The 56680-nt window shown below is 72.2% G+C and carries 53 protein-coding genes and 2 pseudogenes (2 of these 55 running past the window's edge); 23 read left to right on the forward strand and 32 right to left on the reverse strand.

What is annotated here, in order from left to right; translation table 11 throughout:
* Window positions 1-80, reverse strand: the 5' portion of a protein-coding gene (locus tag FEF34_RS16315) for an ABC transporter permease (protein WP_138053844.1). The gene continues 613 nt to the left of window position 1, outside the view; only the first 80 of its 693 coding nucleotides appear in the window; the start codon lies at window positions 78-80; the stop codon falls past the left edge of the window.
* A 153-nt stretch (window positions 81-233) separates the two neighbouring features.
* Between FEF34_RS16315 and FEF34_RS16320 the strand changes: the two genes are divergently transcribed.
* Complete coding sequence (locus FEF34_RS16320) at window positions 234-1379, forward strand: ABC transporter ATP-binding protein (RefSeq protein ID WP_138053845.1); 1146 nt, start codon at window positions 234-236, stop codon at window positions 1377-1379.
* Between the two features lie 22 nt (window positions 1380-1401).
* Here FEF34_RS16320 and FEF34_RS16325 read toward each other — a convergent pair whose 3' ends face one another.
* Window positions 1402-2514 carry an alpha/beta hydrolase gene (locus FEF34_RS16325; RefSeq protein WP_138053846.1) on the reverse strand — a complete coding sequence of 371 codons (1113 nt, stop codon included), beginning with the start codon at window positions 2512-2514 and terminating at the stop codon, window positions 1402-1404.
* A gap of 147 nt (window positions 2515-2661) precedes the next feature.
* Between FEF34_RS16325 and FEF34_RS16330 the strand changes: the two genes are divergently transcribed.
* The 6 genes from FEF34_RS16330 (at window position 2662) to FEF34_RS16355 (ending at window position 7743) form a co-directional block, all read left to right on the forward strand.
* Complete coding sequence (locus tag FEF34_RS16330) at window positions 2662-4500, forward strand: phosphatidylglycerol lysyltransferase domain-containing protein (protein WP_171052970.1); 1839 nt, start codon at window positions 2662-2664, stop codon at window positions 4498-4500.
* 251 nt (window positions 4501-4751) lie between these two features.
* Complete coding sequence (gene folP, locus FEF34_RS16335) at window positions 4752-5612, forward strand: dihydropteroate synthase (protein ID WP_138053847.1); 861 nt, start codon at window positions 4752-4754, stop codon at window positions 5610-5612.
* Window positions 5609-6070, forward strand: a complete 462-nt coding sequence (locus tag FEF34_RS16340) for a nuclear transport factor 2 family protein (protein WP_138053848.1) — start codon at window positions 5609-5611, stop codon at window positions 6068-6070. The genes folP and FEF34_RS16340 overlap by 4 nt, the downstream gene beginning before the upstream one ends.
* A 189-nt stretch (window positions 6071-6259) precedes the next feature.
* Complete coding sequence (folB, locus tag FEF34_RS16345) at window positions 6260-6619, forward strand: dihydroneopterin aldolase (protein ID WP_138053849.1); 360 nt, start codon at window positions 6260-6262, stop codon at window positions 6617-6619.
* Window positions 6616-7203: a 2-amino-4-hydroxy-6-hydroxymethyldihydropteridine diphosphokinase gene (folK, locus tag FEF34_RS16350; RefSeq protein WP_138053850.1), complete on the forward strand. Its 588-nt coding sequence runs from the start codon at window positions 6616-6618 to the stop codon at window positions 7201-7203. The genes folB and folK overlap by 4 nt, the downstream gene beginning before the upstream one ends.
* A gap of 54 nt (window positions 7204-7257) precedes the next feature.
* Complete coding sequence (locus FEF34_RS16355) at window positions 7258-7743, forward strand: DUF3180 domain-containing protein (protein ID WP_138053851.1); 486 nt, start codon at window positions 7258-7260, stop codon at window positions 7741-7743.
* 130 nt (window positions 7744-7873) lie between these two features.
* Here FEF34_RS16355 and folE read toward each other — a convergent pair whose 3' ends face one another.
* The 6 genes and pseudogenes from folE to dacB all read right to left on the reverse strand — a co-directional run bounded on the left by folE (window position 7874) and on the right by dacB (window position 15307).
* A complete protein-coding gene (folE, locus tag FEF34_RS16360) occupies window positions 7874-8479 on the reverse strand; it encodes a GTP cyclohydrolase I FolE (protein ID WP_093660899.1) in 606 nt (201 codons plus the stop codon).
* Between the two features lie 117 nt (window positions 8480-8596).
* Entirely contained in the window at window positions 8597-10621 is a 2025-nt protein-coding gene (gene ftsH, locus FEF34_RS16365; protein ID WP_138053852.1) for an ATP-dependent zinc metalloprotease FtsH, read from the reverse strand.
* Window positions 10622-10802: 181 nt separating this feature from the next.
* Window positions 10803-11342: a hypoxanthine phosphoribosyltransferase gene (gene hpt / locus FEF34_RS16370; RefSeq protein WP_138057519.1), complete on the reverse strand. Its 540-nt coding sequence runs from the start codon at window positions 11340-11342 to the stop codon at window positions 10803-10805.
* Window positions 11343-11405: 63 nt separating this feature from the next.
* Window positions 11406-12317, reverse strand: a pseudogene (gene tilS / locus FEF34_RS16375) (tRNA lysidine(34) synthetase TilS); the annotation flags it as partial.
* Between the two features lie 331 nt (window positions 12318-12648).
* The gene (locus tag FEF34_RS16380; protein WP_138053854.1) at window positions 12649-13776 is read right to left on the reverse strand and encodes a zinc-dependent metalloprotease; all 1128 of its coding nucleotides are present in this window, start codon (window positions 13774-13776) and stop codon (window positions 12649-12651) included.
* Between the two features lie 121 nt (window positions 13777-13897).
* On the reverse strand, window positions 13898-15307 hold the full coding sequence (gene dacB, locus FEF34_RS16385; RefSeq protein ID WP_138053855.1) for a D-alanyl-D-alanine carboxypeptidase/D-alanyl-D-alanine endopeptidase: 1410 nt from the start codon (window positions 15305-15307) through the stop codon (window positions 13898-13900).
* Window positions 15308-15409: 102 nt separating this feature from the next.
* Between dacB and FEF34_RS16390 the strand changes: the two genes are divergently transcribed.
* Together FEF34_RS16390 and FEF34_RS16395 are read left to right on the forward strand one after the other, a co-directional pair.
* On the forward strand, window positions 15410-15904 hold the full coding sequence (locus FEF34_RS16390; RefSeq protein ID WP_138053856.1) for an inorganic diphosphatase: 495 nt from the start codon (window positions 15410-15412) through the stop codon (window positions 15902-15904).
* A gap of 107 nt (window positions 15905-16011) precedes the next feature.
* Entirely contained in the window at window positions 16012-17664 is a 1653-nt protein-coding gene (locus tag FEF34_RS16395) for a threonine/serine exporter family protein (protein WP_138053857.1), read from the forward strand.
* Window positions 17665-17771: 107 nt separating this feature from the next.
* Here FEF34_RS16395 and FEF34_RS16400 read toward each other — a convergent pair whose 3' ends face one another.
* Window positions 17772-18461, reverse strand: a complete 690-nt coding sequence (locus tag FEF34_RS16400; protein ID WP_171052971.1) for a DedA family protein — start codon at window positions 18459-18461, stop codon at window positions 17772-17774.
* A gap of 124 nt (window positions 18462-18585) precedes the next feature.
* Here FEF34_RS16400 and FEF34_RS16405 point away from each other — a divergent pair, with 124 nt between their 5' ends.
* Genes FEF34_RS16405 through FEF34_RS16415 form a run of 3 tightly spaced genes read left to right on the forward strand, consistent with a single transcriptional unit; the run spans window position 18586 to window position 21729 of the window.
* Window positions 18586-18951, forward strand: coding sequence for a YbjQ family protein (locus FEF34_RS16405; RefSeq protein ID WP_138053859.1), 366 nt, complete (start codon window positions 18586-18588; stop codon window positions 18949-18951).
* A 56-nt stretch (window positions 18952-19007) separates the two neighbouring features.
* Window positions 19008-20291, forward strand: a complete 1284-nt coding sequence (locus FEF34_RS16410; RefSeq protein WP_171052972.1) for an ion channel protein — start codon at window positions 19008-19010, stop codon at window positions 20289-20291.
* Between the two features lie 13 nt (window positions 20292-20304).
* Window positions 20305-21729: a glutamate decarboxylase gene (locus tag FEF34_RS16415; protein WP_138053860.1), complete on the forward strand. Its 1425-nt coding sequence runs from the start codon at window positions 20305-20307 to the stop codon at window positions 21727-21729.
* Between the two features lie 43 nt (window positions 21730-21772).
* Here FEF34_RS16415 and FEF34_RS16420 read toward each other — a convergent pair whose 3' ends face one another.
* From FEF34_RS16420 to FEF34_RS16440, 5 genes are all read right to left on the reverse strand, one after another.
* Window positions 21773-22414 (reverse strand): PadR family transcriptional regulator, encoded by a 642-nt coding sequence (locus FEF34_RS16420; protein ID WP_138053861.1) that lies wholly within the window; start codon window positions 22412-22414, stop codon window positions 21773-21775.
* A 127-nt stretch (window positions 22415-22541) separates the two neighbouring features.
* Entirely contained in the window at window positions 22542-22763 is a 222-nt protein-coding gene (locus FEF34_RS16425) for a hypothetical protein (RefSeq protein WP_171052973.1), read from the reverse strand.
* Window positions 22764-22830: 67 nt separating this feature from the next.
* Window positions 22831-23382 carry a DinB family protein gene (locus FEF34_RS16430; protein ID WP_138053862.1) on the reverse strand — a complete coding sequence of 184 codons (552 nt, stop codon included), beginning with the start codon at window positions 23380-23382 and terminating at the stop codon, window positions 22831-22833.
* 214 nt (window positions 23383-23596) lie between these two features.
* Window positions 23597-25057, reverse strand: coding sequence for an aldehyde dehydrogenase family protein (locus FEF34_RS16435; protein WP_138053863.1), 1461 nt, complete (start codon window positions 25055-25057; stop codon window positions 23597-23599).
* A gap of 78 nt (window positions 25058-25135) precedes the next feature.
* Complete coding sequence (locus FEF34_RS16440) at window positions 25136-25969, reverse strand: helix-turn-helix domain-containing protein (protein ID WP_171053299.1); 834 nt, start codon at window positions 25967-25969, stop codon at window positions 25136-25138.
* 373 nt (window positions 25970-26342) lie between these two features.
* On the opposite strand from FEF34_RS16440, the gene FEF34_RS16445 reads away from it, so the two are divergent.
* Window positions 26343-26828: an ATP-binding protein gene (locus tag FEF34_RS16445; protein WP_171052974.1), complete on the forward strand. Its 486-nt coding sequence runs from the start codon at window positions 26343-26345 to the stop codon at window positions 26826-26828.
* A gap of 183 nt (window positions 26829-27011) precedes the next feature.
* Here the strand turns inward: FEF34_RS16445 and FEF34_RS16450 are convergent, their stop codons facing one another.
* From FEF34_RS16450 to rpmG, 5 genes are all read right to left on the reverse strand, one after another.
* Entirely contained in the window at window positions 27012-27251 is a 240-nt protein-coding gene (locus FEF34_RS16450) for a DUF397 domain-containing protein (RefSeq protein WP_138053866.1), read from the reverse strand.
* 328 nt (window positions 27252-27579) lie between these two features.
* Complete coding sequence (gene rpsR, locus FEF34_RS16455) at window positions 27580-27822, reverse strand: 30S ribosomal protein S18 (protein WP_234042412.1); 243 nt, start codon at window positions 27820-27822, stop codon at window positions 27580-27582.
* Window position 27823: 1 nt separating this feature from the next.
* On the reverse strand, window positions 27824-28963 hold the full coding sequence (locus FEF34_RS16460; RefSeq protein ID WP_138053868.1) for a CobW family GTP-binding protein: 1140 nt from the start codon (window positions 28961-28963) through the stop codon (window positions 27824-27826).
* Window positions 28963-29217, reverse strand: coding sequence for a type B 50S ribosomal protein L31 (locus tag FEF34_RS16465; protein ID WP_138053869.1), 255 nt, complete (start codon window positions 29215-29217; stop codon window positions 28963-28965). Before FEF34_RS16465 ends, FEF34_RS16460 begins: the two co-directional genes overlap by 1 nt.
* Before the next feature lie 25 nt (window positions 29218-29242).
* Window positions 29243-29407 (reverse strand): 50S ribosomal protein L33, encoded by a 165-nt coding sequence (rpmG, locus tag FEF34_RS16470; RefSeq protein WP_017949758.1) that lies wholly within the window; start codon window positions 29405-29407, stop codon window positions 29243-29245.
* A gap of 53 nt (window positions 29408-29460) precedes the next feature.
* Between rpmG and rpmB the strand changes: the two genes are divergently transcribed.
* Together rpmB and rpsN are read left to right on the forward strand one after the other, a co-directional pair.
* Window positions 29461-29697, forward strand: a complete 237-nt coding sequence (gene rpmB / locus FEF34_RS16475; protein WP_138057522.1) for a 50S ribosomal protein L28 — start codon at window positions 29461-29463, stop codon at window positions 29695-29697.
* Window positions 29697-30002 (forward strand): 30S ribosomal protein S14, encoded by a 306-nt coding sequence (gene rpsN / locus FEF34_RS16480; protein ID WP_138053870.1) that lies wholly within the window; start codon window positions 29697-29699, stop codon window positions 30000-30002. Before rpmB ends, rpsN begins: the two co-directional genes overlap by 1 nt.
* A 396-nt stretch (window positions 30003-30398) precedes the next feature.
* Here rpsN and FEF34_RS16485 read toward each other — a convergent pair whose 3' ends face one another.
* Window positions 30399-31541 (reverse strand): DUF2786 domain-containing protein, encoded by a 1143-nt coding sequence (locus tag FEF34_RS16485; protein WP_138057523.1) that lies wholly within the window; start codon window positions 31539-31541, stop codon window positions 30399-30401.
* A 237-nt stretch (window positions 31542-31778) separates the two neighbouring features.
* Here FEF34_RS16485 and FEF34_RS16490 point away from each other — a divergent pair, with 237 nt between their 5' ends.
* From FEF34_RS16490 to FEF34_RS16495, 3 genes and pseudogenes are all read left to right on the forward strand, one after another.
* Window positions 31779-32336, forward strand: a complete 558-nt coding sequence (locus FEF34_RS16490) for a sugar O-acetyltransferase (protein WP_138053871.1) — start codon at window positions 31779-31781, stop codon at window positions 32334-32336.
* A gap of 53 nt (window positions 32337-32389) precedes the next feature.
* Window positions 32390-32482: pseudogene (locus tag FEF34_RS44230) on the forward strand (sugar O-acetyltransferase); the annotation flags it as partial.
* A 242-nt stretch (window positions 32483-32724) separates the two neighbouring features.
* The gene (locus tag FEF34_RS16495) at window positions 32725-34407 is read left to right on the forward strand and encodes a bifunctional 3'-5' exonuclease/DNA polymerase (RefSeq protein ID WP_138053872.1); all 1683 of its coding nucleotides are present in this window, start codon (window positions 32725-32727) and stop codon (window positions 34405-34407) included.
* Window positions 34408-34581: 174 nt separating this feature from the next.
* Here the strand turns inward: FEF34_RS16495 and FEF34_RS16500 are convergent, their stop codons facing one another.
* The 3 genes from FEF34_RS16500 to FEF34_RS16510 all read right to left on the reverse strand — a co-directional run bounded on the left by FEF34_RS16500 (window position 34582) and on the right by FEF34_RS16510 (window position 39648).
* Window positions 34582-37734 (reverse strand): AfsR/SARP family transcriptional regulator, encoded by a 3153-nt coding sequence (locus tag FEF34_RS16500; RefSeq protein ID WP_138053873.1) that lies wholly within the window; start codon window positions 37732-37734, stop codon window positions 34582-34584.
* A gap of 186 nt (window positions 37735-37920) precedes the next feature.
* On the reverse strand, window positions 37921-38481 hold the full coding sequence (locus FEF34_RS42850) for an NAD-dependent epimerase/dehydratase family protein (RefSeq protein ID WP_234042413.1): 561 nt from the start codon (window positions 38479-38481) through the stop codon (window positions 37921-37923).
* A 171-nt stretch (window positions 38482-38652) separates the two neighbouring features.
* Window positions 38653-39648, reverse strand: a complete 996-nt coding sequence (locus FEF34_RS16510) for a LuxR C-terminal-related transcriptional regulator (RefSeq protein ID WP_138053874.1) — start codon at window positions 39646-39648, stop codon at window positions 38653-38655.
* 609 nt (window positions 39649-40257) lie between these two features.
* Here FEF34_RS16510 and FEF34_RS16515 point away from each other — a divergent pair.
* Both FEF34_RS16515 and FEF34_RS16520 read left to right on the forward strand, forming a co-directional pair.
* Window positions 40258-40596, forward strand: coding sequence for a hypothetical protein (locus FEF34_RS16515; RefSeq protein WP_138053875.1), 339 nt, complete (start codon window positions 40258-40260; stop codon window positions 40594-40596).
* A gap of 60 nt (window positions 40597-40656) precedes the next feature.
* Window positions 40657-40887, forward strand: coding sequence for a hypothetical protein (locus FEF34_RS16520; RefSeq protein ID WP_138053876.1), 231 nt, complete (start codon window positions 40657-40659; stop codon window positions 40885-40887).
* A gap of 278 nt (window positions 40888-41165) precedes the next feature.
* Here FEF34_RS16520 and FEF34_RS16525 read toward each other — a convergent pair whose 3' ends face one another.
* The 8 genes from FEF34_RS16525 to FEF34_RS42040 form a co-directional block, all read right to left on the reverse strand.
* A complete protein-coding gene (locus tag FEF34_RS16525) occupies window positions 41166-41375 on the reverse strand; it encodes a hypothetical protein (protein WP_138053877.1) in 210 nt (69 codons plus the stop codon).
* Window positions 41376-41452: 77 nt separating this feature from the next.
* A complete protein-coding gene (locus FEF34_RS16530; protein ID WP_138053878.1) occupies window positions 41453-41818 on the reverse strand; it encodes a DUF6233 domain-containing protein in 366 nt (121 codons plus the stop codon).
* Window positions 41819-41831: 13 nt separating this feature from the next.
* Entirely contained in the window at window positions 41832-42275 is a 444-nt protein-coding gene (locus FEF34_RS16535; protein WP_138053879.1) for a hypothetical protein, read from the reverse strand.
* Between the two features lie 643 nt (window positions 42276-42918).
* Window positions 42919-44205 (reverse strand): TIGR02679 family protein, encoded by a 1287-nt coding sequence (locus FEF34_RS16545; RefSeq protein WP_138053880.1) that lies wholly within the window; start codon window positions 44203-44205, stop codon window positions 42919-42921.
* A complete protein-coding gene (locus FEF34_RS16550) occupies window positions 44195-48349 on the reverse strand; it encodes a TIGR02680 family protein (RefSeq protein WP_138053881.1) in 4155 nt (1384 codons plus the stop codon). The genes FEF34_RS16545 and FEF34_RS16550 overlap by 11 nt, the downstream gene beginning before the upstream one ends.
* Window positions 48346-49776 carry a TIGR02678 family protein gene (locus FEF34_RS16555; protein ID WP_138053882.1) on the reverse strand — a complete coding sequence of 477 codons (1431 nt, stop codon included), beginning with the start codon at window positions 49774-49776 and terminating at the stop codon, window positions 48346-48348. Before FEF34_RS16555 ends, FEF34_RS16550 begins: the two co-directional genes overlap by 4 nt.
* A 13-nt stretch (window positions 49777-49789) precedes the next feature.
* Window positions 49790-51337: a TIGR02677 family protein gene (locus tag FEF34_RS16560; protein WP_138053883.1), complete on the reverse strand. Its 1548-nt coding sequence runs from the start codon at window positions 51335-51337 to the stop codon at window positions 49790-49792.
* A gap of 200 nt (window positions 51338-51537) precedes the next feature.
* Window positions 51538-51747 (reverse strand): hypothetical protein, encoded by a 210-nt coding sequence (locus FEF34_RS42040; protein ID WP_199800669.1) that lies wholly within the window; start codon window positions 51745-51747, stop codon window positions 51538-51540.
* Window positions 51748-51991: 244 nt separating this feature from the next.
* Between FEF34_RS42040 and FEF34_RS16570 the strand changes: the two genes are divergently transcribed.
* Window positions 51992-53452 carry an IS1380 family transposase gene (locus FEF34_RS16570; protein ID WP_234042414.1) on the forward strand — a complete coding sequence of 487 codons (1461 nt, stop codon included), beginning with the start codon at window positions 51992-51994 and terminating at the stop codon, window positions 53450-53452.
* A 149-nt stretch (window positions 53453-53601) separates the two neighbouring features.
* Here FEF34_RS16570 and FEF34_RS43670 read toward each other — a convergent pair whose 3' ends face one another.
* Entirely contained in the window at window positions 53602-54639 is a 1038-nt protein-coding gene (locus FEF34_RS43670; RefSeq protein ID WP_171052975.1) for a transposase, read from the reverse strand.
* Between the two features lie 215 nt (window positions 54640-54854).
* Here FEF34_RS43670 and FEF34_RS16580 point away from each other — a divergent pair, with 215 nt between their 5' ends.
* Together FEF34_RS16580 and FEF34_RS16585 are read left to right on the forward strand one after the other, a co-directional pair.
* Window positions 54855-56000, forward strand: coding sequence for an ISAs1 family transposase (locus tag FEF34_RS16580; protein ID WP_234042415.1), 1146 nt, complete (start codon window positions 54855-54857; stop codon window positions 55998-56000).
* A gap of 143 nt (window positions 56001-56143) precedes the next feature.
* On the forward strand, window positions 56144-56680 hold the beginning of the coding sequence (locus FEF34_RS16585; protein WP_138057288.1) for an IS1182 family transposase. The gene runs 1170 nt beyond the window's last position; the window shows 537 of its 1707 coding nt (coding positions 1-537); the start codon lies at window positions 56144-56146; its stop codon lies off the right edge, out of view.

Raw genomic sequence — 56680 nt, forward strand, 5'->3', positions numbered from 1 at the left:
TCGATCAACTCCTGGCTGCGGGAGCGCAGGTACTCACCGCAGATCCAGTCGTTCGTGACCAGGCAGTCCTGGCCCGCCATGGCCCCACCCCCGTCCTCGCGTCCGGCCTGTTCGACCGGTTGCCGAACGGAAACCGACCCTAACCCCCGCCACCGACAATCGCCGAGGGGCCTCGCGTCCCGGCGACACCGCCTTCACACGAGGCCCGCCGTCACCCGTCACAATGGGGAACCATGATCCGATTCGAGCACGTGACCAAGCGCTACGGGGACGGCACCACCGCGGTGGACGACCTCTCCTTCGAGGTCGCCGCGGGTGAACTGGTCACGCTCGTGGGACCGTCCGGCTGCGGCAAGACGACCACCATGAAGATGGTCAACCGCCTCATCGAGCCGACCGAGGGTCGGATATCCCTGGACGGGGAGGACATATCCGCAGTCGATCCCGTCCAACTGCGGCGCCGGATCGGCTATGTCATCCAGCAGGTAGGCCTCTTCCCGCACAAGACGGTCCTGGAGAACACCGCGACCGTGCCCCACCTCCTCGGCTGGAAGCGCACGAGGGGCCGTGAGCGCGCCGCCGAACTCCTCGATCTCGTCGGCCTCGACCCCCGCGTGTACGGCGACCGCTATCCCGAACAGCTCTCGGGCGGCCAGCGCCAGCGCGTGGGCGTGGCCCGGGCCCTGGCGGCAGATCCGCCGGTGCTGCTGATGGACGAGCCGTTCGGCGCCGTCGACCCCGTCGTGCGGGAGCGCCTGCAGAGCGAGTTCCTCAAGCTGCAGGCCGCGGTCCGCAAGACCGTGCTCTTCGTCACCCACGACATCGAGGAGGCCGTCCGGCTCGGCGACCGCATCGCCGTCTACGGGCAGGGCCGGATCGAGCAGTTCGACGCCCCGGCCGCCGTGCTGGGGGCACCGGCGACGCCGTACGTGGCGGATTTCGTCGGAGCCGACCGGGGCCTCAAGCGGCTGTCCGTCACCCCCGTCGAGGAGGGCGATCTCGAGCAGCCGCCCGTGGTCCGTCTCGACGACCCGCTGCCCCGCACACTGGACGCGCCCTGGGCCGTCGTCCTGGACCGCGGCGGCGATCCGCACGGCTGGATCTCCGCCGAACACGCCGGCGGCGCGGGCACGGTGCGCGAGCACGCGCGCCGCATGGACGCCTGGCTGCCCGTCGGCGCCTCGCTGAAGCAGGCGTTCTCCACGATGCTGCAGCACGACGCGGGGTGGATCGCGGTCGTCGACAAGGAGGAGAAGGGACGTTTCCTCGGAGTGTTGACCCCGGGGCGCCTGCACGAGGCCCTGCGCCGCTCCATCGACGCGGACGCCGAGGACGTACCGCGTACCACGGTGGACATCGACAAGGTGCCGTCCGGCTGAACCCGCCTGGGAACCGGGCCTCTCACGCCGCGCTGAGCCGACCGCTCATCCACACCAGCGCCGGCGGGATCTCACGGCGCCAGGTGTTGAAGTTGTGCCCGCCGCTGTCCAGCGTGATCGACGAGACGCGCGCGGGCGCCTTCACCCTCCCGATGAAGTCCCGCGTCCCCTTGAGGTTTCCCTCGCCCTGCTCGGACGTGGTCACCAGGAACGAGGAGGCGCCCTGCGGCCGGTGGTCCAGACTCCACAACAGGTTCGCGCGCTTGCGCTCGTGCTGGTTCCCGTGGAACAGGTCGCCGGTCGTCGGGTCCTCCGCGGCCTTGTAGTACGCGGAGAGTCCCGCTCCGGCCGTGAACCGCTCGGGGTGGTGGAGAGCTATCTTCAGCGCACAGTACCCACCCGTGGAATTGCCCATGATGCCCCAGTTGCGAGGGTTGTTGCCGACCCGGTAGGTCTCCGCCACGGCGGCCGGCAGGTCCTTCGCGAAGAACGTCTCCGTCTGCGGCCCGTCCGGAACGTCGACGCACTCGGTGTCCCTCGGCGGCGCCAGCGTCGGCCGGAGCATCACCAGGATCATCGGCTGCATGCGCCCCTCGCGGGCCTGCATGAACGCCGTTCGCGGGTACTTGAGGCCCTTGAGCAGGTTCTCCGCGGTGCCCGGGTAGCCGGTCAGCACGACGCTCACGGGAAAGGTCCTCTTCGCGTGGGCGGGCTGGAAGTACTCGGGCGGCAGGTACACGTACGCCGGGCTGTCGATCCCCGACCGCTCGCCCACGATCACGACCTTCTGGATCTGACCGCCCGTCTCCGGCCGCGAGCTCCCCGGAACGTCCAGCTTCTGCTTGCCGACCACCTTGACCGTCCTGCTGCTCGCCGAGTGGTCCACGACCACTCCCATCTCCTGCTCCTGGCCGAGGAGATCGGCCCAGGAGCCGTAGAAGAGGAAGGACTTGTTCGCGGCCAGGCCCACCGCGGCGAAGAGCGCGAACTGCGTCGCCAGCAGCAGCCCCACCCGGCCGAGGACCGCGCGCCAGCCCCGGCGGGAGAGCCGTGGCCACAGCCAGATCGTCGCGGCGAAGAGACCCACGGCGGCCAGAACGGCCAGCGCCAGAACCTTGTTACTGGTGAGACCCATGAGGCGATCGAGCTTCTTCCGTGAGAATTTCCTGAGAGTCGGATGAACCCGCCACCCGGAAGCGCCGTCCTAGAGAGCGCAAATCGTCCGGGCCGAACGTTCTGCGGCCGCGGACTCCACGATCTCTCTCGAGAGCCTCAGGAAGCGATGTCTGTCACCATAGATGGGGATAAGTCGGGCTTGGTTCCGGATCGCGTACGCCGGATCCTCCGCGGCCCGCGCGCCGAATCCGTTCCTGCGCTGGTCGGCACGGCCTGCACCTTCATCGGCCTGATCGACATCGCCGCAGGGGTGTTCCCGCGCTTCCGGCACAGCCGGATGCACGCCCTCGCCGAGGTGCTCCCCGGCGCACTCGGCCCGTTCGCCGCCGCGCTGTCACTCAGCGCCGGCGTGCTGCTGCTGCTCCTCGCACACGGGCTCAAGCGGCACAAGCGGCGCGCCTGGCGGGCCGCGGTGATCCTGCTGCCCGCCGGCGCCGTCGCACAGTTCGCCTATCGCCACTCCGTGGTCGGCGTCCTGCTGTCGCTGGCCCTGCTGGCCCTGCTGCTGCGCCACCGGGGCGAGTTCGCCGCCCTGCCCGACCCGCGAAGCCGGTGGAAGGCGCTCGCCAACTTCGTCCTGATGGGCGCCGGTTCGATCGGCCTCGGTCTGGTCGTCGTCAGCGCCCATCCGGGCAGGGTCATCGGGAGCCCCAGCCTCACCGACCGTCTCGAACACGTCCTGTTCGGGCTGTTCGGCGTCGAGGGGCCGGTCGGGTACGAGAGCGGCATCGACTGGACCGTCGGCTACTCGCTCGGCGCGCTCGGCCTGATCACCGCCGTGACCACGATCTACCTGGCCTTCCGCCCCGAGCACCCGGCCGCCACCCTCACGACGGACGACGAGACCAGGCTCCGCGAGCTGCTCGAGAAACACGGCGGCCGCGACTCCCTCGGCCACTTCGCGCTCCGCCGCGACAAGGGCGTCGTCTTCTCCCCCAGCGGCAAGGCGGCCGTCACCTACCGCGTCGTCTCCGGTGTCATGCTCGCCAGCGGCGACCCGATCGGCGACGTCGAGGCGTGGCCGGGCGCCATCGAGCGTTTCATGGACGAGGCCAAGGCCCACTCCTGGACCCCGGCCGTCATGGGGTGCTCCGAGACCGGCGGCCAGGTCTGGACCCGAGAGACCGGCCTCGACGCCCTGGAGCTGGGCGACGAGGCGGTGGTGGACGTCCCGGATTTCTCGCTGACCGGGCGCGCCATGCGGAACGTGCGCCAGATGGTGAAGCGCATCGAGCGCAACGGTTACGAGACCCGCGTCCGCCGCGTGCGTGACCTCTCCGACGGCGAGCTGGAGCGGATACGCCGGGCCGCGGACGACTGGCGCGGCACCGACACCGAGCGAGGCTTCTCCATGGCCCTCGGCCGGATCGGCGACCCCTCGGACGGCGACAGCGTGATCGCCACCGCGCACAAGGCCGACGACGGCGAGCCGGGGCCGTACGGCGACCTGAAGGCTGTACTCCACTTCGTTCCGTGGGGTACGGACGGCATGTCCCTGGACCTGATGCGCCGCGACCGGTCGGCCGATCCCGGCATGAACGAGCTGCTGATCGTCGCCGCCCTGCAGGCCTCCCCGAGGCTCGGCATCGCCCGGGTCTCGCTGAACTTCGCGATGTTCCGCTCGGCGCTCGCCCGTGGTGAGCAGTTGGGCGCGGGACCGGTCCTGCGGGTCTGGCGGGGTCTGCTGGTCTTCCTCTCCCGCTGGTTCCAGATCGAGTCGCTGTACAAGTTCAACGCCAAGTTCCGGCCGCGCTGGGAGCCCCGCTTCGTGGTCTTCCGCAAGACCCGCGACCTGCCCCGGATCGGATTCGCCGCCATGCAGGCGGAGGGCTTCGTGACCCTGGCCGTGCCGCGCCCCTTCCGCCGCCGGACGGCCCGCTCGCCCCGTCCCTGCGCCCACATCCGCCCCGCAGCCACCGGCGAGCACGAGGTGCGCGCGGCGTAGCGGGAACGTGCCGGAGGCGCAGCGGCGTGGCCGGGCCGCTGCCGGGTCCGGTGCCGCATCAGGCGGCGTTCGCCCGTCGCGACGCCGGCACGGCGGTCACGGCGTTGCCGGACCGGCCGAGCAGGCCCACCACGAAGCCGATCCGGCGCCCTGCGGCCCTTCCCCTCGGCCCGGAGGGCCGGGGAGACCCGTGCACCGGACGGCGCTCCTCGACGGGCAAACCCCGCCCGACGCGGCACTAGGCTGGTCGTATGAGTACGTTGCGCGGACGGGGCACGGTCACGGGCCTGCCGGAGTGGGACCGCTGTGCGGTCATGGGAGTCGTCAACGTGACGCCCGACTCCTTCTCCGACGGGGGCCGCTGGTTCGACACCACAGTCGCCGTCAAGCACGGCCTCGACCTCGTCGCCGAGGGCGCCGACCTGGTGGACGTCGGCGGTGAGTCCACCCGCCCCGGCGCCTCCCGCGTCGACGAGGAGGAGGAGCTGCGGCGGGTGCTCCCCGTCGTCCGCGGCCTGGCCGGCGAGGGGGTCACCGTCTCCGTCGACACCATGCGCGCCTCGGTGGCCGCCCAGGCGGTCGCGGCCGGCGCCGTCCTCGTGAACGACGTCTCCGGCGGTCTCGCCGACCCGCAGATGATCCCGGCCGTCGCCGCCGCGGAGGTGCCCTTCGTGGTCATGCACTGGCGCGGCTTCAGCGAGGACATGAACAGCCGGGCCGTGTACGGGGACGTCGTCGCCGAGGTGACCGCGGAACTGCGCGAGCGGATCGACGCCGTGGTCGCGCGCGGGGTCGCCGCCGAGCGGATCATCGTCGACCCGGGCCTCGGCTTCGCCAAGCAGGCCGCGCACGACCTCGCGCTCGTGGCGCACCTCCCCGAGCTGGGCGCCCTGGGCCGGCCGCTGCTCGTCGCCGCCTCCCGCAAGCGGTTCCTCGGCCACGTCCTGGCCGACGGCGCCGCGACCCCGCCGCCCGCGCGCGAGCGGGACGCCGCCACCGCCGCGGTCTCCGCGATCGCCGCCCACGAGGGCGCCTGGGCCGTCCGGGTCCACGAGGTGGGGGCCACGGCGGACGCCGTGCGGGTCGCGCGGGCGGTCGAGGGAGCCCGGTGACCCCGCGTACCGACGTCGAGAACGTGGAAGCGGCGAACACCGCCTTCTACGAGGCCATGGAACGGGGCGACTTCGAGGAGATCTCCGGCCTCTGGCTGGACGGCGGAGAGGCCGACACCATCTCCTGCGTGCACCCGGGCTGGCCGGTCCTCTCGGGCCGGGGCGAGGTACTGCGCTCGTACGCCCTGATCATGGCGAACACCGAGTACATCCAGTTCTTCCTCACCGACGTGCGGGTGAGCGTGTCGGGCGACACCGCCGTCGTCACCTGCACCGAGAACATCCTGAGCGGCGGCCCGGCGGAGGAGGCCGGCGAGCTCGGCCCCCTCGTCGGGCAGCTGGTCGTGGCCACCAACGTATTCCGCCGCACACCCGACGGATGGAGAATCTGGTCACATCACGGTTCGCCCGTTCTGGCGGAATCGGACGAGGAGGAGGACGGGGAATCCACCCCGTGAGTGGGTAACCCGCTCGTGGGAGGTTCGTTTTCGCGCCTGCGGGGTAGGCGCCGCCAGCCGGTGACGGTTCCGTCCGCGGCCCCCGTGGGCAGGTCGTGTCCGAGCCCGCAGGTAGATTCGAATCCGTGCACTGCTGCCGCCCGCACGCGGCCGCGTGCGCGCCGGACTACGACAGCAGGAGTGATTCGCGTGGATCGTGTCGCGCTGCGCGGCCTGAGGGCCCGCGGGCACCACGGCGTCTTCCCCCGGGAGCGCGAGGAGGGTCAGACCTTCATCGTGGACCTGGTGCTCGGTCTCGACACCCGTCCCGCGGCGGCCGACGACGACCTGGCGAAGACCGTCCACTACGGAGTGGTGGCGGAGGAGGTCGTCGACGTCGTCCAGGGGGAGCCCGTGGACCTGATCGAGACGCTGGCGGAGCGCATCGCCCAGCAGTGCCTCAAGCACGCGGGCGTCCAGGAGGTCGAGGTGGTCGTGCACAAGCCGGACGCCCCGATCACCGTCCCGTTCGACGATGTCACCATCACGATCACCCGGAGCCGTGCATGAGCGACCCCACCGTGCAGCCCGTGCCCACCGCCGTCGTCGAGCAGGTCGACGCGGCCGACGTCACCCTGTCCAACCCGAAACGGGCGGTGATCGCGCTCGGCTCCAACCTCGGCAACCGGCTGGAGACGATCCAGGGTGCCATCGATCTGCTGGAGGACACCCCCGGTATCCGGGTCAAGGCGGTCTCCCCCGTGTACGAGACGGAGCCGTGGGGCGTCGAGCCGGGCACCCAGCCGTCGTACTTCAACGCGGTGGTGCTCGTGAAGACGACGCTGCCGCCCAGTTCCCTGCTGGAGCGCGGCCAGGCGATCGAGGAGGCCTTCGACCGGGTACGCGAGGAGCGCTGGGGCCCACGCACGATCGACGTCGACATCGTGGCCTACGCGGACGTGGTCTCGGACGATCCGTTCCTCACCCTTCCGCACCCGCGTGCGCACGAGAGGGCCTTCGTCCTCGCCCCGTGGCACGACGTGGACCCCGAGGCCCAGCTGCCGGGCCTGGGCGGGATCGCGGAGCTGCTGGCCGGTGTGGGCCGGACGGGTGTCGCTCCTCGTGCGGACCTGGAACTCCGTCTGCCCGAGTAGTCGTTACGCTCTTCAGGGTCTCCGGCACCAAGACGAAGGACACAGGGGCGCGCGGTGAAGCAACTACGGCTTGGGGTACTGGCCGGGCTGTTCGTGGTGGCCGGAGTGCTGTCGTGGGGCGGTGCCCGGCTGTGGGACTCGGTGGGCACGCTGCCGAGCGCGCCGCTGGCCGCGCCGATCGTCCTGGCGGCGATCGCCGCGATCCTCCTGGCGACCGCACTGTCGCTGCGCGCCCGGCTACGGGCCCAGCGGGAACGTCGGCCTGGAGCGAAGGGCGTCGAGCCGCTGATGGCCGCCCGCGCGGTCGTCTTCGGTCAGGCGAGCGCCCTGGTGGCGGCTCTCGTCAGCGGTGTGTACGGCGGCGTGGGCGTCTTCCTGCTCGGCTCTCTCGACGTCCCGGCCCGGCGCGACCAGGCGATCTACGCGGGCTTCGCGGTCCTGTCGGGCATCGCGGTGATCGCCGCGGGGCTCTTCCTGGAGCGGGTCTGCAAACTCCCGGAGGACGAGGACGACGGCACGGGCCAGGTACCGGCTCGCTGACTCCGGTCTGCTGACGACGGCGCACCCCCGGCCTCGCCGGGGGTGCGCCGGTCGTTCGCTCCGCACGGGTGCGTGCACGCCGGCCGGGGCGGAAGGCGAGCCGCCCGCGGCCCTGCGGCGGGTGAACGGCTCAGCGCGCCATGATCAGGCTCATCGCCTCGTTGCGGGTGGCGACATCGCGCAGCTGGCCGCGAACCGCCGAGGTGATCGTCTTGGCCCCGGGCTTGCGGATACCGCGCATCGACATGCACATGTGCTCGCACTCGATGACGACGATCACCCCGCGCGGTTCCAGGATCTCCATCAGGGAGTCGGCGATCTGCGTGGTCAGCCGCTCCTGCACCTGGGGGCGCCGGGCGAAGACGTCGACGAGGCGGGCCAGCTTGGAAAGTCCGGTGATCTTGCCCGTGGTCGACGGGATGTAGCCGACATGGGCCACACCTCGGAACGGCACCAGGTGATGCTCGCAGCAGCTCACCAGTTCGATGTCCTTGACCAGGACCATTTCGTCGTGACCGAGGTCGAAGGTCGTGGTGAGCACGTCCTCCGGCTGCTGCCAGAGTCCCGCGAATATCTCCTTGTACGCCCGTGCCACCCGCGCCGGGGTCTCCTTGAGTCCCTCGCGGTCCGGGTCCTCTCCGACTGCGATGAGGAGCTCGCGTACGGCGTTCTCGGCGCGCTTCTCGTCGAACTCGCCGATCGTGCCCTCGCCGTCCAGCGTCACCGGGTCGGTCATCTGTGCCTCGTTCCTGTGCTCTGCCGTGGCGCGAAAACGCCGCACTTCCCAGGCTAGAACCTGGGAAGTGCGGCGTTCATTCCGGTCCGGCGGTCATCGCCGATGCATCATGCCTGGTCAGACGTCCGGGCGCTCGTCCTGGACCGCCTCCTTGGGGGCCTTGGTGACATCGGTCACCGTCGGGGCCGAGGCCCCGTTGGCGCCGTTGGTGAGCGCGAGCTCCTTCGGCGACAGCACCGGCGGACGGGTGGACGGCGTGCGGCGGGAGGAACCGGTCCACGCCGGACGGGCCGGGCGCTTCACGATCGGGGCGAAGATCTCGGCGATCTCCTCCTTGCCGAGGGTCTCCTTCTCCAGCAGCGCGAGGACGAGGTTGTCGAGGACGTCGCGGTTCTCGACCAGGATCTCCCAGGCCTCGTTGTGCGCGGCCTCGATGAGCTTCTTGACCTCCTCGTCGACCAGCGCGGCGACCTCTTCCGAGTAGTCGCGCTGGTGCGCCATCTCACGGCCCAGGAACGGCTCCGTGTTGTCGCCGCCGAACTTGATCGCGCCGAGGCGCTCGGTCATGCCGTACTGCGTGACCATGGCGCGGGCCGTGGTCGTGGCCTTCTCGATGTCGTTCGCCGCGCCCGTGGTCGGGTCGTGGAAGACGAGCTCCTCGGCCGCGCGGCCACCCAGCATGTAGGCCAGCTGGTCGAGCATCTCGTTGCGCGTGGTCGAGTACTTGTCCTCGTCCGGGAGCACCATCGTGTAGCCGAGGGCCCGGCCGCGGGACAGGATCGTGATCTTGTGGACCGGGTCCGAGTTCGGGGAGGCTGCCGCGACCAGGGCGTGTCCGCCCTCGTGGTACGCGGTGATCTTCTTCTCCTTGTCGGACATGATCCGGGTCCGCTTCTGCGGGCCCGCGACGACGCGGTCGATGGCCTCGTCCAGGAAGTGGTTGTCGATCAGCTTCTTGTCGCTGCGGGCCGTCAGCAGGGCGGCCTCGTTCAGCACGTTCGACAGATCGGCACCGGTGAAGCCGGGGGTGCGGCGGGCGACGGCCGAGAGGTCGACGTCCGGGGCGACCGGCTTGCCCTTCTGGTGGACCTTGAGGATCTCCAGACGGCCCTGCATGTCCGGGCGGTCGACGGCGATCTGCCGGTCGAAGCGGCCCGGGCGGAGCAGCGCCGGGTCGAGGATGTCCGGACGGTTCGTGGCGGCGATCAGGATGACGCCGCCCTTCACGTCGAAGCCGTCCATCTCGACGAGGAGCTGGTTGAGGGTCTGCTCGCGCTCGTCGTGACCGCCGCCGAGGCCGGCGCCGCGGTGGCGGCCGACCGCGTCGATCTCGTCGACGAAGACGATCGCCGGGGCGTTCGCCTTGGCCTGCTCGAAGAGGTCGCGGACCCGGGAGGCACCGACACCGACGAACATCTCGACGAAGTCGGAGCCGGAGATCGAGTAGAACGGCACGCCCGCCTCGCCCGCGACGGCGCGCGCGAGCAGCGTCTTGCCCGTACCGGGCGGGCCGTACAGCAGCACGCCCTTCGGGATCTTGGCACCGACGGCCTGGAACTTCGCCGGCTCCTGCAGGAACTCCTTGATCTCGTGGAGCTCCTCGACGGCCTCGTCCGATCCGGCCACGTCGGAGAAGGTGGTCTTCGGCGTGTCCTTGGTGATGAGCTTGGCCTTGGACTTCCCGAAGTTCATGACCCGGGAGCCGCCGCCCTGCATCTGGTTCATCAGGAACAGGAAGACGACCACGATGAGCACGAAGGGCAGCAGCGAGAGGAGCACCGAGAGGAACGGGCTCTGCCGCTCGGGCGAGACCGTGTAGCCCTTCTCGATCTCACCCGCGTCGTACTTCTGCTGCAAGGTCGTGGCCAGCTCGACGCCCTGGTCGCCGATGTAGCTCGCCTGGACCTTGTCGCTGCCGTCGACCTTCTGGCCGTCCTTCAGCTCGATCTTGATGATCTGCTCGTCGCCGGTGGTCAGCTTGGCCTGCTCGACCTGGTTCTTGGTGATCGCCTGGACAACCTTCGCGGTGTCCACCGTCTTGTAGCCGCCCGACGAGCCGACGACCTGCATCAGCACGACCACGGCGAGGACGGCCAGCACGATCCACATGACCGGCCCACGGAAGTATCGCTTCACGTCCATCCATACGGAGCGGTGCCGCCCCGTCCCTCCTGCCCGTAGGTAAGTGCTGCTCTGAGAATGCTGCTGTGAGACCGAGTAAAAGACTGTTCTTCGGACGGTACCCCAGCATTGTCACCCGGGACCGCCTTCCCATGCTCCAACGGCGGGAAGGCGGCCGGGGTTCCCGGGGCGCGTCCGCGCCTCAGCCCCCGTACACGTGGGGCGCGAGGGTACCCACGAACGGGAGGTTGCGGTACTTCTCGGCGTAGTCGAGGCCGTACCCGACGACGAACTCGTTCGGGATGTCGAACCCGATCCACTTCACGTCGATCGCGACCTTGGCGGCGTCCGGCTTGCGGAGCAGCGTGCAGACCTCGAGCGAGGCCGGCTCGCGGGAGCCGAGGTTCGACAGCAGCCAGGACAGGGTCAGCCCGGAGTCGATGATGTCCTCGACGATCAGGACGTGCCTGCCTTTGATGTCGGTGTCCAGGTCCTTGAGGATGCGGACCACCCCGGAGGACTGGGTGCCCGCGCCGTATGAGGACACCGCCATCCAGTCCATGGTGACGGGGGTGGACAGCGCACGCGCCAGGTCCGCCATCACCATCACGGCGCCCTTGAGGACTCCGACGATGAGCAGGTCCTTGCCCGCGTACTCCGCATCGATCTTCGCGGCCAGCTCGGCCAGCTTCGCGTCGATCTCTTCCTTGGTGATGAGTACCGATTTGAGATCGGAGCCCATGTCCTTCTCGTTCACCCGCGTCGCTTTCTGTCTCGGCGTCCCGGCGCCCGGCCCGCTGCCGGCTCAGCTCTGCCGAATGACCAGTCTGCCACCCTGGCGGCGCGCCTCGACCCGGCCGGGCAGGTTCAGGGGCTTCTGGCCCCGCCATCCCACGATGAGCCGCTCGACCTCCTCGATGTGCCGGGCGAAGAGCGAACCCGCAGGTGAACCGGCTGCCACCAGGGCGCGCCGCAGCACCCGGCGGCGGACGGCCGGCGGCAGTGCGTAGAGCTTCGCGCATTCGAGCAATCCGGCGTCGTCGCGGGCGGTCTCGTCGGCCTGGGCCGCCCAGGCGTCCAGGGCGTCGGCGTCGTCACGGGAGAGCCGGGCGGTACGCGCCAGCGCCTCCACGACGCCCTTGCCGAGCGCCTTCTCCAGTGCGGGCAGGCCCTCATGGCGCAACCGGGAGCGGGTGTAGGCGGGATCGGCGTTCATCGGGTCGTCCCAGACGGGCAGGTGCTGGACGAGGCACGCCTTGCGCGCGGTCTGGCGGTCGAGCTGGAGGAAGGGGCGCCGGTACCGGCGGCGGGCACCCGAGACGGCCGCCATGCCGGAGAGCGAGCGGATGCCGGAGCCCCGGGCGAGGCCGAGGAGGACGGTCTCCGCCTGGTCGTCGCGGGTGTGCCCGAGCAGCACGGCGGCGGCGCCGTGGCGCTCCGAGGCCTCGTCGAGGGCGGCGTAGCGGGCGTCACGGGCGGCGGCCTCGGGGCCACCGGCGCGTCCGACGGTCACGGCGACGGACTCGACGGGGTCGAGGCCCATGGCGGTGAGTCGGCCGGCGACTTCGACGGCGCGGAGATCGGAGCCGGCCTGCAGACCGTGGTCGATGGTGACGGCGCCGGCACGGACGGCCAGTTTGGGGGCCTCGAAGGCGAGGGCGGAGGCGAGCGCCATGGAGTCGGCACCACCTGAGCAGGCGACCAGCACGACGGGGCGGTCGTCGAGGACCGGGACGGCCGTGGAGCGCCCGCAGGAGGAGGGTGCGGCGCTCGGCATGTCGTTCAGTTCGTTGAGTACGTCGTGGAGTACGCGGCGGACCGCCAGGCGTATCGCCGCGACCGCAGGATGCGGACCCATGTCCGGTGCCCTTCGTGAAGTCGGGGGTGCCTCCGTGAGGAGGGTGGGGGCCGGGAGATTCGGTCACTCAGAGTGTCTAGATGGTGACAGAACCGCGCCGTTCCCCGAGCATTGCACGCCTGTCCATTGCCTACGCTCCCTCGGACGGGTGATTACGAGGGCATCCGTCTGCCGTCGGCCGCACGGGGGTTCAGGGTTCGGCCCTCCGGTGCACCCTGGCGATCCAGTCCGCCGGTGCGGCGATCTCCGCCTTGGTGGGCAGGGTGTTCGGCGAGGTCCAGACGCGGTTGAAGCCCTCCATCCCGACCTCCTCGACGGCGGCCCGTACGAACCGCTCGCCGTCCCGGTACTGGCGCAGCTTGGCGTCCAGGCCGAGGAGCTTGCGCAGTGCCAGGTCGAGGCGGGAGGCGCCCCGGGCGCGGCGCTGCTGGAACTTCTCCCGGATCTCGCTCACGGACGGCACGACCTGGGGCCCCACGCCGTCCATGACGAAGTCCGCATGGCCCTCGAGCAGGGACATCACGGCGGTGAGCCGGCCGAGGATCTCGCGCTGCACCGGACTCTGGACGATCTCGACCAGCGAGCGGCCCTCGTTCTCCTCGCCTTCGGGACGGCTGCCGGCGAGTGTCTGGGCGGCCTCGCGCAGCCGCTCCAGCACGGTCATGGGGTCCACGTCGGTCTCGGCGAGGAATGACTGGATCTCGCCCTCGAGGTGGTCGCGCAGCCAGGGCACGGCGGTGAACTGGGTGCGGTGGGTCTCCTCGTGGAGACTCACCCACAGCCGGAAGTCGTGCGGCTCGACGTCGAGTTCGCGTTCGACGTGGACGATGTTGGGGGCGACCAGGAGCAGCCTTCCGCCGCTGCCCGGCGCCCCGGGCAACTCGCGCGTGGGCGGGGCGAAGGTCTCGTACTGACCGAGGACACGGGAGGCCAGGAACGACAGCAGCATGCCCAGCTCGACGCCGGTCACCTTGCCGCCGACGGCTCCGAGCACGGCTCCGCCCGCGGTGCCGGCGCGGCGCTCCTGCATCTTGTCGAGCAGGGGCTTCAGCAACTCGCGAAAGCCCGCGACATTGGCCCTGACCCAGCCCGGCCGGTCGACGACGAGGACCGGGGTGTCCTCGGGCTCGTGTCCGTCGGGGATCATGCGGGTGAAGGCGCGGACGTGCTCCTCGGAGGCCTTGGCGTGCCGGCGCAGTTCGGCGACGACGGCACGGGCCTCTTCCCGGGTGATGTCCGGCCCCGGCCGGACGAGGCGGATCGCGGTCGCGACCGCGAGGTTCCAGTCGACCATCTCGGCACCACCGATGCTCGTCATGCGTCAACCGTACGTTGTCACCCCGGCACACGGTGGGGTGTCGGCGCCTCCGCGCCCCGGAGGCGGTCTCCGGAGGCCGGGACGGGCGCGGCGGCCCGCCCGGCCGGAGGCGGCGGGTCCGTCAGGGCAGGAGGGCGGCCGCGAGGCGGTCGAGGGCGGGGCGGGCGGCGCTCGCGGACGGCGTGTCACCGGCGAGGAAGGCGAAGGCGAGCAGTCTGCCGTCGGCGGACAGCACCGTTCCGGCGAGGGTGTCCACGCCCCTGAGCGTGCCGGTCTTGGCGCGCACCAGGCCCCCGGCCCCGGTGGCCGAGCGGCCGCTCAGCGTGCCGGTGAAGCCCGCGATCGGAAGGCCCGTGAGCACGGGGCGGAGCTCGGGGTGGGCGGGGTCGGCGGCCCGGACCAGCAGCGTGGTGAGGAGTGCGGCCGAAACCTTGTCGGCTCGGTTCAACCCGCTGCCGTCGGCGAAGCGCGCGCCGGCCACGGGCAGCTTCAACCGCTTGAGCCGGTCGGTCACCGCAGCCTCCGCCCCGGCGAAGCTCGCGGGGCGGCGCGTGGCGAGCGCGGTCTGCCGGGCCAGTGCCTCCGCGATGTCGTTGTCGCTGTCGGTCAGCATCCGCTCGACGAGTGCCGGTACCGGCGCGGAGTACGTGGTGGCGAGGGCGGGTCCCTTGGCGGGGGCCCGGCCCGGGGCGGGGCCCGCAGAGGTGTTCACACCGCGTTCGCTGAGCAGTCCGACGAAGGCGCGGGCGGCGTCGCCTGCCGGGTCGGCGCCGCGTCGTGCGCTGCCCTCCGTCGAGTCGTCGAGGCGCCCCTCGTTGAGCATCAGAGCGGTGACGGGGGCGATGTTGTCGTTCCCGGCGCCGATCGGGTGGATCACCGGCCCCTCGTAGAGGGAGGTGTCGTAGGAGAGGCGGACCGTGGTGACGCCCCGGTCGCGCAGGGCCTTCGCGGTCCGGTCGGCGAGGGCCCGCAGCCGGACCGTGTCGAGCGTGGGGTCCCCGCCGCCGACCAGGGTGACCGCACGGAAGCCGGGGGCGGCGACGACCCTGGTCGGGATGCGGTGCGCGGGGCCGGTGGCGGACAGCACGGCAGCGGCGGTGGCGATCTTGATGGTGGAGGCCGGGGTCATGGCCGTGCCCGCGCCCCGTCCGTACAGCTGCCTGCCGGTGGTGGCGTCCACGACGGAGGCGGTGCGCAGCGGACCGAGCCCCGGGGCGTCGAGCAGGGGGCCGAGGACCCGGGCCAGGTCGGTGGGCGTGGTGGACGGCACCTTGGGGGGGCTCGCAGCGGAAAGCACGCCGGGGGCGCTCGGCGCCGGCGCGGGGCCGGGAGCCTCCGCCGCGTCCCGCCCCCGCCCTGCGACCTGGTGATCTGCACCACCTGTGCGGCCCAGAGCGGCGGCGTGGTCGCGCTCGGCCTTACGCTGACCGTTGTCCCAGGGGCCGGCCGCGGTCACCGCAGCGACCGCAACGACCAGGCCGGCCACGGCCGCACCCGCCGTGAGCTGCCACGTTCCTCGGTCGGGCACCATTGACCAGCCCCTTTCGCGATCACCTACCTGCGTAGGGGACACTTAATCACTGCGGACAGCCGCGTCACCTACTTATGTGTTGATCATGGAGGAGTGCCACCCGTGGAGTTCGACGTCACCATCGAGATCCCGAAGGGGTCGCGGAACAAGTACGAGGTGGACCACGAGACCGGCCGGATCCGTCTGGACCGTCGCCTCTTCACCTCGACCAGCTACCCGGCCGACTACGGCTTCGTCGAGAACACCCTGGGCGAGGACGGCGACCCGCTCGACGCCCTGGTCATCCTGGACGAGCCGACCTTCCCGGGCTGCCTGATCAAGTGCCGCGCCATCGGCATGTTCCGGATGACGGACGAGGCCGGCGGCGACGACAAGCTGCTGTGCGTTCCGGCGTCCGACCCGCGCGTGGAGCACCTGCGGGACATCCACCACGTGTCGGAGTTCGACCGCCTGGAGATCCAGCACTTCTTCGAGGTCTACAAGGACCTGGAGCCCGGCAAGTCCGTCGAGGGCGCCGACTGGGTCGGCCGCACCGAGGCCGAGGCCGAGATCGAGCGTTCCTACAAGCGCTTCAAGGACCAGGGCGGCGCGCACTGACGCGATCCCCGTACACCGGGCCGGGCGGTGCACCCCTCGTGGGGTGCGCCGCCCGTCGCATACTGGGCGCGCACACGCCGTACGCGAGCGGGAGGAGTAGGTAGAGCGTGGTGGCGGAGCCGGGAGGTCCCCTCGAGGACCGGAAGCCGCAGTCCGACGAGGCACGCAGCGCATTCACGCCGCCGGAGGGTGTCGATCAGCCGGGACCGCCGGAGGAGGACCATCCCTCCTCCGAGTTCGCCGTCCCCGAGGGGCTGACGACGGAGGCCCCGGCCGCCGACCTGGAGGGCTCGGCGTTCGCACCCCCGGCGACGTACCGCGCGAAGGCGTCCCCGCCCGCATACACCCCCGCCCACGGCTTCCCCGTGCTCCAGCTGTCCAAGGACGTGCCGTGGCAGGACCGGATGCGCACGATGCTGCGGATCCCGGTGAGCGAGCGGCCGATGCCGGAGCAGGTGCAGCGGCACGACGAGTCGGGGCCGGCGGCGCCGCGCGTGCTCGATCTGACACTGCGCATCGGCGAGCTGCTGCTCGCGGGCGGCGAGGGCGCGGAGGACGTCGAGGCGGCGATGCTCGCCATCACGAACGCGTACGGCCTCGACAACGTCGAGCCGACGGTGACGTTCACCCTGCTGTCGATCACCTACCAGCCGTCGCTCGTCGACGACCCGGTGACGGCGAACCGGACCGTGCGCCGCCGGGGCACGGACTACACCCGGCTGACCGCCGTGTACCAGCTGGTCGCGGACATCAGCGGCGACGACCACGAGGTCAGGCTCGACGAGGCCTACCGGCGCCTCGCCGAGATCCGCCGGAACCGGCACCCCTACCCCGGCTGGGTCCTGACCCTCGCCGCGGGCGTCCTGGCCGGCTCGGCCTCCGTGCTGGTGGGCGGTGGCGCGCTGGTGTTCGTGGCGGCGGCGGTCGGCGCGATGCTGGGCGACCGGCTGGCGTGGCTGTGCGCGGGTCGCGGACTGCCGGAGTTCTACCAGTTCGTGGTGGCGGCGATGCCGCCCGCGGCGATCGGGGTGGCGCTGAGTGCCCTGCACGCCGATCTGAGGCCCTCCGCGGTCATCACCGGTGGCCTGTTCGCGCTGATCCCGGGGCGGGCACTGGTGGCGGCCGTGCAGGACGGCCTGACGGGCTTCTACATCACGGCGTCGGCCCGGCTGCTGGAGGTCGCCTACTTCTTCGTGGCGATCGTCGTCGGCGTGCTCACGGTCCTGTACGTGGGCGTGCAGTTCGAGGCGAACCTCAGTCCGGAGGGGGCGCTGGTCAGCGTCGAGCGGCCGGTGACGCAGATCCTGGCCTCGATGGTGCTGAGCCTGGTCTTCGCCGTGCTGCTCCAGCAGGACCGTTCCACCGTGCTCGTCGCGGCGCTCAACGGCGGCGTGGCGTGGGTGATCTACGCGGCGATCGCGGTGACGGCCGACGGCTCGGCCGTGCTGGCGACGGCGGTGGGCGCCGGTCTGGTGGGTCTGTTCGGGCAGTTGCTGGCCCGCTTCCAGCACACGTCGTCGCTGCCGTACGTGACCGCCGCGATCGGCCCGCTGCTGCCGGGTAGCGCCATGTACTTCGGTGTGCTGCACATCGCGCAGAACAACATCGACGCGGGCTTCGCCTCGCTGGCGAGGGCCGCGGCGCTGGCCCTGGCCATCGCGATCGGCGTGAACCTGGGTGGCGAGATCGCCCGGATGTTCCTGCGCAGCCCGGCGGCTGCGGGCCGGCGCCGCGCGGCCAAGCGGACGCGCGGCTTCTGAGAGGAGCGGCTTCCCGGGGCACCGCCCTCCGGGTGCCGGGGACCCGGTGTCCCCGCACGACGACCCTCCGGCCCTTTCCCGGGCCGGGACGTCGCGTCGAACGGGTCTCAGCGCTTGGCGTGGCGGCCGCGCGCGGCGGTCCCGTCCACCGCCGGGCCCTCGGCCGCGGCCTCCTTCTTGTTCCTGGAGCGCGCGCGCATGAACTCGATCACGATCGGCAGGACCGAGACGAGCACGATGGCGATGAGGATCGCCTCGATGTGCTGGTGCACGAACTCGACCTTGCCGAGCGCGGCACCGAGCAGCGTCACTCCGGCGCCCCAGAGCACACCGCCGATGACGTTGAACGTGATGAACGAGCGGTAGTTCATCCGGCTCACACCGGCGACGATCGGCGTGAACGTCCGGACGATCGGCACGAAGCGGGCCAGGACCAGGGACTTCGGGCCGTACTTCTCGAAGAACTCGTGTGCCTTCTCCACGTTCTCCTGCTTGAAGAACCTGGAGTCCGGGCGGTGGAAGAGCGCGGGGCCGACCTTGCGGCCGAAGAGATAGCCCACCTGGTCGCCGATGATCGCGGCGAGCACGATGAGCGTGCACACCACCCACAGCGGCTGCTTGATGACGTCGGTCGTCACCAGCAGGCCCGTGGTGAACAGCAGGGAGTCCCCGGGCAGGAAGAACCCGATCAGCAGACCGGACTCGGCGAACACGATGACGAGTACGCCGATCAGCCCGAACGTGGTGATCAGATAGTCCGGGTCCAGCCAGCTCGGTCCGAGCGAAAGGGTGTTCACGAGGTCCGGGCTCCTGTGGTGTGAGTCGAGGGGCGTGGCGCCCAAAACTATCAACGCATTCTTTCGGGGGCCGGTTCCGGTGTCCCCGGATGCGAGGGCGACGGACGGCCGTGAAGCTGTGCCCATGGGAATCGAGGATTTCGGCGGAGGCCAGGGCCCGCACGCCGATGTGCTGGTCGTCACGACGAACGACGTCCCGGGCTTCCGGGTGGAGCAGGTGATCGGCGAGGTCTTCGGCCTCACCGTGCGGTCGCGGCACCTCGGCAGCCAGATCGGCGCCGGACTGAAGTCGATGATCGGCGGGGAGCTGAAGGGGCTGACCAAGACCCTGGTGCAGACCCGCAACCAGGCCATGGAGCGGCTGGTCGAGCAGGCGCGGTCACGGGGCGCGAACGCGGTGCTGATGTTCCGGTTCGACGTCTCGGAGGCTGCGGACGTCGGTACGGAGGTGTGCGCGTACGGCACGGCCGCGGTGATCACGCGCGTCTGACGGCGCATCCGCGGCGCGGCCTCGAGTGACGCACCGTATGGGCGTTTTCTGCCGTTATGGTGAGGCCCGTGACGACGCCCCCCCACGCCCCGGTGGCGACCCCGGCCCGGGTGCTACTGCCGCTGATCGTCCCCGCGATCGTCGTCGGCGTCGCGTCGAGTCTGCTGCTCATCGGCCTCACCGAGCTTTCGCGGCTGCTCAAGGGCGTCCTCTGGGAACTACTGCCCGACGCGATCGGCGTCGGGCGCTACTCAGCGCCATGGACGATCGCGGTGCTCACCGGGACGGGCCTGGCGGTCGGGCTCGTCGTGTGGAAGGTACCCGGGCACGCCGGCCCCGACCCCGCCACGACCGGGCTCGTCGACCCCCCGATGCCCCCCTCGGTGGTGCCGAGCCTGCTGCTGACGGCCGTGCTCGGACTCGCGGGCGGGGTCAGCCTGGGCCCGGAGAACCCGATCACGGCGGCCAACATCGCACTCGCCGCCTGGCTGGGCGGCAAGGCCATGCGGGGGTCCCGCGTGGAACTCTGGGCCGCCCTGGCAGCGGCCGGCACGGTCGGGGCGCTCTTCGGGACCCCCGTGGCGGCGGCGCTGATCCTGACCGAGTCCCTGGCCTCCCGCCCCGCGCCCGGCGCGCTGTGGGACAAGCTGTTCGCCCCGCTGATCGCGGGCGGCGCCGGATCGCTGACCACCGTCCTGATCGCGCATCCCACCATCGATCTCGCCCTCCCCGCGCTGAGCGGATCCCGCTGGGGCGACGTGCCCGCCGCGCTCGCGGTCTCCTCGCTCGGCGCGCTGGCGGGGATGGCGGCCGTCCACGTGTTCCCGTACACGCACGCCGCCTTCCGGAAGCTCGGGCACCCGGTGGCGGCGATCACCGCGGGCGGGCTGGTGCTGGGGCTCCTCGGGGCTCTGGGCGGGCAGCTGACCCTCTTCAAGGGCCTGGAGGAGGTGAGGGTGCTGGCGGCGGACCCGTCGGGCTGGTCCTCGGGACAGTTCGCGCTGATGACCGTCGTCAAGCTCGCCGCCCTCACCATCGCGGCCACCTGCGGCTTCCGGGGCGGCCGGATCTTCCCCAGCCTCTTCGTGGGCGTCGCCCTGGGGCTCGGCGTGAGTGCGCTCGTCCCCGAGGTCCATCCCACGATCGCGGTGGCGTGCGCGGTCCTCGGATTGCTGCTGGCGATCACCCGGCAAGGCTGGCTCAGCCTGTTCACCGCGGCCCTCCTGGCCGCCGACCCCCATGTGCTCCCGCTGCTGTGCGTCGCCCTGCTCCCGGCCTGGCTGCTGGTGACCGGGCGGCCCCAGATGCAACTCCACGACGACGGCACCCCACTGCGCTGAAAGGCGATCGGACATGGCACTGCACAAGGTCGGTACGCATCCGGAGGCGAGCGAGGAGCGGCGCAGGCTGTCGCTCAATCCGTTCTACGGAGCGGCCGATCCGCTGGGGTCGATGACCCTGGCCCCGCCCCAGCACCAGCTGCCCGAAGGCCCGATGGCACCCTCGACGGCCTATCAGCTCGTGCACGACGAGCTGATGCTCGACGGCAACTCCCGGCTCAACCTGGCGACGTTCGTGACGACGTGGATGGAGCCGGAGGCCGGGAGGCTGATGGCGGAGTGCCGCGACAAGAACATGATCGACAAGGACGAGTACCCGCGGACGGCCGAACTGGAACGGCGGTGCGTGGCGATGCTCGCCGACCTCTGGCACGCGCCCGATCCGGCGGCCACGGTCGGCTGCTCCACGACCGGTTCGAGCGAGGCGTGCATGCTCTCGGGGATGGCCCTGAAGCGGCGCTGGGCGCACCGCAACAAGGACCGGTACCCCGGCACCGGCGCCCGGCCCAACCTGGTCATGGGCGTCAACGTGCAGGTCTGCTGGGACAAGTTCTGCAACTTCTGGGAGGTGGAACCCCGGCTGGTCCCGATGGAGGGCGACCGGTTCCACCTCGACCCGCAGGCGGCGGCCGACCTGTGCGACGAGAACACGATCGGCGTGGTCGCCGTCCTCGGCTCCACCTTCGACGGATCGTACGAACCCGTCCAGGAGGTCTGCACGGCGCTCGACACGCTCCAGGAGCGCACGGGCCTGGACGTCCCCGTCCACGTGGACGGGGCCTCCGGAGCGATGATCGCGCCGTTCCTGGACGAGGACCTGGTCTGGGACTTCAGGCTGCCGCGGGTGTCCTCGATCAACACCTCGGGGCACAAGTACGGGCTCGTGTACCCCGGCGTGGGCTGGGCGCTGTGGCGTTCGCCCGAGGACCTGCCCGAGGAACTGGTCTTCCGGGTGAACTACCTCGGCGGCGACATGCCGACGTTCGCGCTCAACTTCTCCCGGCCCGGGGCCCAGGTGGTGGCGCAGTACTACACCTTCATCAGGCTCGGCCGCGACGGCTACCGGGACGTGCAGCAGACGACCCGGGACGTGGCCCGGACCCTGGCCGGGCGGATCGACCGCCTGGGCGACTTCCAGCTGCTCACCCGGGGCGAGGAACTGCCGGTGTTCGCCGTGACGACGAACCCGGAGGTGAAGAACTACGACGTCTTCGACGTCTCGCGGCGGCTGCGGGAGTCCGGCTGGCTGGTCCCGGCGTACACCTTCCCGCCCAACCGCGAGGACCTTTCGGTGCTGCGCTTCGTCTGCCGCAACGGCTTCTCGGCCGACCTCGCGGATTTGCTGCTGAAGGACCTGGAACGGGCCCTGCCGGAGCTGCGGGCCCAGAGCGCACCGCAGAGCAAGGACAAGGCGGCGGCCACGAGCTTCCACCACTGAGGCACAGCCGGGGCGCGGCGGTCGTCCGCGCCCCGGCGACCCTTCACGAGAGGTCTCCCTCATGGGGCACGCCCGTCGCATACGGGTTCTCCTGCCCCTCCGCGAGGACGGCCACGAAGGGCTCGCCCTCGCCGGCGAACGTGTACGCCCCGCCCTCGATCCGCTCGATCAGTCCGCGCGTCCACTCCGCGCCCGCATCCACCGAGTGCACCCAGAAGTTCATGATCTCGCCGATGTGGCCCAGGGATTCGGGTCCCTCCTCGGGCGTGTAGTGCTCGGTGACCGAGGAGCGCCACCCCTCCAGGGCGCGCACCCGCTCCCGCAGCAGCTCCACGGCCTCCTGCCGGTCCAGGTCGACGATGAAGCCGAAACCGGCCGAGAGGACGTCCATCTTCTGGTCGTACGAGGTCAGCGCCTCGCGCAACAGCGAGAAGTACTCCTCGGTGCCGCTCTCGGTGAGCTCGTACTCGGTGCGCGGCGGACCGCCTGCCGTGGAGGGCGCGATCTCGTGGGCGTGCAGCAGTCCCTGCTTCGCCATCTGCTTGAGCGCGTGATAGATCGACCCCGGCTTGGCGTTCGACCACTCGTGGGCGCCCCAGAACTCCAGGTCGTTGCGGACCTGGTAGCCGTGTGCACGCCCGTGCTGGCGCACCGCCCCGAGGACCAGAAGCCGGATCGCCGACATGCGCGCACCCTTCCTATTCAACTTTGACTAGCGCCGGGCCGGGCAGGGCCGCTCGTCGCGACGGGCCGAAAGCCGCCCGTTGCGGCACCAGGGTACGTGCCCTGAGGGCGCCCACGGTCGGGCGCCCTCAGAGCCTCCACCGGTACTTGTCGCCGCCGACCCAGCGCACCAGCGCCGGGTCGTCCAGATCCACGTGGTGCCGGCCGGACTCGTGCGCCATGCTGATCACGTCGACCATGTCGTGCGCGATCCCGACCGTCCGGCCCTCGATCTCCACCACCCGGAACGGTGGATCACCCGGCTGGATGGGAAGGACGACGATCGGGGCCACTCCTGGTGCGTCACTCATGGTTCAAGGGTGTGGCACGGGCCCGCCTCCCGCACGAGGGGCACGACGCCCCGCCTTCCGCGCCCGGCTACTCGCCCGGGATCCGCTCGCTCTCGAGCGCGACGAGGTCGAACGCGCCCTTGCCGTCCAGCGACTCGCGGACGATGTCCGCATGGCCCGCGTGCCGGCCGATCTCCTCGACCAGATGCAGCATCATCCAGCGCATCGACACCCTGCCGTCCTTGGGGAACCACGGCGCGTCCGGCAGCGGGAAGGTGTCGTCCAGGCTGGCCACCGAGCGGATGAACTCCTCGGTCTCCTTCGCCACGCCGTCCCAGAACGCCAGCGTCCCGGCGACGGTCTCGCCGTCGAGGAGGCGGAAGCCGTCGGCCCACGACTTCTCGTCCTGCTGCCGCTCGTTCGGCCTCCGCTGCGCCATGCGCAGCCAGGAGAGCTCGCACTCGGCGACGTGCTTGAGCAGTCCGGAGAGCGTCAGCTCGCTCGCGCTGGGGCGGCTCGCCGCCTGCTCCTCGGTGAGCCCGAGCACGGACCTGCGGATCGCGCCGCGCTGGGCCTCGACGAAGTTCAGCAGGGCTCCGCGCTCATCGCCGTGGGCTTCCGCGGGAACGTGAGTGACCATGGTGTCCGCCTTCGGGTCGGGACGGGTGGGCCGCCGTTCGCGGCCCCCCTGACACCCTCACGCTATGAAGCATTTAGGTCAGCTTCCGTCCTCGAGGCCGGGGCGAGCGGAAAAATCCACCGTCGCCCCGACCTCCACGTCCGGAGGAGGTACCCGGGCGGGAAACCCGGGAAAGGGGCTCTCAGCACTCGGGCAGGAGCCCGGCGAGGGGGCCTCAGAAGGGGAAGACCGAACGGCCCCGCTGCACCGAGATCCACTTCTGGGTGGTGAAGACCTCGACCATCGCCTCGCCGTTCAGCCGCCCGAGGCCGGACGACTTCTCACCGCCGAACGGCACGATCGGCTCGTCGTGCACGGTCGAGTCGTTGATGTGGATCATCCCGGTGTGGATCCGCTGGGCCAACGCCACCCCGCGCTCGATGTCACCGGTGTGCACGGCACCGCTCAGACCGTACGGGGTGTCGTTGGCGATCCGGACAGCCTCCTCGTCGCCCTCGAACGGGACGAGGAGCACCACCGGGCCGAAGATCTCCTGGGACAGCACGGGCGAGTCGGCCGGAAGGCCGGTCAGCACGGACGGCGAGACCACGTTGCCCTCCGTCCGGCCACGCAGCAGGGCGGTCGCGCCGGCCTCGACGGACTGCTCGACCAGGCTCGTAACGGCCTCGGCCTGAAGAGAGTTGATCAGGGGGCCGATATGGGTCTCGGGGTCGGCCGGGTCGCCCACCTTCAGGGTCTGCACCTTGGCGACGAGCTTCTCGGTGAACTCCTTCTCCACTCTGCTGTCCACCAGGATGCGGTTGGCCGCCATGCACACCTGGCCCTGGTGGACGTACCGGCTGAAGACAGCGGCGTCGACGGCGTAGTCGATGTCGGCGTCGTCGAGCACGATGAAGGCGCTGTTGCCGCCCAGTTCGAGGACGGCGTGCTTGAAGTTGGCCGCGCAGACGGTGGCCACGTGCCGGCCCACCCGGTCGGAGCCGGTGAAGGAGATGACCTTCGGCACGGGGTGCTCTATCAGCGCGTCGCCGATCTCCGCGATGTCGGTGATCACCACGTTCAGCAGTCCGGCGGGCAGGCCCGCGTCCTCGAAGACCTTGGCGACCAGGGAGCCGCCGCAGATCGGGGTGTTCTGGTGCGGCTTGAGGACGACGGCGTTCCCGAGCGCCAGCGCCGGCGCGACCGACTTGACCGACAGCAGGAACGGGAAGTTGAACGGGCTGATCACACCCACGACACCGACCGGCAGCCGGTAGACCCGGTTCTCCTTGCCGTCCACCGGAGAGGGCAGGATGCGGCCCTCCGGACGCAGCGACAGCTGGATCGCCTCGCGCAGGAACTCCTTGGCGAGATGCAGTTCGAAGGCCGCCTTCAGCCGTGTGCCGCCCAGTTCGGCGACGATGGCCTCGGCCAGCTCCTCCTCGCGGTCCTCGATGATCCTCAGGGCCCGCTCGAAGACCGACCGGCGCGCGTACGGGTTGGTGGCCGCCCAATCCTTCTGCGCACGCTCCGCGGCGCGGTACGCCTGGTCCACCTCGCCGGCCGTGGCGACGGTGATCGAGGCGAGCTTCTCCTCGTTGTACGGGTTGAAGTCGATGATGTCCCAGGAACCACTTCCCGGGCGCCATTCGCCATCTATGTACTGGAGTGCCAGGTCACTGAAGAAGGAGGACATGGGATCCCTTACCGGCCGCGGGAGCAGGGGCGTGTGCAGTTACCAGTCGGACTGATGTCGCGTCATCCTACTTGCCAGTCATGTGAGTTGGAGGAGACCACGGAGAAGGTCCCGGCTCTCGTCCGCACCGGGGCTGTCCTCCTGCAGGCGCTCCATCGCCCGCTCGTACTGGGCGACCTCCTCGCGCTTGTCGAGGTACAGGGCGCTCGTCAGCTGCTCCAGGTAGACGATGTCCGAGAGGTCCGACTCCGGGAAGCGCAGCATCGTGAAGGACCCGGACTCGCCCGCGTGGCCGCCGAAGCTGAAGGGCATGACCTGGAGCGTGATGTTCGGCTGTTCCGAGACCTCGATGAGATGCCGCAACTGGCCCTGCATCACGGAGCGGTCCCCGTAGGGGCGACGCAGTGCCGCCTCGTCCAGGACGGCGTGGAAGCGGGGTGCACGCTCGGAGACGAGGGCCTTCTGGCGCTCCAGGCGCAGCGCGACCCGGCGGTCGATCTCGGCGGCCGGCGCGCCGGGCATGCCGCGCTCGACGACGGCGTGGGCGTACGCCTCGGTCTGCAGCAGCCCGTGGACGAACTGGACCTCGTAGATCCGGATGAGCGAGGCGGCGCCCTCCAGGCCGATGTACGTCTGGAACCAGCCGGGCAGCACATCGCCGAAGCTGTGCCACCACCCGGCCACGTTGGCCTCCTTGGCGAGCCCGAGCAGCGACGCGCGCTCCGCCTCGTCCGTGACGCCGTAGAGCGTGAGGAGGTCCTCGACGTCCCTGGCCTTGAAGCTCACCCGACCCAACTCCATGCGGCTGATCTTGGACTCGGACGCACGGATCGAGTAGCCCGCCGCCTCACGGGTGATGCCGCGCGATTCCCGAAGGCGCCTCAGCTGCGAGCCCAGCAGGATACGGCGCACCACTGACCCTCCGCCGGGGCCCTCGGCCCGGGGGTAGCCCCACGACTCCACTGCCGTCACGTCTCCAACCCTCCCCATCGCCATCCGCTTCCGGAGTGCCCCCGAACCCCGAGCCCCGGATTCTGCCACCAAAACGCTTCACCCCGTACTCGTTCGATTACGGAAAGAAGAAACCGTCCGGTAAGGGCGCACGGAAGCGTGCGGAAGATATGAGAGTGAACCGGCACGGGTAGGGACAGGTCCGGCGCGTGCACGTGCATCTGCCCTTGCATCTGTTGTGGGCATTGGGAACCATGGACCCCGCGCACCTGCGCACTCGTACGTGCTCGTTCGTGTTGTAGCGCCACAGCTGCGATTCCCGGGAGTGCCTCGCATGGGAACGAATGGATCGACCATGCTCGAGCCGTTACGGCAGGGCCTTCCGCCGATCGACCCCGCGGCCGTGTCCAGCTCCGCCTCGTGCGCACTCCCCGCCCGCTACGAAGCGGTGCGCGGCGCCCGGCAGTTCACCAGCAGGACGCTGGCCCGGTGGGAACTGGACCAGCGCTTCGACGACGTCGCGCTCGTCGTGTCCGAACTCGTCACCAACGCCCTGCGGCACGCCCTGCCCGCGGACACCGCACGCGGCCAGGAGTCCCCCGTGCGGCTGCATCTGATGCGCTGGACGGGTCGGCTGGTGTGCGCCGTGCGCGACCCCAGCGAGGAGAGCCCGATCGCCGGCGAGGCGGAGGACTCCGCCGAATGCGGCCGGGGGCTGTTCCTCGTCGACTCCTTCAGCGACAGCTGGGGCTGGCACCCGCTGGCGGGGCCGTTCACCGGAAAGGTCGTCTGGGCGCTGTTCCGCCTGCCGCAGGAGTGAGGCGCCCGCACCAAGGCCCCTCCGTCCTGCCGCCTCCACGCGACGAGGCGCCGGGCCGCCACCGCGTGAACGACCGTCCGCCGGCAGGCCGCGCGGCCTGCCGGCGGACCCGGGCCCTCCCTAGGCGCATGAACGTTCCTGCGGTGCGGGGAGCCCGGTCCCGCCATAACGCCGACGAGTTCGTCAGCCACCGGCGAGATGGTCGAACTCGCCGTCCTTCACCCCCAGCAGCATGGCCTCTATCTCGGCCGGCGTATAGACGAGTGCCGGCCCCTCCGGGAAGCGCGAGTTGCGCACCGCGACGTTCCCGCCGGGCAGTTTCGCGAACTCCACGCACGATCCCTGAGAGTTGCTGTGCCTGCTCTTCTGCCAGACGACCCCGTGAAGCTCTGTGGCCGCCATGCCGTTGTAGACGTCGTGCACAGGACGCTCCCCGAGTTACAAGGTGCAGGTGTCAACTGTCTCGGATCATAGCCGGGTTCCTATGCAGATGCATGAGCAGATGCACGTGCACAAGGGGTGGTTCCGCGGTTACAGCCCGAGCCGCACCTCGCCCGGGACCTCCCCCGATGCCGGCGGCACGCGCCGCGCGCGGCCGCCGCTCGTGATCTTGCTCGCCCCCGTCCGTGCCGCGTCGCCGGGACCGAATCCTTCGTGCACGAGGAAGAGACGTTCACCGCGCCCTCCTGGCTCCACGGTCCCGGCGACGGTTCGGTTCGCGGCGCTCCGGGCCCCGCCGGGCCGTACCGGGTCAGCGGGGCGAGGACGCGTGCGGCAGCAGGGCCGTCTCCCGCGCGTTCCTGACCGCCCGGGCCGGCTGCCGCTGCCGCCGGGCCGTCACCCGGGTCACCCGGCGACTGCGGATCTTGCCGCGGTCGGAGAGGAACCTGCGGAGCAGTTCCGTGTCCTTGTAGTCCACATGGGTGATGCCGGCCGCCTCCAGCGGGTTCGGACGGGACTTCAGGGGCTCGCGCCCGGATCGGCGCCTGGGCACGTCATACCTCCAGAAGGGAGTCGAAAGCCGGTGGCAGGCGCTTCCACGCCTCGGGCCCGGCGGCGTACTCGGCATCGGTCAGCAGGCAGGAGTCGAGCAGCTCCGTCAGACCGTGACGGTCGAGCCCCGGCGAGGTGAAGACCAGATGCTGGCAACGGTCGCCGTGTTCCGGATGCCAGTCCAGCGCCGCCGCGGCCCGGCGTACGGGCGGGACCATCTCCCAGGCCGCGTCGGGGAGAGAGGCCAGCCAGGGTCCCGCGCTCTCCACGCAGAGGGCTCCCCCGGCCGCGTCCCACGACAGCAGCGTGTCGGGCCGGTCCGCCAGCCAGAACCGGCCGCGGCTGCGGGCCGCGGCGCAGGTCAGGTCCTCCAGCGCCGCGTACAGCCGCTCCGGGTGGAACGGCCGCCGGTGGTGCCATACGTACGTCCCGACGCCGCATTCGTCCGCCTCCTGCGGCAGCAGTGCACACGCCGGGTGCTGGGCGGCCGCGGCGGCCTCCACGTCGAACCCGGCCAGGGCTGCCGCGGCCAGCCCACCGCCGTCCAAGGTCACCTGACGGGCCGTCGGGTGCAGCTGGGCCAGCAGGGCCCGGTCCGCCTCGTCGGCTTCGTCCTCGCCGACGAGGGCGAGCACCGGGGCGTACTCCAGCTGGCGCGCCCAGGTGTCCGCGACCGTCCGCCGATCGGTCGGGGCGGCGGCGAGTCCCGCCTCCATCAGGTCGTCGCCGTTGGCGAGACAGGCCAGCAGGAGGGAGGGGTCGACGGCCGTGATCACGCTCGTGACCCTGAGCCGGTCGCCGTGGGCGGCGACGACCTCGGCCATCGCCTTCGGCTCGACCGAGTCCCAGAGTTCGACGATCGCCAGCCGGGTGACGCCGTCGTCGGCGAGCCGCTCCAGCTCCGGCACGAGGTCCTCGCGCAGGGCGCAGCAGGCGCAGTCGTTGACGAGAGGGGCCTCGCCGCGGCAGAGGACACCGGTGGCGTCGCGGACGCTGCGGAGGACCGTGCCCCGGAGGGCGGTCGACAGGTCGTGCCGGAGCGCGACGCTGCCGCCGACGACGGTGAGCAGCCGCTCGACGACGGCGGCCCGAGCGTCGGAGTGCAGCCCTCCGACGATCGCGACGGGAAGCGCTCCCTCCATCACCGGGCCCCGCGCCGTCCGTATCGCCGCGCGAATCGCTCGACGCGACCGGCCGTGTCGAGGACGCGGGCCGTGCCGGTGTGGAAGGGGTGGCTCGCGGAGGAGATCTCCACGTCCACCACGGGGTAGGTGCGACCGTCCTCCCACTCGACGGTCCGGTCGCTCGTCATCGTCGAGCGGGTGAGAAAGGCGAATCCGGCCGCCCGGTCGCGGAACACGACGGGGCCGTAGGCCGGATGGATTCCGGGCTTCATGACGGGTCTCCCTCCTGCTTCCCGCTCAGCGCTCTTCGCGGAAGTCGACGTGCCGGCCGGCGACCGGGTCGTACTTGCGCAGCGTCAGGCGGTCGGGGTCGTTACGGCGGTTCTTGCGGGTGACGTAGGTGTAGCCGGTCCCCGCGGTGGAGCGGAGCTTGATGATCGGGCGTAGTTCGTTGCGGGCCATGCGGGTAGAGTAAATGGAAATGGTTTCCATTTCCAAAGGAAGGACGTGTGACGTTGTCCGCACGCTGCCAACTGACCGGGAGCCGACCAGGCTTCGGCAACCGCATCTCCCACTCCCACCGGCGCACCGCGCGCCGCTTCGACCCCAACGTCCAGCGCAAGCGGTACCGGCTGCCGAGCGAGGGCCGGTACGTGCGGCTCGCGCTGAGCGCGAGGGCGATCCGGACGGTGGACGCCATCGGCATCGAGGCGGCGGTGGCGCGCATCCGCGCACGGGGGGAAAGGGTCTGATGGCGAAAAAGAGCAAGATCGCGCGCAATGAACGGCGCCGGGAGGTCGTGCGGCGGTACGCGACGCGTCGCGCGCGGCTGAAGGAGACCATCCGGCACCCCGGCACGAGCGAGGAGGACCGCCGGGCCGCGCAGCGCGAACTGCGGCGCCAGCCGCGGGACGCGAGCGCGACCCGCGTCCGCAACCGCGACGCGGTCGACGGCCGCCCGCGCGGCTACGTCGGCAGGTTCGGCCTCTCCCGCGTCCGCGTGAGGAACCAGGCGCACGCGGGGTTCCTGCCGGGAGTGACGAAGTCCTCCTGGTAGGGGGCTGACGGCCGGGGCGGGTGCCTGGGGCGTCGGGCGCGGGGCGGGTGCGGGTGCGGTCAGGCACGAACGGGCGCGGGTGCACGGCGCGAACACGTCGAGCACAGGGCCCGGCCGCAAGCACGGCGCGGACGCTCGGCGGTACGCGGACGGCCGCTCCTGCGGGCCCCACACGGGCACGGCCCGGCCCCGCACCCCCGGCCGCTGGTGCCGCGTCGGGCCGGGGTTGCCCGGTGAGGAGCGGCGTCCGGTGCATGGGGTCCCACCCGGCCCTCCGGGCCGGGTGGAAGGGTCGCAAGGTGCCGGATCGGCCCCGGAGTGGCCTCATCCGGTCGATTCGGCAACGCGAGTCCCCGTGCCGGGCGTTGCTGCCGGCGAACCTCGGCAGACGCGGCGCTACTTCGGGAGTTCGCCCCGGTGGTCGCGGGGGCGCATACGGGCGTCGTCGGCCGCCCGGGTGCCGTCGTGCCAGCCCGCCGCGTCCGTGGCGCCGCGGACGCGGGTGCGGACCGTGTCCGGGAAGAGGCGTTCCGCCTGGTCCGCGACGGCGACGTCGCGGGCGGCGAGAGCCGGGAGGAGGTCGCCCCCGGCCGCGTCCTCCGCCACGTGGGACGTCGCCCGCGCCAGCCGGTCGCCGATGCGGTGCGCGTAGGCCAGCAGGAACGACTGCCGGAATGTCTTCGTCCGCCTGCGTCCGCCCGCCCGCTGTGACGCCTCCGCGCGGGTCATCACCGTCGTTCCCTGCACCAGCAGCGAGGTGTACAGCAGTTCCACCGCCTCCAGGTCGGCGTCGAAGCCGACGACCGTCGAGAAGCCGAGGCCGCTGTTCCAGACGGCGCGGCAGCGGTTCGCCGATGCCACGGCGTCCAGCAGGATCGCCTTGGCCGTCTCGTACGGCGCGTCGACTCCGATGCGGCAGGCGACCGGCACGTCCGCGCGATGGGTGCGGGAGGCGAGCACCGCCTCGTCGATGCTGTGGCGCGCCATCAGCTCCTGCGCCTTCGCGGTCAGCGCCTCCGCCTCCTCCGGGTAACCGGTGGCCTCCGCCTTCGCGAGGAGGGCACGGATCCGGGTGAGCGTCCGCGGCTCGCCGTGCGGGGCCGCGGACCGCCGGTGGAAGGGCTCCCCCGGCACCGGGCCCACCGGCTCGACCGACGGCAGCCGCACGAGGAGCCGGTAGAGCCGGAGCACGGCGGTCGCGTGCGAGAAGCGGTCCGCGGGGCGCCGCCCGCGCCCGGCGCCGGGCAGTTCGTCGAGCTGGGCGCGCCAGCGCGGCGGCAGGTCGTCGCCGTACCGCCGGGTCTCCCCCGCGATCAGGCCGGCGGCCAGCTCCACATGGCGTTCGTCGAGATCACGACGGACGATCCGCACGACGTCCGCCGGCTGCCAGCCGCGCTCCCAGGCACGGCGCACGAACTCCTCGCCGCGCCGGACCAGCTCCGCGTCGGCCTCGGGCGGCGCGGCGGCCAGCAGCGAGGCGCCGGTGTCGAGCGCGTCGTCGTCGTCGGCGTACAGCGCCCCGCCGAGCGCACGCTCCACCACATCCACGCCGATCGAGCCTACGCGAGCCCGCCCCCGGCGCCCCGCCCGGGACGGCCCTCGCCGCCGGCGCGGGGTCCGCCCCGCGCCCGCTCAGCTGATCCCGCGTCCCGCCGGTGGCCCCGGGCCGACCATGGACGGCGCTCGGTCCGTACCGGCCACCGCGTGCGCGCCGGCCGCCGTGACGGCGGGGATCGCGCCGGTGCTCCCCGCCCGCCGGGCCGTACGGTGAGGCTCATGGGTGAGAACAAGCAGCGCATGCTGGCAGGGGACTGGTACCTCCCCGACGACCCCGAGCTCGCCGCCGACAGCGAACGGCGCTTCGCACTCTGCGCGGCCTACAACGCCGACGGCGGTGCGGCGCTCCCCGAACGGGAGACGATCCTCGCCGAACTCCTCGGCTCCGTCGGCCCCGGGGTCCGCATCCGGCCGCCGTTCCAGTGCGACTTCGGCTACCACATCGGAATCGGCGAGGGCACGTTCGTCAACTTCGGGGCCGTGTTCCTCGACGTCGCGCCCATCACCATCGGCGCCCACTGCCAGCTCGGCCCGAACGTCCAGCTGCTCACGCCCTCCCACGAACTGGACGCGGAACGCCGCCGCGAGGGCTGGGAGAAGGGGGCCCCGATCAGGATCGGCGACAACGTCTGGCTCGGCGGGGGCGTCATCGTCTGCCCCGGTGTGACGATCGGCGACGACACCGTGGTCGGGGCCGGTGCCGTCGTCACCAGGGACCTGCCCGCCAGGGTCCTGGCGGTGGGCAACCCGGCGAAGGTGATCCGCACCACGGCGTGACGGCGGGCGCGGATCAGGGGCGTCGGCGTACGCGACCGGCGGACGGGACCGGTGTGGTCGGGGCCGGTGCCGTCGTCACCAGGGACCTGCCCGCCAGGGTCCTGGCGGTGGGCAACCCGGCGAAGGTGATCCGCACCACGGCGTGACGGCGGGCGCGGATCAGGGGCGTCGGCGTACGCGACCGGTGCCGGTCGCGGGGGCCCGGCACACGAAACCGGCATACGCGACCGCCGTGCGCGCCTCTCCGCCGGTCCCTCCGCCGTGCACTCGCTCCGTCCCACTGCCCGGAACCGGGCACGATGCCCTCGCCACGGACCTCGACGCCCACGAGGCCCCACCGGCCCCGCGTGGACGGGCGTTGTCAGTCGTGAGTGCCAGACTCGCCACCATGAGCGAACGGTGGGCCCTGGCCCCGGCCGAGGACGGCGGAGCGGTGCTCGTGCCGCTCGGTCCGGACGGGCTGCCCGCCGGAGAGGTGCGCGGGGAGGCCGATCTCGTCGAGGCGGTGCGGAGCCGGCCGGAGGTCGGACGGTGGGTGTGGCGGTCGACCGCCGAGGTCTATCCGCGGCTGCTCGCGGCCGGCGTGCGCGTCGAGCGGTGCTACGACGTCGAGGACGCCGAGCTGCTCCTGCTCGGGCACGAGGGACGGCACGGCGAACCGCGTTCAGCGGCCGCGGGGTGGGCACGCCTGCGCCACGCCCCCGTCCCGGACGATCCGCCGCCGCGCGCCGCCGTGCCGGGCTCGCAGTCGTCGCTGTTCGAACCGGAGCCCGTTGCCGTGCCGTTCGAGGGCCTGCTGGAGGTCTACGCCGAGCAGCAGCGAAGACACGAGGCCGCCGAGCACCCCGGCCGAATGCGGCTGCTGACGGCGGCCCAGTCGGCGGGAATGCTGGTGGCCGCGGAGATGAACAGGTCAGGTCTGCCCTGGCGGGCGGACGTCCATCGGGACGTGCTGCACGAACTGCTCGGCGAGCGGTACGCGGGCGGGGGCGAGCCGCGCCGCCTCGCGGAGCTGGCCGACGAGGTCTCCGCGGCGTTCGGGCACCGGGTGCGTCCCGATCTGCCCGCGGACGTCGTCAGGGCGTTCGTCCGGGCCGGGATCAAGGTGCGGTCGACCCGGCGCTGGGAGCTGGAGGAGATCGACCACCCGGCCGTACGACCGCTGATCGCGTACAAGAAGCTGTACCGGATCTGGACGGCCCACGGCTGGAGCTGGCTGCAGGACTGGGTGCGGGACGGGCGGTTCCGGCCGGAGTACCTGCCCGGCGGCACCGTGTCCGGCCGCTGGACCACCAACGGCGGCGGTGCGCTGCAGATCCCCAAGGTGATCAGGCGCGCCGTGGTCGCGGACGAGGACTGGCGGCTCGTCGTCGCCGACGCCGACCAGCTGGAACCCCGGGTCCTCGCCGCGATCTCCCGCGACCCGGGGCTGATGGAGGTCGCGGGCCACGACGACGACCTCTACACGCGGCTGTCGGACCGGGCGTTCTCCGGGGACCGCGAGCACGCCAAGCTCGCCCTGCTCGGCGCCGTCTACGGCCAGACCAGCGGCGACGGGCTGAAGAACCTCGCGGCGCTGCGCCGCCGCTTCCCCCGCGCGGTGGCCTATGTGGACGACGCGGCCCGCGCGGGCGAGGAGGGCCGTCTCGTCCGCACCTGGCTGGGACGCACCAGCCCGCCGGCGGCAGGCGCCCAGGAGAACGACGAGGCCGGCATCCCCCAGGACGGCGGCGAGGCGCCCGCCCAGCACGAGTTCGCCCCGGGCTACGCCTCGACGGACGCCCGGACCCGCGGCCGGTTCACCCGTAACTTCGTCGTCCAGGGCAGTGCCGCGGACTGGGCGCTGCTACTCCTCGCCGCACTGCGCAAGGCGACCGCGGGCATGCGCGCCCAACTGGTCTTCTTCCAGCACGACGAGGTGATCGTGCACTGCCCTGCCGAGGAGGCCGAGGAGGTGGTGCGGGCGATCCGCGCCGCCGGTGAGCTGGCCGGGCGGATCGCCTTCGGCGAGACGCCGGTGCGGTTCCCCTTCACGACGGCGGTGGTGGAGCGCTATTCGGACGCGAAGTGACCTCTCCCGTCCGGCTGCGCGTCCTGTGTGTCGCGCCCTGACCGCTCGTGGTCGCGACCCGCTCCGACGGCCGTCCCCCGGTCGGCCCGCACCGGCGGCCCTCGGGTTCACGGCCGGCCCACCGGCCAGGCGCCTGCCGCGCTCCGCGCGTCGGCGTGGCTCTCCGACCGGCCCTCAGCTCCCGGGCGACCCGCCCAGGAGCGCGCGCAGTTCGGGGAGCACCTTGGCGTCCGTGCCGTCGAGGCAGGCGTATGCGCGCCGCCACTCGTCGAGCGCCTCGTCGGTGCGGCCCTCCGCGCGCAGCAGCAGTCCGTGCTCGTGGCGGGCCAGTCCCTCGGTGAAGCCGTCGGCGCGGGAGACCGCCCGCTCCAGGACGAGGGCGCACTCACGGGCGGCGGCCGTGCCGCGGCCGAGCGCGTGCAGGGCCCGCACGAGTCCGATACGCGACTGGGACTGGCTCTGCCAGTCCCCCTCGTCGCCCTCGCCGATGATGGCCAGGCATTCCTCGAAGTGGCGCAGGGCGATGCCCGGTTGGCCGAGGGTGAGACGGGCGTAGCCGATGTTGCAGTGGGCCGTGTGGCGCAGCAGCGGGCTGCCGAGCCGTACGCCGACGGCGAGGCTGCGCTCGTGGCAGGCGATGGCGTGCGCGGCGTCGGTGTGCTCGTGGAGGTTGCCGAGATGGCTGAGGATGATCCCCTCGCCGTAGTCGTCGCCGAGGCGCCGGGCGCAGGCGAGTGACTCCTCGAGGGCCTCGGCGGCCTCCTCGTACCGTTCGAGGCGTTCCAGCAGCATGCCGCGGTTGGCGAGGCCGCGCTGCACCCAGCTGTCCTCACCGAGCCCCCGCCACAGGCCGACGGCCTCGTCGTTGAGCGCCAGCGAGCGCTCGCTCCGCCCGAGCATGAAGTGGACCGCGGCGAGATCGGTGAGCGCGTGCGCCTCCGCCTCCCCGTCGCCGGCGGCCCGGGCGGCGTCCAGCGCGGCCTCGTTGAGCAGGCCGAGTTCGTGGAGGCGCCCGCGTCGCTGGAGATAGGGGAAGGCGGCCCGGATGACGCGCAGGGCGGTGCGCGACCTCGGCGCGTACGCCTGGGCCAGGGCCACCAGACCGGGCAGTTCGCGGTCTCCCCAGGCCAGGGCCTCCGCCTCGCCCGGGAAGGGAGGTACCTCGTCGATCGGGGGCGGGACGCGGTTGCCCGCCAGATGGGCCGGGACGAGCGCCAGGCCCGCCTGGCGCGCCGACTCCCCGAACCACCGCAGGGCACGCTCGACGGCCGCCGCGCGTCCCTCCTCGCCGTCGAGGCGCACGGCGAGCTCGTGCGCGAAGTCCCGGACCAGGTCGTGGGGCACGAAACGCCCGTAGGCGACCTCGTCCAGCAACGCCACGTCGACGAGCCGTTCCAGGGCGGCGACCGCACGCCGATCGTCCAAGGGCGGTCCGGTGCCGTCGGCCGCCATCAGCTGCGCGACGAGGGCCGCGTCGTACTCGGGTATGTCGACGGCGCCCAGCCGGCGCAGGGCGAGCGCCGCGTCCGGGTCGAGCGCCTCGTACGCCACGGACAGGGAGCGGCGGACGCTGAGGTCGTCGTACTCCAGGTGGTCCAGCCGGCCGGCCTGCGCGGTGAGGAGCCCGGCGAGGGCCGCGGGGGTGAGGGCACGGCGGGCGGCGAGCCGCGCCGCCGCGATGCGCAGGGCGAGCGGCAGACGGCCGCACAACTCGGCGAGCCGGTCCATGTCGTCGGTGCCGTCCGCTCGTGCGTCGTCGGTACCGCCCGCCCCGGCGCCTTCCCGGCCGGAGACGGCACGCAGCAGTGCGGCGCTCTCCGCCCCGCTCAGCGGGGTGAGCGCGAAGCGCGCAGCCCCGTCGAGAGCCGTCAGCGGGGAGCGGCTGGTGACGACGACGGCGCAGCCCGCGCCGGCCGGCAGCAGCGGACGCACCTGTGCGGCCGACGCCGCGTCGTCGAGGACCAGCAGGGTGCGGGTCGGGGCCAGGGTGGAGCGCAGCAGGGCCGCGGCCGCGTCGTGGCGTTCCGGGACGGCGCGCGGCGGGACGCCGAGGTCGCGCAGGAGCGCGGTGAGCGACTGGCACGGTGCCAGGGGCGTCATGCCGGGGGTCGCGCCGTGCAGATGGAGATGGAGCTGCCCGTCGGGGAACTCCTCCCGGAGGCTGTGCGCGACGTGGAGGGCGAGGGCGCTCTTTCCCACCCCGGCCATGCCGCTGAGGACGGCCACGGCCGGGCGGTCGCGGCCGGTGCGGGTGAGCACGGCGCGCAGGTCGGCGACGAGCGCCCGGCGGCCGGTGAAGTGCGCGGGGGCGGGCGGGAGCTGGGCCGGCCGCGGGGAGGACCCGGGATACGCCCCGCCCGCGTCGTCCGGGGCGGACCCCGAGGGCGGGGGCCCACCGGCCCCGACCGGGTCGGCGGACGGTACCGGCCCATCGGGCGGGGCGGGCCTGGCGGCGCCCGGGGCCCACGGGTCCTGGAGGATCTCCCGGTGCGCCTGCTGGACCGAGGGGCCGGGTTCTACGCCGAGTCCGCCGACGAGCCTGCGGCGCAGCGACTGGTACGCGGCCAGCGCCTCGGCCTGCCGTCCGGTCCGGTGCAGCACCAGCATCAGCTGTCGGTGGAAGGCCTCGCGCAGGGGGTACTGCGCGGTCAGCGCCGCGAGTTCGGGGCCGAGGCCGTCGGGCCGGCCCAGCTGGAGGAAGGCGTCGTACCGCCACTCCAGGAGCAGCAGCCACGACTCGCGCAACCGCCGCACCGTCGCGGGGGTGCCGTCCCCGGGGTCGTACAGCCCGGTCAGCGGGTCCCCGCGCCAGAGGTCGAGTGCCGCGCGGGAGCTGTCGACGACGGTCCGCCAGTCCTCACGTCCGCCGTCCGCGCCGCCCGGTGCGCCGGTTCCGACGGGGCCCGGGCCGGCCTGGGGAGGGCCGCCGGAGCCCTCGTGCGGGAGGGCCGGGCCGGAGGCGACGGAGGTGCTACGGGTGACGGCGCGGACGTAGGCGGCACGCGCCGTCCCGATGTGTCGCTCGAAGGTGTCGACGTCGAGTTCACCGGGTTCCACGCGCAGCACGTAGCCGGGCGCCACCGCCCGCAGTCTGTCCTCCTCGGCGAGCAGCCGGCGCAGCCTGGCCACGTGGTTGTGCAGCGAGGCGCGGGCCGAGGCGGGAGGATCGTCGCCCCACAGGGCATCAAGCAGCGCGTCCGTGGGTACGACCCGGTTGGCGCGCAGCAGCAGGGTGCCGAGCAGCGCGCGGAGTTTCGCGCTACCCGTCGTGCGGATCTCACCCGCGGCGTCGTGCACGGTCAGCGGACCGAGCAGGCCGAACCGCATTGCCTTCCTCCTGCGCTGACCGTTGGCCTCATGTTAGCGATGTGTTGGTGGAGGCTGGTTGTATCTCCTCGTCGGATCCGGTGAGACGGTGCTCGGCGTGGACGGCCACACTCGGGGGAGTGTCACCGCCACTCCGGATCCGAAGACAGAGAGAGCCTCGGTCACCTGCGATGACCGGGGCTTTCGTCATGCCGCCCGCGAACCGTCCGAAGAGGGGGCGGCGCGCGGGAAGCGGGCCTCCAGCGTGTGGTGCCCGGAAGGATACGGGCCGCGGGTCAGCCTGCCGCCGGCGGCCGCGATCCGTTCGGCGAGGCTGCGCGGGCGCAGGCCCGGCCCCGGGGCGGGAGGGATCGGCCGGGCCGGGGCACCGACCCCGTCGTTCGCCGCGGTCGGCAGCACCTCACCCGGCGGTGTGGCCACCGCCACCCGGCAGTCGAGGGCGCGGCTGTGTCTCAGAACGTCGGCGGCCGCCTCCCGCAATCGGGTGGCACAGGCGTCCCGCACCCCGTCGCGCTCCGGCAGGTGGCTGACGCGCAGCGCCACGCCCAGGGCGTCGCAGACGGCGGCCGCGATGCCGTTGACGCTGTAGACGCGGGGACCGCCGGCGTTGAAGACCTCGTTGTACGCCTCGGGTACCTCCACGTGACGGGCTATGGAGGGCACCACGTCCTTGATGTACCCGAAGGCGCGGGTCTGCTCGCCGTCCCCGAAGACCGTGAACGGCTCGCCGCGCAGCGCCTGGTTCATGAAACCGCGACGATCGACTGGTTCCGCACCCGGTCGGCCGCACCTCTGGAGGACGTGCAGCTCGCCGGTGCAGAGGAAACGGAGAACTCCCTGGCACCGTTCGACCCGGGAGCAACCGGATCGGGGGCGGGCATGGTGCGCCGGGTGTCGACGGCCGTGGGGAGCCGGCGGTCACACGCTCACCCAGCCCTTGCTGGTGGCGAGCACGCCCGCCTCGAAGCGGCTGCGCGCCCCGAGCCGCTGCATCAGATCGGCCGTGACGCGCCGTATGGTCCGCACGGACACGCCCAATTGCCGGGCGATGGCCTCGTCCGTCAGACCCTCCGTCAGCAGATCGAGCACGGCCCGCTCCTGCGCGGTCAGGGAGTTTCCGGTGACGGCCGCGGCATCGGCCGCGCTCTCGCCGAGCGGCTTCGCCTGCTGCCAGGTCTGCTCGAACAGCGCGAGCAGCGCGGTCAGCGCCCCGGTGCCCTCCAGCACCAGCGCCCCCAGGTCAGCCGCGGCCGGATCCATCGGCACGATCGCCCTGCTGCGGTCGTAGATGAGCATGCGCAGGGGCAGCCGGGGTACCGTGCGCACCAGGCCCCCGCGTTCCCCCAGCCAGGCGACGTACTCCCTGGTCGCAGGGGAGTTGCGACAGCTGTTGAGAAAGATGTACCGAAGGCGGACCCCCCGGGCGCTGGTCGAGGTGTCCAGCGGCCGGGCGGCGTCCAGATGCTCCTCGCTCTGGCCCCCGCCCGGGACGAACGCCGCTATCTCGCTGCTACAGGTCCCGGCCAGATGCTCGATCTTGGACTGGATCTGTTCCATGGACCGCAGCTTCTGCACCTCCGTGACGTCCTGCGCTCCGCTGGCGCGGATGTCGGCGAGCATCCCGGCCACCGCGATCCGACTCGCCCTGATCTGACGCTCCCGCTCCAGGAGTTCGGTCTCCTGACTGGCGAGCAGCGACGTCAGACCCAGCTCCGGGTCGACGGGACGGCCCGTGCCGCCGTCCGGCGAAGGCCGCACGAGGGACAGCGCGGCCAGCCGGTCCAAGGCCGCTCGCGCACGCTCCTCGGGCCATCCCAGGGCCTCCGCGAGGCCGGAAACAGCCCCCGGCCCGCCCTTGAGCATGGCGCGGTAGACCGCTTCCTCATCCGGGCCGATCCCCAATCGACCGAGCATGGTTCCCCTCCCCCAGGGCGGCGGTGGGTCGCACCGCACATCACTTCCGCGCCGTGGTCACGGACATGGATGCGGCCGCAAACTCTACGCGATGGCCGAAACAGGACGGCGGCGTTTGCGGCCTCGGGGACACGTTTGTCACTCCCGGTGCGGACCACGGAAACACGAGCGCCACGGTGTCCGGGGAGAAGGCCCGAGCCGGTGCGGCGGGGGTGCGTGCCAGGCGTCGCGGGCCAGGAGGGACTTTCGCAACACGCCCTGGTGGAACTGCTCGGTCTGGAGGGCTGACCACGGCCGACCGGCCGTGGTGCGGGGCGGGAGCCGCGGCCCCCGGCCCGGTGCCCCTGCCGGTCGGGCGCCGCCGTCGGCCGGGAGCCCGGGCCCGGAGACGTGTCCGGGCCTGCGGACCTGAACGGGCCCGCGGACGTGTCCTCGTCCTGCCACTGCAGGTCCCTGACACGAGAAACCTCTGGGCAAGGCTCCCGGCGCCGAGCAGGGTGGTCTCACCAGGACAGGTCGCCGATCGAGGGGAAAGGCGCCCGAAACCGGCCGGCACCATCGGCCGGCGTAGCCGGATCACTCTGCTCAGCCGATGCGTCCAGGGGGACCATGCAGACCTTCCTCAGTACCACGTACAGCAGGACGCCGTTCGCGGCCGCGCTCGCCGCCGTCCTCCTGGGGGCCGGAACGGTGACCGGGGCGGTCATCGCCGCGGGCGACGGGACCGGTGCGCCCTCGGGGCAGGGGGCCGCGACCGTGGCCGGCGGCTCCTACGCGGCGTGGCACCGGGCGGACGTGGTCCGCAGGCCCGGCGGACACGCGTACCGGCTGCATCCGCTGGTCAGGCCCTTCGCCAGCGGCATGCCGGCGGAGGAGGAAGGCACCGTCCCCCGGGTGTTGCCGGTGCGTACCTCCTGGGCACTGACCAGAACGGGCGACACGGCCTGACGGCCGGCCCGGAAAGCCCCGGAACCACCCCGAGACCCGAGAGACGAGGCAGGCCCACTCATGCCGAGCCCTTCCGGCTTCAGCTACGAAGCCCGCGCCGACGGCACCATCGTCATCACCCACCGCCGGCGGAAGGCCGCGACACTGCGCGGCGACCGCGCCTCGAGGTTCGCCGAGGAGGTGGAGTCCGGCGACGCCCAGGAGGTGATGGCGCGCTGGACGGGCTCGTACAAGTTCGGCAACGAACGCACCGCCCGCGACCACCCGAGGAACCAGGGGCGCCGCGCCTGAACCCGCCCCGGGGTCGGACGGCGTCCCACGAGAGACGACAGATGGACGTCGCCTCGGCCGAGATGGTCGAACTCGCCTCCAACGCCCTGCTCGCCACGACGATCACCTTCATCAAGTCGACTGGCCGACCGACGCCCGGCTGATGCGGAACCTTCTGCTCCTGGACGGCCGCAACCTGCTCGACCCCGCCGCCCTTCTCTCGGCGGGCTTCACCCACATGGGAGTGGGGCGCGCCACGCGGCGCCCCCGATGAGGAACACGGCAGGCGGGGGCTCGTGTCACGCCGCATGCCACTGGTGCGCCTGACCGCCCCGCCACTCGACCCAGTTCGGGTCGTCGAGGAGGTTCCAGGCGTCCGGGAGGCCCGCCCGGCGGAGGAACTCGATCACGTCCCTGTCGTCGTGCGCGAGCCCGAGTATCTCCCCGCGCACGGTCACCCGCCGCCCGCCGGACGGGGACGGCCGGTGCACGACGATCGGCGGGGCCATGCCTCCAGGGTGCGCCGCTCCGGTCGTGATCGCAGCCGGCGCGGCCGGCGGACGGCCCCCACCGGACCGCGGGGTGTCTACACCCCCGGCCGCCCGGGCGGCCGGGGGACGCCGAGGCTGCCCCACGGCGCGCACACCTCGCACATCAGCAGCTCAGGGAACTCCTCCAGGGCGATCACGACGTGCTCCTTGTCCAGATAGCCGAGCTGCGTCCGGTACAGACCGCAGTTGCCCCGGTGCAGCATGGGCTGGGCACCCTCCACCCGGGCGGGCTGCAGTTTCCACGACATCTCGATCCGGGCGACGTCACGGCGCCTCCGGTCTTCCTCCTCCTCGCGCTTCAGCTCGTCGAGGGTGCGCTCGGTCTGCCGCAACTGGTAGGTGAGCCAGTCGCGCAGGCCCTCGTTGAGCCTGATCCGCTCGGAGCGCGACAGGTCGGACATGGGTCTGCCCCGCTCACGCCGCGGCGGAGCTCACCGGCGGCGCGCCGCCGGAGTCGTCCCCGGCCGGGTCGCACGCCGGGCCCGCCCCTCCGGATCCGACTCCGCCGGACTCGTGCGGGGTGCCGTTCCCACCCTCGGCGTGCTTGAGCGCCATACGGGCCTTCACCACGTCCGGTCCTTCGAGGCCCGCCCAGTACGGGTGGGTCGACACCTCGATCGACAGCGTCAGCACGAGCTCACGCAGCCGGGCCTCCTCGGCCCTCTGCCCCTCGCTCCACCCGGGGCTCTCCGGGAACTCGCGGCGGTAGCTGGAGTAGTGCCCCTCTTCTCCCGTCCACCCTTCGGCGGGCACCACGGACCACGGCAGTTCCCGGCACAACGCCCGGTACGCGGAACGGGCCCGGTGAAGGCGGAGCTGAGCGTCGCGCAGCTCGTCGGGGAAGTCATATTCGGCCACGGCTGGAATGATACGCCTGTTCGAATAGCTGGGGGGAGCACGCAACGCCTGATGCCGGACGCGTCGGCCCCCTCGCCACCCGCGGACGGCGACGAACCGCATCCACGGGGAACCGGCGGCCACGGCCGGAACCGAATCGGGAGCCCCGATCCGCGACCGGACTGACGCGGCGGCGACGTGACACCTGCCGACCGGGAGTCCTCACATGCACGACGGGAGGCGCGCGGTTCCCCGCCGACAAGGACGTCACCTGCTTCAGGTTCGGCACCGACGGCGCCGTCGGCAGCACCAGGACCGTCAGGTTCGCCAAGCCGTCAAACGCCCCCTTCGACCGCCGCGCCATCGTCAACGGCCGGCCCATGTGCAAGATCACAGCGGGAGCGCTCACCGGGTACCGGGTCTGGGCCGGCGACGTCCTCACCGACGGCCGCTGGACGACACCGATCGACGGGATCCAGCAAGAGCGATTCCGGTGCCCGAACCGGACACCGACACACGCTGAAAGCCGCCCGCCGAGTAACGCGGGACGACGAACGCGATCGAACTGATCTCCTCCACGTGCTCGGGTACCGGCGCCGGCTCGCCGGTGCGTGCCCTTCGACGTGCTCCGGTCGACGGATCGAGTCGGCCACCGGACTCCGGTTCAGGCACGATTGATGTCGGACAGGAGCGCGGGCAGGAGGCGTTCCTCCATGACCGTGCCACCCGACGCCTCCATCGCGAGGGCCAGTCCGGGGTCCCAGGGGCTGGCCGCGGGCGGTCCCGCGAGCGGAGTGGACCCGCCCTCGCCGAGTGCCGCCGTGTAGTCGGCGGCGGTCATCCGCCAGGGGTCGGCGCCGTGGCGGGCCACGGCGTCCGCGGTGATGCGCAGGCCGGCCCAGTCGAAGTCGGCGCGCCAGCGCAGCCGGGCTCCCGCGCGCACGGCGTCACCGAGCAGCTTGTGGCAGGCGGCGGACGGGACGCCCTCGGTGCAGACCAGGGCGGCGGCGGTGTCCTGGAGTTCGCCGGCTGCGGCGCGCAGGACGGCCGGGTTCTCGCAGACGAAGATGGTGCGGGCGGCGGGGACGACGGGGTCGGTGGCGAGCTGGTGGAGGGTGAGCCGGAAGGGTATGCCGAAGCCGGCGGCGTCACGCAGCCAGTCGCAGACGACGGTGTCGCCCCTGGCGCCGATGTTGAGGACGAGGACCTGGCTGGCGAGGTCGTCCGCGATGGCGCCGGCGCTCTCCCACAGGGCGCGCCGCCCGCCCCGGTCACGCGGTACCTCCGGGCCGCCGCCGGTGCGATGGGCGAGGGCCCGCAGGACGAGCTGTTCCAGCGGGGCTCCGGGCACGAGGGCTTTGGTGTCGCCGGTGGCCCACTCGGCGAGGACCGGGAGCGGCATGACGCCGGGGACCCGGTTCGGGGACCTCGCGGAACGGTCCCCGTCACCGGTCAGCCTTTCCAGGACACGTACCGCCGCGTCGAGGAGCGGAACGTCTCCCCGGCGTACGAGACGGGTGAGCGTGCCGTCGGCGGCGATCCGGTCCAGCCAGGCGGCGAACCATCCGTGCCCGGCGAGCCGACTGGAGTGGGCCGACTTCAGGGCGTCGTCGCGGCGCGCTTCCTCTTCGGCCCGTTCGGCGGGCCGGTCACGCAGCGGCCCGTGGAGACGGCCGAGGGTCTGGAGGAGACCGGTGCCGTAACGGCCGTACAGATACCCGTCCAGATCACTCAGGGGTACGGCGAGGCGCTTGGTGGTCTCGGGCCGGTAGCGGCCGGTGATCCCGATGACGGTGCGGCGCTCGGCCTCACTGGGCCCCGCGAGCCCGATGTCGCCGTCGAGCACGCCCCCGGTGCGCTCCAGCCTGCGGCGGGCGGCGGCGAGGAGCCGAGTCCATCCCTCGCCCCGCAACTCGTCGTACCCATGGTCTTCTCGCCGCTCACTCGACAATCGCGGCCTCCTCGGGCGTCGGGACGCACCGGGTACCGGGCGAGCCGAGGGCCGCGGTGAGGTCGCCGGTGTCGTCGGCGAGGAGCCGGTCGCCGTCCCAGACGAGCAGCAGCGCGGAGACGGTGTGGTCGACGGCGCTGTGCGCGAGGTCGTAGTGGGCGGCGGCGGACACGGAGGCGTGGGCGGCCCACAGGTCGTAGCCGGTCATGAACAGGTCGAGGTCGAACTGCGCGGCCAGCGACATGAGTTCGCCGCGCCCGGTGTCGTCCACGCCCGCGAAGGCCTCGTCGAGGGCGAGCAGGCGCGGGGCGTGCGGGTCGGCGGAGTTGAGCATGGCGTGCGCGGCGGCGAACAGCGGCAGGTGCAGTGACACGGACTGCTCACCACCCGACAGGCGGCTGTGCCGGGCGCGGGTGAGTCGCTCCTCGCTCCTGTCGGGGCGTACGAGCTGGAAGGCGAAAAGCCGCCAGCGCCGGTAGTCGAGGACCTCGGCGAGCAGTTCGCGGTAGGGCTGGTCGCGGTGGCGGGCGCGGGCGGTCTTGATCTGCGCGGCGAAGTGCGTGCGCACCCGGGCGAGTCCGTCCGGGCCGAGGCGGGCGGCGTCGGCGTCGAGGAGGGCGCAGACGGCACGCTGTTCGTCGTCGAGGTGGTCGGCGAGCAGCCAGCCCACGCCGACCGTCGTCCCGGAGGACATCTGCCGCTTACGCATGTCGGTGTTCATCCGCCGGATCAGGTCGCGGGCGTCGACGGTGCGGTCGTGGATCTGCTGGGCGAGCCGGGTGAGCAGGGCGTCCTCCAGGATGCGCTGCTCGGACTCGGAGAGCAGTTCGGCCTGGTCACGGCGGTGGGCGGAGATCTTCTGGGCGAAGGCGGCCACGGGCAGCGGGCCCTCTTCGTCGGCCACGCGGACGAGAATGACGCCGTCGGAGCCGTCCCATTCGGGCCGGTAGTCCTGCCCCGCGGCGGCGAGTTGCGCCTGGAGGTCGTCCAGGGCCTTGGTCAGGCGGGTGACGGACTGCTTGAGGCTGGTCTCGGTGGGGGTGAGGTCACGGGTCGCGGAGAGGATCGCCTCGTGCACGCCGGCCACGGCCGACGGGAGTGCCTCGCCGGTCCAGTCGGCCTCCTGGGCGGGCCAGGCGAGACCCTGCGGACAGCGCAGGATGTCGAGGAGCTCACGGGCCGCGTACGGACGCAGGGAGCGGGCGGTGTCCTTCTCCTCCGCCGCGGCGACCGCCCCGGCCTCGGCGGCGGCCGTACGGCGGGCCTCGGCCGCCGCCGTGCCCGCGATCGCGGTGTGCTGGGCGCTGCGGGCCGCCTCGGCCTCCCCCGCCAGGGCGTCGATCCCGTCCTCGGTCTCCTGCACCTGCCGCATCACCTCCTGCGCCTCGGCCCCGACGGCCTCCTGAAGGGCCTCAAGTCCCGCGGCCTCCTCCGCGTGCCGACGGCGCGCCGCGCGCTCGGTGTCCGCCGCCGCCTCCTCGTCCTCGGCGGCGACGGTGAGCCGGTCGGCGGCTGCCTCGGCCGCCTCGCTCTGGCGGGCGTGTTCGCGGCGGCGTGCGGCCAGTTCGCGGACCGCCGTCTCGAAGGCGCGGGTGGCGGTCTCGACGGCGTCGACGCGGTCGGTCTCGATGGTGTGCTCGGCCGCGGTGCGGAGCAGGGCACGCTCTGCGACCGAGCAGGCGGCCACCGACTCGTCGTACGTGCCCCGGGCGGCGTCGGCGGCGTCGCGGGTGGCACGCAGCCTCGCCGCGACCCGGTCGAGCTCGCGCAGCGCCTCGGTGATGCCGGTGGTGCGGGGCAGGGCGGCGCGGGCGGCGGCGTACGCGTCGAGGGCGGTGTCCGTACGGGCCTGTGCGCGCCCCAACTCGTCGAGCTGAGCGCAGAGTTCGGCCAGCAGAGTCTCGCAGGCGGCGATCCGGGCGGCCCGGCGACGGGCGCGGGCGGTCGCGCCGACGTACTCGGCATGCTCCTTGGTGTGGGCACCGACCAGGACACCGGCCGCGTACCGGCCGTCCGGGCTGACCTGCGGGATGCCGGTGTCGAGGTCGCCGGTGACGGCGACCGAGCGCAGTACGGCGGTGATCCGGGCGGCGGTCGGGATCGCGTCGCCGGTCCCGGGGGACTCGGGGCTCAGGAGGTCGGCGAGGCTGGGTCCGCCGACCGGGGCACCGGCCCGGAGATAGCCCTCGCTGCGCCCGGCCGCCACGGGGGTGTCCTCGGCGGTGACCAAGGCGTCGAGGAGGCCGGAAGCCTCCAGGGCCGCCTCCAGATCAGCTCGCTGACGTTCCGTCAGATTCTCTTGGAAGTTGACGAGTTGCCACAGCGGAACACCGTCACCGGACGCCCGGTCGGCGGTGCGGCCACGGGCCGGGGGCGGGGCGTCGTCGTGTTCGGCGAGGATCCGGTCGCGTTCGGCCTCCGTCTCGGCGCGGCGACGCTCGACATCGGTGCGCTGGGCGCGCAGGGCGGCAAGACCGTCGCGAAGTTCCTGCACGGCGGGCGCGGTGGCCTCGGTGAAGGCGTCTGCGAGCGTGACCGCGTCGGCCTCGCCGGTGAGTTCGAGGGCTTCGGCGAGTCGGCCGGCCCCCTCCCCCAGCATGCGGCCGGGGGGACCCCCATCCCGCTCCGCTCCGGGCAGGAGCTCGCCGTATGTCTCCGCCCACTGTCCGAGCACCGCACGGCCCTGTTCGCGGGCGGATTCCAGGGCCGACTCGGCGGCGGTCTCCGCTGTCCCGGCTGCGGTGACGGCCTCCTCGGCACGGTCGAGGGAGGCCCGGGCGAGGTCGCGGGTGTGCTCGGCGCCGTGTGCCGTTCGTTGGGCCGCGCGCACGGCCCGGACGCCCTCGTGGCGGGCGGCGGCACATGCGGCGGAGCGTTCGGTGAGGTGGGCGGGTTCGGCGTCCGCCGGTGTCCAGGGCAGGCCGGCGGTGTGGGCATGGTCGGCGACGGCGGCGGCGTCCCGGGAGACAGCGGCATCGAGTTCGGCGGCGAGCCGTGCGGCGTGCTCGGCCTCGGCGCGGGCGCGGCCGGTGGCGGCGCCACGGCGTTCGCGTTCGGCGCTCGCGTGCCGGGCGGTCTGCTCGCAGGTGCGTACCAGGCGTTCCAGGTCGACCAGTTGCTCGACGGCCTGGTAGGCGGCGGAGGAGCGCAACTGGTCGAGACGGGCGCGCTGGGCGGCGAGTGAGGCGTCGGCCGACTCGGCGCGCGCCTCGGCGGCGGCCTGCTGCTCTCGGGCCGCCGCCAGGTCCGCAGTGGCGCTGCTCAGCGCGGCGGCACGCTCGGCGGTCTCGTTACGGCGGGCGGTGAGCCGGTCCGCGGCGGCACGGGCGTGGACCCGCAGATAGGTGGAGTAGCTCGCGAGGAAGGCCCGGGCGGCCTCGTCCGCGGCGGCCAGCCCCTCCAGAGTGCGCTGCACGGATTCCATGTCGTCGAAGGAACGGGCCGCCTCGGCGATCAGGTCGTCGTCCAGCGGGCGCAGACCGGCCGTCAGGGTGTCGGAAAGCCTGGCCGGGTCGAGGTTCTTGGCCAGCTGCGGGCGGCGCAAAGTGAGGATCAGGGTGAGCAGTTGCTCGTACCGCTCCGGGCCGAGACCGAACAGGCGCTGGTCCACGGCGGCGCGGTAGTCGGCGGTGGAGGCGATCAGCTCGCGCCGGAGTTCGGCGGCGAGTTGCTTCTTCGTCATCGGCCGGTCGTCGTGGGTGAGGAGAGAGAAGTCCTCGCCGACGCGGCCCTCCGCGACGAAGTGCCAGCGGGCTGGTGTGTCACGGTGCCGCTGGGCGTGCAGCCCGATGCCGCAGGTGACGGCCTCGCCCGTCTCCCGGTGGGTGAACTCGATCCAGACGTAGCCGAGCGCGCTGTCCTGCCCGCGGAAGAGCAGGTTCGACTTCATCGTGCGGTCCTCGGCGGCGAACGGGTTGAGCCGCTTGGGGTCTATACGGCCGTCGAGGACGAAGGGGAAGAGGACTTCGAGGGCCTTGGTCTTGCCTGATCCGTTGGGGCCACGCAGCACCAGCCAGCCGTCGGCGAAGGAGAACTCCTCGTCCCGGTAGTCCCACAGGTTGATGATCCCGGCACGGGTGGGGACGAACCGGGCGGCGGGGGCGGTGGCCGAGGCGTCGGCCGGAGTAGGAGCGGGCGTGCTCACGAAGTCGGGTCCTTGGCGGTGGGGTCGGCGAACAGGACGGTCTGGGCGGTCGGTCGGGTCGCCGTACGGGTTCGCACCCGGGCCGTGACCCCCCGGTAGCGGGCGAGCAGCGGGAGGGCGAGGGCCCCGCCGTCGACCCGGGTGATCAGCGACATGGCGGCCAGGAGGTCGAGAGCCTGGCCGAGCAGCCGGTCCGGGTCGCCGCGCAGATCGGCGGCGAAACCCGCGCCGTACTCGGCGGTGATCTCCTTGAGCCTGCCCCGGAGCCAGGAGTCGGTCACGAAGGGGTACCGGGTCTCGACCGGCTCCCGCCCCTCGTCGCCGGGTGCCTCGTCCACCGGCACCCCGTACGCCGGCTCCTCGTCCTGCACGGCGAGTGCGGTGACCAGTCCGCGTGACGGCAGGGCCGCGTCGATACGCCGGGCGCGGGCGGCGAGGCGTTCGGCGGCGGTGGGCGCGGGCAGCAGTTCGAGGGCGTGCCGTCCGGAGCGCTGCACGGCGGCACTGATCCGGGCGGCGAGGAGCAGCGCGGCCTGCGCGACGGTTCCGCCGCCGGGGAAGCGTAGATCGGACAGCCTGCCGGAGGTGTCGACGAGCGCCACGCCCTCGGCCCGCCGCTCCACCGTCAGCCCGGTCAGCCGCTCCAGGTCCTCAGCGAGGGCGGGGGCCCGCAACTGGCCCAGGAGTTCGCTGTCGGCGTCGGCGTAGTACGCGACCGGGTTCTCCAGCACGAGGCGGCGGGCCCGGCGTGCCTGGTCCCGGCGCTGGGCGGCGCGGCCCGCGGACAGACCCAGCGCGCCGGAGGAGTCGAGGAGCGAGGTGACCGAGGTCAGGTGCTGGAGCACGCGGGTCGGGTGGTGGACGGCGAGGAGGATCTCGCGGTCGATGTCGTACAGGGCCTCGGCACGCTCGGGATCGCCGGCCCAGGCGGTGGCGGAGCCGTCGGCGAGGGTGAGCGCGCCGCGTTCGGTGAGCCACGTGACGGCGTCGACGAAGGCGTCCCGGTCGGGTTTGCGGGCGGTGTCGAGACCGAGTCCGTCGATGCGTACGGCGTCGGCGGCGACCGCGTCGGCCAACTCGCCCAGCGCCACCTGCGCGCCGTGACGGCCCAGGGCCGCCAGGGTGAGGGCGAGGTAGGCGTAGCGGCGACGGTCGAAGGGCCGTCCGGCGCGGGTGAGCGCCGGGCGGGTGGCGTCCAGGCCGTCCTGGGCACGCTGGAGCCGGGCGGTGTCGGCGGTGGTCACCAGCCGGTAGCCGAGCACCTCCATCAGGTCGCTGCGCAGCTGATCGGCCCAGCGGCGCACGGTCGCCAGCGCCACCCTGTCCGGGTACCCGGACGTGACCAGCGGGTGCCGCAGGACGAGCCGTACCGCCTTCTGGTAGTCGGCGAGTTCGAGCGGGGAGACTCCCTCGGCAACACGGTTCATACGACGGCCTCGCTCATGCGGTGACCTCCAGTCGCAGCCCGTCGAGATGGAGACGGCCGCGCACGGTGTCGACGGTGGTGGAGCCCTCGGCGGGGGTGAGGGTGAGCCGTACCCCGTGGGCGGAGCCGGAGGCGGCGGTGACACGGCGGCTCGCGGGGACACGGGCGGCGAGCGCCACGTCCAGCAGGGTGAGCAGGGCCCGTGTCTCCGGCTCGTCGAGCGTCCGGCCGTACACGCCGTCCGAGGCGAGGGAGTTCGCGGCCCCGCGGCGCTCGGCCTGTTCCTTGAGCTGCTCGGCGCGCAGCAGCGCCCGCCGGTCCTCGTCGCGTTCGATGCGGCCGGGCCCGTGCAGGGCGGGGGTGCGGCCGGACTGAACGAGGGTGCGGGCGAGTTCGACCGGCTCGGCCTCCCACCAGGACGTACGGGACGGGATCCGCTCGGGGTCGGCGTACGGGACTCCGATGTGACGGGGTGCCCCGAGCCCGAAGACCCCCTGGAACAGGGCGTGCGCGTCGTCGTCGCTCTCGCAGGAGGTGAACCACTGGGCGAGATGGCGCAGTTGGCTCTCCCGGCTCACCCCGCCCCGACGGGCCTCGGTGACCCGGCGCAGCAGGGCGAGAACGGAGCGGATCGCGGTGACGGTGGCGTCCTGCAGCCGTTCGGTCTCGCTGTGCTCGCGCTCCGCGAACCAGTGGACGATGCCGTCCCACCGGTGCCGCCAGTCCGCGAGGCGCTCGGCGGGACTGCGGAAGAGCCGTTCGTCGGCCTCGGCCGCGTACTCGATCATCCGGTCCACACCGGTGGCCGCGGCCTTCTCGACCGCCTCGGCGAGCAGCGGGGCGTAGCGCCCGAGCTCGGCGGTGAACTCCCGCATGTGCGCGAGGAGGGTGTCCTTGTGGGCGAGGAACACCTCGGGCCGGGTGTCGTTGGTGCGCGCCAGGTCGCCCAGCATGAGGTAGAAGCGGGCGGCGCGCTGCGCCATCTCGTTCAGCACGGAGTCGAGACGGCCGAGCTTGCGGTACACCTCCTCGCCGTCGCCCGCCGTGTTGGCCTCGGCCAGCGCGCGCAGGTCGCCGAGGATGTCGGGGAAGACGAGGCGGGAGAGCTGGGCGTCCTCCAGGCTCGCGCCGAGCACGTCCTCCACGGCCCGGTACGCCCGGTACCCGGCCTGGGTGAACTGGTACACGTAATGCCGGTTGCGGTACTCGGCGAGGTTCGCTGCGCGCGTCCCGTCGTACGACCGGTCCAGCACCTGCCAGTCCGCGAGCGCGTCGAGCAACGGCTGCACACCGGCCGATCCGCCCACCACTTCCGCGCCGGGATGGTCGGCGGCGAGCCGCTCCAGCAGTCCCACCGCGTCCGAGGCGTGCAGCAGCACCTGGTAGTTGGCGCGTCCTCGGTCGAAGGCCCGCAGCAGCCACAGGTACTCGTGCCGCTTCTCGGCGGCGGCGAAGTGGAACAGCCGCAGCCGGTCGTCGAGGGAGAACGCGTCGATACCGAACGCGCCCTCGTCGACGGGGTCCGCGGCATCGGGCTCCGGGACGTCGAACTCGTCACTCACGGAACTATCGGCTTCCCTTCTCCCCTGGTGCGGCTGGTACACGTCCGGCCGGACGTGTACCACCGGATCCACACCAGTCTGCCGCACCCCGATCGGTGCGTGTGAGCCGCTCCTCGGCTCATGCCACTTGTGCTACGGTGCGCCCGTTTCACGCTCCGTGCCGGGTGGTGGCCGCCGTAGGGACCCGCCCTGCGGGCGGCTCAGCGGCGGATCGCCGCGTACACCCCGAGCCACCCCGTCCCCAGCCGGTCACCACCCCTGGTGACAACAGCCGCGCCCCTGTTGCCGGCTGAGTTGTCCGACGGGTCCTCGGGCGGCGGGAGCAGAGTGGTCTCCTCGCCGTCGCCGCTGTGCAGGATGGTGGTCGCGCCGTTCCACAGCCGGATCACCGAGCCCGGTGGGGCCGCCACCCGGAACCCGCCATCCCGCAGGTCCAGGTGGACGCCGGTGCACGCTCCGCGAGCAGCGCGCGGTCACGGTCCGGGGATAAGGCGCAGTCGTTCGGCGGTGTCGTGCCACTCCAGTCGGGGGTGTCGACCTCATGTATTCAGCTACGGCCGTGACTTGATGCCCCGACAGAAGAAGGGTGCCTCCCACCTGCGATGATCTGGATTTCCTAGATCAAAACCGTCGCAGAGAAGAGACACCCAACAGGTGCAGGCTACCGAATGGGATCACCGGCTTGCCGTGCGGGCCGATGGCAAGAACCTGACCGGCCACGCGGGCGTGGTGCTGCTGCGGAAGGTCGCCGACCGCGTCGGCCTGGCCACCGTGCTCAGCGCGGCGCTGCCGAAGGGCACTGGGCCTGGCTGGCGTGACCGGGGCATGGCGCTGGTCCAGCTGGCCTGCGCGATCGTGCTCGGCGCGACGAACATCCTGGAAGCCGAGCAACTACAGCACCACTGGAAGAGCCTGTTCCCGCGGCCGGTCTCGGACAGCACCCTGCGCCGCACTCTGGAGGCGATCGACGGTCCGGTGGCGGCGCGGATCGAGCGCGTGCGCGCCGTGGTCCGGCGCATGGTGTGGACCCTGCTCGCCCTGCGCCCCGGCGGCTTCCCTTGGATCGCGGTGTGCGGCAGAGAACTCACCGGCTGGTACGTCCTCGACCTCGACGCCACCATCGTGACCTGTAGCAGCAAGAAGGAGGGTGCGGCCGGCACCTTCAAGGGCAGCTTCGGCCACATGCCGCTGGGAGCGTGGGTGGCCAACACCCGCGAGTGTGTCGCCATGCTGCTGCGACCCGGCAACGCGCCGCCGAACGATGTCGACGACCACAAGAGTGTCCTGGCCTCGGCGTTTCGGCAGCTCCCGCTGCCGCTGTGGTCGAAGCTGCTGATACGGACCGACGGCGCGGCCTTCAGCCACGACGTCCTCGGCCACCTCCAGAGCCTGACCACCAGCCGGCGCCGGGTGCGCTGGGTGACCGGCTGGGCCATCAACGACGCCGACGAGAAGGCCATCGCCCGGCTGCCGGAGAAGGTGTGGACGGCGGCGCTGCGGCAAGACGGCCAACTGCACGAGATCAAGGGCCCCGACGGCGAATGGCTGTCCTACCAGGTCGCTGAGCTGACCGGGGTCCGTGACCTGACCGGCTGGCCCCAGGGGATGCGGTTGATCGTGCGCCGGGTCAAGCCCTCGCGCCGGGATGCGAAGAAGCTGACCGCCTTCGAGAAACGCACCGGCTGGCGCTACCAGATCGTCGCCACGAACATCCCCTCCCACCAGGGACTTTCAGGGGTACCCGGCTCCGGCCAGGTCTGGTTCGTCGACGCCCTGTACCGCGATCACGCCGAGGTCGAGGACCGCGTCAAAGCGATCAAGCGGGTCGGCCTCGGGCTGCTGCCCTCGAAATCCTGGCAGTTCAACGCCGCCTGGGTGCTGGCCGCCACGCTCGCCGCCGACCTCGACGCCTGGACCCGGCTCCTCCTCCTGCACGACGAGCCCGAACTCGCCGCCGCCGAACCGGAGACGATCCGCAGGAAGCTCTACCACCTGCCCGCCCGCCTCACCTCCCACGCCCGCCGCCGCACCCTCCACCTTGACCGCACCTGGCCCTGGGCGGCAGCGTTCACCGCCGCCTGGAAGCGAGCCACCGAACTCCCGGCCCGTACCTGACGACCGGCCACCACCCCGACGACACCGGAGAGGAGAGGACCGCAGCACCCCCGGGGCCAGTGGAACCCGACGCCCCGCAGCGTCACGCGACGGCCAGTCCCGACACGGCACGGGACATACCGGGCAGCCAGCCGCACACGGCGACGCCGTCACGCCACCGAAGAATCGAGGTTGACGTCCGGAACGGTCGCCTCGGTGGTGTGGACATCCGTGATCAACCGCAACGGCAGCCTCACGGCTTCGGCTTCGGCTTCGGCTTCGGCTTCGGCTTCGGCTTCGGCTTCGGCTTCGGCTTCGGCTTCGGCTTCGGCTTCGGCTTCGGGGAGGGTGTCGCAGGTCTCGGTGAGGTGGACCTTGTATCCGAGCCAGAACAGGTCGTCGCCCTTGGCCGACCAGCGGGCGTCGGGGTCGTACGGGGAGGCCAGACGGATATGGCCGGGCGGGACGCCCTCGTCGTCGGCGTCCCGCTTCTTGATCACCTCCCGTTCCCGGCCATCGGTACGGATGATGTAGGTCTGCACCATGACCTGCCGCAGGAGGGCCACCGCCTCGATCTCGCGGACCCACACCGGCGCGGTGTCGGACCAGGCGGCCCGGCACAGGACCAGCGCGTCCTGGCCGAAGACCTGGGCAAGCCGGTCCCGCTTGGTCTTCGAGCCCGGCATCGTCCAGCCATCCACGCGCGGCCCGTAGCGTTCGGCGAACTCGGCGACGTCGATCACGCCGGCCAGCCAGGACGGCGCCGCCACCGCCAGCGCCTCCAGAGCGGCCCGCACACTCTCCCCGGCCAGCTCGGTCCGGTTCAGGTCACGGACCGCGCTGATCACATGGGTGGAGTCCGTGCGCTGCTTGCCACCGGCCTTGATCAGCCCGGCCTCGCGGCAGTGCTCGACGAGCCTGTCGAAGAGTGTCCGCTCCAGGCCGTGCCCGACCAGCCGGGCACGGAACCTCGACAGCGCGGAGAAGTCGAAGCCTGCATCGGAGAGCTCCGCGCCCAGCGCGTATTTCCACGACAGGCGATCCCGCGACGCGTCCGCCGCCTGCCGGTCGGTCAGGTTCTCCGTGAACTGCAGCACCGTCACCAGCGCGAGCAGGGCCGGAGACTGGGCGGGAGCCCCACGATCGGGAAACGCATCGGTGAACAACGCGTCGTCGAAAACCTCGGCAAGGTGGTCACGCACGCGCATGGGCAGGCTCCCACCAGGGAAGGCCGCACGGGCCGTTCTGGCCGTCTGTTCAGGAATGGACGGCAATCCCCCCGGCCGCATGGACACCGCGCCAACCCCCTGCGGCCGGAGCAGACAGAACGACCGCACCAACGATCATGCCGACCTGCCCGTGCCTCTGCAGGCATGGTTGGAGTGGGTGACCTCTCAAGTCGCCCTGCCGAACCGGAGCTTCGATGTGCCGTCAGTCTGCCAGCGTCTGCCTGATCAAGTCGCCCTCGCGTCAGCACCGCGCACTGCCGGGACTGCCGCAGCGGCTGGCCACGCTGGCCGATCCGCGGCACCGGCGCGGGAAGCGTCACCCGTTCGTGAGCGTGCTGCTGATCGCGTGCTCGGCCGTGCTGAGCGGAGCGCGTTCGTTCGCCGCGATCGGCCCGTGGGCCAGGAATGCCCCGCAGGAGGCTCTCGCCCGGCTCGGTGCCCGCACCACCAGCGTGTTCGCCGTCCGCGTCGCGCCAAGCTCGGCGACCATCCGCCGGATCATCAACCGCACCTGTCCCGGCGGGCTTGCCGACCTGCTCGGCACGGACCCGGCCGGGTCCGACACCCTCGCGGTGGACGGCAAGAGCGCTCGCGGCTCCCGCCACGGTGACACCCCGGCCGCGCGTCTGCTCGCCGCCATGACCGGTGGCGGGCTGACCGTCACGCAACTGCGAGTCCCGGACAAGACGAATGAAATCACCCGCTTCGCCGCCCTGTTGGCACCGTCCGACCTGACCGGGGTGACCGTGACCGCCGATGCCCTGCACGCCCAACGCGGCCACGCCCGCTTCCTCGTCGAGGACAAGAACGCGCACTACGCGCTGTGCGTGAAGAAGAACCAGGCCGGTCTCTACGAGCGGCTGCACACGCTGCCCTGGAGGGAAGTGACCGCGAAGTTCTACGACCGCACCGAGGGGCACGGCCGCAAGGAGACCCGCGTGGTGCAGGTCCTGACCGTCGATGACCTCGACTTCCCGTACGCCGCACAGGTCGCCCGGTTCGTACGCCACCGCACCTGCCTGAAGACCGGCAGGCGCAGCCGCGAGACGGCGTACGTGATCACAGATCTGACCAGCCGGGAAGCCTCCCCGCAGCGGCTCGCGAAGATCATTCGTTCGCAGTGGGTCATCGAAAACCGGCTCCACTTCGTCCGCGACACCGCATTCCGCGAGGACGCCTCCAAGGCCCACACCGAGCACGGCCCGGAGAACATGGCCACCCTGCGCAGCTTCGCGATCAACTGCCTCCGTGCCGCCGGCCACCACAACATCGCCGCTGGACTCCGCGAGATGTCCTACGAGCCCTTCACCCGTCCCCTGACACTCCTCGGACTCCGCTGACCAGCACAGACGCACGAACAGCCAGACTTTGAAATCGCCCTGGACTCTGCTGCGCAATTCGCTGCGGGGGTGGGGCCGGGTCGGTGATGATCGTCTCTGGGTCGCTTTCGTGCCGTGCGGCCGTGGAGGTGGGGCGGGTGTCGATGCGGCCGGTGGGGCTGCCGGAGATCCCGGAGCAGACGGTGAGGGTGGCTCGGGCGGCGTTCCCGAAGGGGAGCCTGGCGATACGGGCCCGGGACCGTCTGGCGGGGATTTTCGCTGATGAGCCGTTCGCGGGGGCGTTCGGGGTGCGGGGTGCTCCGGGGCTGTCGCCGGGGGTGTTGTCGCTGGTCACGGTGCTGCAGTACTGCGAGGACCTCACCGACCGGCAGGCCGCGGCGATGATGGTGCGGGCGATCGACTGGAAGTACGCGCTCGGGATGGAGCTGACGGACACCGGTTTCGACGCGAGTGTGCTGTCCAGGTTCCGGGCCCGGCTCGCGGACAACGGCATGGAACGGGTGGTCTTCGACCGGCTCCTTGAGCACTGCAAGGACGCCGGCCTGGTGGGGGACGGAGGCAGGCAGCGTACTGATTCCACCCATGTGATCAGTGCGGTGCGGGACTTGAACCGTCTTGAGCTGGCAGGGGAGAGCGTGCGGGCGGCCCTGGAGGCCCTCGCGACTGCGGCGCCGTCGTGG

This window comes from Streptomyces marianii, assembly GCF_005795905.1.
Classification (GTDB): Bacteria; Actinomycetota; Actinomycetes; order Streptomycetales; family Streptomycetaceae; genus Streptomyces; species Streptomyces marianii.

Coding starts and splice junctions, on each gene's coding strand:
- folE (WP_093660899.1), bottom strand. CDS start 8,479: ATGACCGACCCGGTGACGCTGGACGGCGAGGGCACGATCGGCGAGTTC.
- dacB (WP_138053855.1), bottom strand. CDS start 15,307: ATGGTGCCCGACCGAGGAACGTGGCAGCTCACGGCGGGTGCGGCCGTG.
- folK (WP_138053850.1), top strand. CDS start 6,616: ATGAGCGACCCCACCGTGCAGCCCGTGCCCACCGCCGTCGTCGAGCAG.
- FEF34_RS16530 (WP_138053878.1), bottom strand. CDS start 41,818: ATGTCCGACCTGTCGCGCTCCGAGCGGATCAGGCTCAACGAGGGCCTG.
- FEF34_RS16420 (WP_138053861.1), bottom strand. CDS start 22,414: ATGTCGGCGATCCGGCTTCTGGTCCTCGGGGCGGTGCGCCAGCACGGG.
- FEF34_RS16435 (WP_138053863.1), bottom strand. CDS start 25,057: ATGTCCTCCTTCTTCAGTGACCTGGCACTCCAGTACATAGATGGCGAA.
- FEF34_RS16495 (WP_138053872.1), top strand. CDS start 32,725: ATGAGCGAACGGTGGGCCCTGGCCCCGGCCGAGGACGGCGGAGCGGTG.
- hpt (WP_138057519.1), bottom strand. CDS start 11,342: ATGGGCTCCGATCTCAAATCGGTACTCATCACCAAGGAAGAGATCGAC.
- FEF34_RS16490 (WP_138053871.1), top strand. CDS start 31,779: ATGGGTGAGAACAAGCAGCGCATGCTGGCAGGGGACTGGTACCTCCCC.
- rpmG (WP_017949758.1), bottom strand. CDS start 29,407: ATGGCCCGCAACGAACTACGCCCGATCATCAAGCTCCGCTCCACCGCG.
- FEF34_RS16425 (WP_171052973.1), bottom strand. CDS start 22,763: ATGAGTGACGCACCAGGAGTGGCCCCGATCGTCGTCCTTCCCATCCAG.
- FEF34_RS16465 (WP_138053869.1), bottom strand. CDS start 29,217: ATGAAGCCCGGAATCCATCCGGCCTACGGCCCCGTCGTGTTCCGCGAC.
- FEF34_RS16410 (WP_171052972.1), top strand. CDS start 19,008: ATGGTGAGGCCCGTGACGACGCCCCCCCACGCCCCGGTGGCGACCCCG.
- FEF34_RS16515 (WP_138053875.1), top strand. CDS start 40,258: ATGCAGACCTTCCTCAGTACCACGTACAGCAGGACGCCGTTCGCGGCC.
- FEF34_RS43670 (WP_171052975.1), bottom strand. CDS start 54,639: ATGCGCGTGCGTGACCACCTTGCCGAGGTTTTCGACGACGCGTTGTTC.
- FEF34_RS16415 (WP_138053860.1), top strand. CDS start 20,305: ATGGCACTGCACAAGGTCGGTACGCATCCGGAGGCGAGCGAGGAGCGG.
- ftsH (WP_138053852.1), bottom strand. CDS start 10,621: ATGGACGTGAAGCGATACTTCCGTGGGCCGGTCATGTGGATCGTGCTG.
- FEF34_RS16445 (WP_171052974.1), top strand. CDS start 26,343: ATGGGAACGAATGGATCGACCATGCTCGAGCCGTTACGGCAGGGCCTT.
- FEF34_RS16330 (WP_171052970.1), top strand. CDS start 2,662: ATGTCTGTCACCATAGATGGGGATAAGTCGGGCTTGGTTCCGGATCGC.
- FEF34_RS16460 (WP_138053868.1), bottom strand. CDS start 28,963: ATGGAGGGAGCGCTTCCCGTCGCGATCGTCGGAGGGCTGCACTCCGAC.
- FEF34_RS16520 (WP_138053876.1), top strand. CDS start 40,657: ATGCCGAGCCCTTCCGGCTTCAGCTACGAAGCCCGCGCCGACGGCACC.
- FEF34_RS16405 (WP_138053859.1), top strand. CDS start 18,586: ATGGGAATCGAGGATTTCGGCGGAGGCCAGGGCCCGCACGCCGATGTG.
- FEF34_RS16580 (WP_234042415.1), top strand. CDS start 54,855: ATGTGCCGTCAGTCTGCCAGCGTCTGCCTGATCAAGTCGCCCTCGCGT.
- FEF34_RS16500 (WP_138053873.1), bottom strand. CDS start 37,734: ATGCGGTTCGGCCTGCTCGGTCCGCTGACCGTGCACGACGCCGCGGGT.
- rpsN (WP_138053870.1), top strand. CDS start 29,697: ATGGCGAAAAAGAGCAAGATCGCGCGCAATGAACGGCGCCGGGAGGTC.
- FEF34_RS16380 (WP_138053854.1), bottom strand. CDS start 13,776: ATGACGAGCATCGGTGGTGCCGAGATGGTCGACTGGAACCTCGCGGTC.
- FEF34_RS16555 (WP_138053882.1), bottom strand. CDS start 49,776: ATGAACCGTGTTGCCGAGGGAGTCTCCCCGCTCGAACTCGCCGACTAC.
- FEF34_RS16320 (WP_138053845.1), top strand. CDS start 234: ATGATCCGATTCGAGCACGTGACCAAGCGCTACGGGGACGGCACCACC.
- FEF34_RS16325 (WP_138053846.1), bottom strand. CDS start 2,514: ATGGGTCTCACCAGTAACAAGGTTCTGGCGCTGGCCGTTCTGGCCGCC.
- FEF34_RS42850 (WP_234042413.1), bottom strand. CDS start 38,481: ATGAACCAGGCGCTGCGCGGCGAGCCGTTCACGGTCTTCGGGGACGGC.
- folP (WP_138053847.1), top strand. CDS start 4,752: ATGAGTACGTTGCGCGGACGGGGCACGGTCACGGGCCTGCCGGAGTGG.
- FEF34_RS16510 (WP_138053874.1), bottom strand. CDS start 39,648: ATGCTCGGTCGATTGGGGATCGGCCCGGATGAGGAAGCGGTCTACCGC.
- FEF34_RS16430 (WP_138053862.1), bottom strand. CDS start 23,382: ATGGTCACTCACGTTCCCGCGGAAGCCCACGGCGATGAGCGCGGAGCC.
- FEF34_RS16525 (WP_138053877.1), bottom strand. CDS start 41,375: ATGGCCCCGCCGATCGTCGTGCACCGGCCGTCCCCGTCCGGCGGGCGG.